Source organism: Novosphingobium sp. (assembly GCF_965229225.1).
In the GTDB taxonomy this organism is placed as follows: Bacteria; Pseudomonadota; Alphaproteobacteria; order Sphingomonadales; family Sphingomonadaceae; genus Novosphingobium.
On the sequence record NZ_OZ245867.1, the window covers coordinates 741,521 to 797,888 of the forward strand.

General features: G+C 66.6%; 47 protein-coding genes, 1 tRNA gene and 1 pseudogene (2 of these 49 cut by a window edge). 21 read left to right on the forward strand and 28 right to left on the reverse strand.

The window, feature by feature from the left end; all coding sequences use genetic code 11:
• The 3 genes and pseudogenes from ACO06X_RS03115 to ACO06X_RS03125 form a co-directional block, all read right to left on the reverse strand.
• Window positions 1-94 (reverse strand): annotated as a pseudogene (locus ACO06X_RS03115) (response regulator) (its annotated part extends 1,385 nt beyond the left edge of the window); the annotation flags it as partial.
• Between the two features lie 6 nt (window positions 95-100).
• Window positions 101-634 (reverse strand): heme NO-binding domain-containing protein, encoded by a 534-nt coding sequence (locus ACO06X_RS03120; protein WP_421838542.1) that lies wholly within the window; start codon window positions 632-634, stop codon window positions 101-103.
• A gap of 26 nt (window positions 635-660) precedes the next feature.
• Window positions 661-906, reverse strand: a complete 246-nt coding sequence (locus ACO06X_RS03125) for a histidine kinase dimerization/phospho-acceptor domain-containing protein (protein WP_421838543.1) — start codon at window positions 904-906, stop codon at window positions 661-663.
• A 246-nt stretch (window positions 907-1,152) separates the two neighbouring features.
• On the opposite strand from ACO06X_RS03125, the gene ACO06X_RS03130 reads away from it, so the two are divergent.
• Window positions 1,153-2,016: a response regulator gene (locus ACO06X_RS03130; RefSeq protein WP_421838544.1), complete on the forward strand. Its 864-nt coding sequence runs from the start codon at window positions 1,153-1,155 to the stop codon at window positions 2,014-2,016.
• Window positions 2,017-2,045: 29 nt separating this feature from the next.
• Here ACO06X_RS03130 and ACO06X_RS03135 read toward each other — a convergent pair.
• From ACO06X_RS03135 to grxC, 4 genes are all read right to left on the reverse strand, one after another.
• Window positions 2,046-2,122, reverse strand: a tRNA-Arg gene (locus ACO06X_RS03135).
• Between the two features lie 48 nt (window positions 2,123-2,170).
• Complete coding sequence (locus tag ACO06X_RS03140) at window positions 2,171-2,650, reverse strand: DUF1178 family protein (protein ID WP_421838545.1); 480 nt, start codon at window positions 2,648-2,650, stop codon at window positions 2,171-2,173.
• Entirely contained in the window at window positions 2,647-3,498 is an 852-nt protein-coding gene (locus ACO06X_RS03145; RefSeq protein ID WP_421838546.1) for a carbon-nitrogen hydrolase family protein, read from the reverse strand. Before ACO06X_RS03145 ends, ACO06X_RS03140 begins: the two co-directional genes overlap by 4 nt.
• Window positions 3,495-3,785 carry a glutaredoxin 3 gene (gene grxC / locus ACO06X_RS03150; protein WP_421838547.1) on the reverse strand — a complete coding sequence of 97 codons (291 nt, stop codon included), beginning with the start codon at window positions 3,783-3,785 and terminating at the stop codon, window positions 3,495-3,497. The genes ACO06X_RS03145 and grxC overlap by 4 nt, the downstream gene beginning before the upstream one ends.
• 145 nt (window positions 3,786-3,930) lie before the next feature.
• Between grxC and ACO06X_RS03155 the strand changes: the two genes are divergently transcribed.
• On the forward strand, window positions 3,931-4,398 hold the full coding sequence (locus ACO06X_RS03155; protein ID WP_421838548.1) for an Hsp20 family protein: 468 nt from the start codon (window positions 3,931-3,933) through the stop codon (window positions 4,396-4,398).
• 59 nt (window positions 4,399-4,457) lie between these two features.
• Here ACO06X_RS03155 and ACO06X_RS03160 read toward each other — a convergent pair whose 3' ends face one another.
• The 4 genes from ACO06X_RS03160 to tpiA all read right to left on the reverse strand — a co-directional run bounded on the left by ACO06X_RS03160 (window position 4,458) and on the right by tpiA (window position 8,964).
• Window positions 4,458-5,780 (reverse strand): alpha-amylase family glycosyl hydrolase, encoded by a 1,323-nt coding sequence (locus tag ACO06X_RS03160; RefSeq protein ID WP_421838549.1) that lies wholly within the window; start codon window positions 5,778-5,780, stop codon window positions 4,458-4,460.
• A gap of 62 nt (window positions 5,781-5,842) precedes the next feature.
• Entirely contained in the window at window positions 5,843-7,474 is a 1,632-nt protein-coding gene (locus ACO06X_RS03165; protein ID WP_421838550.1) for a CTP synthase, read from the reverse strand.
• Between the two features lie 171 nt (window positions 7,475-7,645).
• Complete coding sequence (gene secG, locus ACO06X_RS03170; protein WP_421838551.1) at window positions 7,646-8,080, reverse strand: preprotein translocase subunit SecG; 435 nt, start codon at window positions 8,078-8,080, stop codon at window positions 7,646-7,648.
• A 119-nt stretch (window positions 8,081-8,199) separates the two neighbouring features.
• Window positions 8,200-8,964 carry a triose-phosphate isomerase gene (tpiA, locus tag ACO06X_RS03175; protein ID WP_421838552.1) on the reverse strand — a complete coding sequence of 255 codons (765 nt, stop codon included), beginning with the start codon at window positions 8,962-8,964 and terminating at the stop codon, window positions 8,200-8,202.
• A 261-nt stretch (window positions 8,965-9,225) separates the two neighbouring features.
• Between tpiA and ACO06X_RS03180 the strand changes: the two genes are divergently transcribed.
• From ACO06X_RS03180 to lexA, 10 genes are all read left to right on the forward strand, one after another.
• Window positions 9,226-11,166 carry a SurA N-terminal domain-containing protein gene (locus ACO06X_RS03180; protein WP_421838553.1) on the forward strand — a complete coding sequence of 647 codons (1,941 nt, stop codon included), beginning with the start codon at window positions 9,226-9,228 and terminating at the stop codon, window positions 11,164-11,166.
• Between the two features lie 25 nt (window positions 11,167-11,191).
• Window positions 11,192-12,733 carry an anthranilate synthase component I family protein gene (locus ACO06X_RS03185; protein WP_421839844.1) on the forward strand — a complete coding sequence of 514 codons (1,542 nt, stop codon included), beginning with the start codon at window positions 11,192-11,194 and terminating at the stop codon, window positions 12,731-12,733.
• A gap of 26 nt (window positions 12,734-12,759) precedes the next feature.
• Entirely contained in the window at window positions 12,760-13,356 is a 597-nt protein-coding gene (locus ACO06X_RS03190; protein WP_421838554.1) for an anthranilate synthase component II, read from the forward strand.
• Complete coding sequence (trpD, locus tag ACO06X_RS03195) at window positions 13,353-14,348, forward strand: anthranilate phosphoribosyltransferase (RefSeq protein ID WP_421838555.1); 996 nt, start codon at window positions 13,353-13,355, stop codon at window positions 14,346-14,348. Before ACO06X_RS03190 ends, trpD begins: the two co-directional genes overlap by 4 nt.
• A 222-nt stretch (window positions 14,349-14,570) precedes the next feature.
• Window positions 14,571-15,359 carry an indole-3-glycerol phosphate synthase TrpC gene (trpC, locus tag ACO06X_RS03200; protein WP_421838556.1) on the forward strand — a complete coding sequence of 263 codons (789 nt, stop codon included), beginning with the start codon at window positions 14,571-14,573 and terminating at the stop codon, window positions 15,357-15,359.
• A complete protein-coding gene (locus ACO06X_RS03205; protein WP_421838557.1) occupies window positions 15,352-15,747 on the forward strand; it encodes a ribonuclease HI in 396 nt (131 codons plus the stop codon). Before trpC ends, ACO06X_RS03205 begins: the two co-directional genes overlap by 8 nt.
• Window positions 15,744-16,436 (forward strand): aspartate/glutamate racemase family protein, encoded by a 693-nt coding sequence (locus ACO06X_RS03210; protein ID WP_421838558.1) that lies wholly within the window; start codon window positions 15,744-15,746, stop codon window positions 16,434-16,436. The genes ACO06X_RS03205 and ACO06X_RS03210 overlap by 4 nt, the downstream gene beginning before the upstream one ends.
• Before the next feature lie 173 nt (window positions 16,437-16,609).
• The gene (moaC, locus tag ACO06X_RS03215) at window positions 16,610-17,080 is read left to right on the forward strand and encodes a cyclic pyranopterin monophosphate synthase MoaC (protein ID WP_421838559.1); all 471 of its coding nucleotides are present in this window, start codon (window positions 16,610-16,612) and stop codon (window positions 17,078-17,080) included.
• Window positions 17,077-18,285, forward strand: a complete 1,209-nt coding sequence (locus tag ACO06X_RS03220) for a molybdopterin molybdotransferase MoeA (RefSeq protein WP_421838560.1) — start codon at window positions 17,077-17,079, stop codon at window positions 18,283-18,285. The genes moaC and ACO06X_RS03220 overlap by 4 nt, the downstream gene beginning before the upstream one ends.
• Before the next feature lie 78 nt (window positions 18,286-18,363).
• Complete coding sequence (lexA, locus tag ACO06X_RS03225) at window positions 18,364-19,056, forward strand: transcriptional repressor LexA (RefSeq protein WP_421838561.1); 693 nt, start codon at window positions 18,364-18,366, stop codon at window positions 19,054-19,056.
• Here the strand turns inward: lexA and ACO06X_RS03230 are convergent.
• A complete protein-coding gene (locus ACO06X_RS03230; RefSeq protein WP_421838562.1) occupies window positions 19,050-21,200 on the reverse strand; it encodes a ComEC/Rec2 family competence protein in 2,151 nt (716 codons plus the stop codon). The genes lexA and ACO06X_RS03230 overlap by 7 nt on opposite strands.
• A gap of 112 nt (window positions 21,201-21,312) precedes the next feature.
• On the opposite strand from ACO06X_RS03230, the gene gltX reads away from it, so the two are divergent.
• The 3 genes from gltX to ACO06X_RS03245 all read left to right on the forward strand — a co-directional run bounded on the left by gltX (window position 21,313) and on the right by ACO06X_RS03245 (window position 24,383).
• The gene (gltX, locus tag ACO06X_RS03235; protein ID WP_421838563.1) at window positions 21,313-22,794 is read left to right on the forward strand and encodes a glutamate--tRNA ligase; all 1,482 of its coding nucleotides are present in this window, start codon (window positions 21,313-21,315) and stop codon (window positions 22,792-22,794) included.
• Between the two features lie 80 nt (window positions 22,795-22,874).
• Window positions 22,875-24,161, forward strand: coding sequence for a citrate synthase (locus tag ACO06X_RS03240; RefSeq protein ID WP_421838564.1), 1,287 nt, complete (start codon window positions 22,875-22,877; stop codon window positions 24,159-24,161).
• A 30-nt stretch (window positions 24,162-24,191) separates the two neighbouring features.
• A complete protein-coding gene (locus tag ACO06X_RS03245; protein ID WP_421838565.1) occupies window positions 24,192-24,383 on the forward strand; it encodes a hypothetical protein in 192 nt (63 codons plus the stop codon).
• Between the two features lie 3 nt (window positions 24,384-24,386).
• Here the strand turns inward: ACO06X_RS03245 and ACO06X_RS03250 are convergent, their stop codons facing one another.
• The 4 genes from ACO06X_RS03250 to ACO06X_RS03265 form a co-directional block, all read right to left on the reverse strand.
• Window positions 24,387-25,793: a sensor histidine kinase gene (locus tag ACO06X_RS03250; RefSeq protein ID WP_421838566.1), complete on the reverse strand. Its 1,407-nt coding sequence runs from the start codon at window positions 25,791-25,793 to the stop codon at window positions 24,387-24,389.
• Entirely contained in the window at window positions 25,790-26,746 is a 957-nt protein-coding gene (locus ACO06X_RS03255; protein WP_421838567.1) for a hypothetical protein, read from the reverse strand. Before ACO06X_RS03255 ends, ACO06X_RS03250 begins: the two co-directional genes overlap by 4 nt.
• Window positions 26,747-26,797: 51 nt before the next feature.
• Entirely contained in the window at window positions 26,798-28,042 is a 1,245-nt protein-coding gene (locus ACO06X_RS03260) for a hypothetical protein (RefSeq protein ID WP_421838568.1), read from the reverse strand.
• Between the two features lie 77 nt (window positions 28,043-28,119).
• On the reverse strand, window positions 28,120-28,425 hold the full coding sequence (locus ACO06X_RS03265; RefSeq protein ID WP_421838569.1) for an Hpt domain-containing protein: 306 nt from the start codon (window positions 28,423-28,425) through the stop codon (window positions 28,120-28,122).
• 72 nt (window positions 28,426-28,497) lie between these two features.
• Between ACO06X_RS03265 and ACO06X_RS03270 the strand changes: the two genes are divergently transcribed.
• Complete coding sequence (locus tag ACO06X_RS03270) at window positions 28,498-31,185, forward strand: hypothetical protein (protein WP_421838570.1); 2,688 nt, start codon at window positions 28,498-28,500, stop codon at window positions 31,183-31,185.
• An 18-nt stretch (window positions 31,186-31,203) separates the two neighbouring features.
• The gene (locus tag ACO06X_RS03275) at window positions 31,204-31,857 is read left to right on the forward strand and encodes a hypothetical protein (RefSeq protein ID WP_421838571.1); all 654 of its coding nucleotides are present in this window, start codon (window positions 31,204-31,206) and stop codon (window positions 31,855-31,857) included.
• 7 nt (window positions 31,858-31,864) lie between these two features.
• On the opposite strand, the gene ACO06X_RS03280 is transcribed toward ACO06X_RS03275, so the two are convergent.
• From ACO06X_RS03280 to ACO06X_RS03300, 5 genes are all read right to left on the reverse strand, one after another.
• A complete protein-coding gene (locus tag ACO06X_RS03280) occupies window positions 31,865-32,356 on the reverse strand; it encodes a GNAT family N-acetyltransferase (RefSeq protein WP_421838572.1) in 492 nt (163 codons plus the stop codon).
• Window positions 32,357-32,406: 50 nt separating this feature from the next.
• A complete protein-coding gene (locus ACO06X_RS03285) occupies window positions 32,407-36,144 on the reverse strand; it encodes an error-prone DNA polymerase (RefSeq protein ID WP_421838573.1) in 3,738 nt (1,245 codons plus the stop codon).
• Window positions 36,137-37,723: a DUF6504 family protein gene (locus ACO06X_RS03290; RefSeq protein WP_421838574.1), complete on the reverse strand. Its 1,587-nt coding sequence runs from the start codon at window positions 37,721-37,723 to the stop codon at window positions 36,137-36,139. The genes ACO06X_RS03285 and ACO06X_RS03290 overlap by 8 nt, the downstream gene beginning before the upstream one ends.
• Window positions 37,623-38,399, reverse strand: coding sequence for a hypothetical protein (locus ACO06X_RS03295; RefSeq protein WP_421838575.1), 777 nt, complete (start codon window positions 38,397-38,399; stop codon window positions 37,623-37,625). The genes ACO06X_RS03290 and ACO06X_RS03295 overlap by 101 nt, the downstream gene beginning before the upstream one ends.
• Before the next feature lie 141 nt (window positions 38,400-38,540).
• Entirely contained in the window at window positions 38,541-40,061 is a 1,521-nt protein-coding gene (locus ACO06X_RS03300; protein WP_421838576.1) for an amino acid permease, read from the reverse strand.
• Between the two features lie 251 nt (window positions 40,062-40,312).
• On the opposite strand from ACO06X_RS03300, the gene panB reads away from it, so the two are divergent.
• A complete protein-coding gene (panB, locus tag ACO06X_RS03305) occupies window positions 40,313-41,182 on the forward strand; it encodes a 3-methyl-2-oxobutanoate hydroxymethyltransferase (protein WP_421838577.1) in 870 nt (289 codons plus the stop codon).
• Between the two features lie 43 nt (window positions 41,183-41,225).
• Window positions 41,226-42,293 carry a DUF475 domain-containing protein gene (locus ACO06X_RS03310; protein ID WP_298168203.1) on the forward strand — a complete coding sequence of 356 codons (1,068 nt, stop codon included), beginning with the start codon at window positions 41,226-41,228 and terminating at the stop codon, window positions 42,291-42,293.
• A gap of 241 nt (window positions 42,294-42,534) precedes the next feature.
• Here ACO06X_RS03310 and ACO06X_RS03315 read toward each other — a convergent pair whose 3' ends face one another.
• The 5 genes from ACO06X_RS03315 to ACO06X_RS03335 all read right to left on the reverse strand — a co-directional run bounded on the left by ACO06X_RS03315 (window position 42,535) and on the right by ACO06X_RS03335 (window position 50,165).
• The gene (locus tag ACO06X_RS03315; protein WP_421838578.1) at window positions 42,535-43,602 is read right to left on the reverse strand and encodes a CaiB/BaiF CoA transferase family protein; all 1,068 of its coding nucleotides are present in this window, start codon (window positions 43,600-43,602) and stop codon (window positions 42,535-42,537) included.
• 70 nt (window positions 43,603-43,672) lie between these two features.
• On the reverse strand, window positions 43,673-45,277 hold the full coding sequence (locus ACO06X_RS03320) for a tetratricopeptide repeat protein (protein ID WP_421838579.1): 1,605 nt from the start codon (window positions 45,275-45,277) through the stop codon (window positions 43,673-43,675).
• A complete protein-coding gene (gene prsR / locus ACO06X_RS03325; RefSeq protein ID WP_421838580.1) occupies window positions 45,243-46,634 on the reverse strand; it encodes a PEP-CTERM-box response regulator transcription factor in 1,392 nt (463 codons plus the stop codon). The genes ACO06X_RS03320 and prsR overlap by 35 nt, the downstream gene beginning before the upstream one ends.
• Window positions 46,631-48,760, reverse strand: a complete 2,130-nt coding sequence (gene prsK, locus ACO06X_RS03330) for an XrtA/PEP-CTERM system histidine kinase PrsK (RefSeq protein WP_421838581.1) — start codon at window positions 48,758-48,760, stop codon at window positions 46,631-46,633. The genes prsR and prsK overlap by 4 nt, the downstream gene beginning before the upstream one ends.
• 19 nt (window positions 48,761-48,779) lie before the next feature.
• Window positions 48,780-50,165, reverse strand: a complete 1,386-nt coding sequence (locus ACO06X_RS03335; protein ID WP_421838582.1) for a TIGR03013 family XrtA/PEP-CTERM system glycosyltransferase — start codon at window positions 50,163-50,165, stop codon at window positions 48,780-48,782.
• Window positions 50,166-50,402: 237 nt separating this feature from the next.
• Here ACO06X_RS03335 and ACO06X_RS03340 point away from each other — a divergent pair, with 237 nt between their 5' ends.
• Window positions 50,403-52,721 (forward strand): patatin-like protein, encoded by a 2,319-nt coding sequence (locus ACO06X_RS03340; protein ID WP_421838583.1) that lies wholly within the window; start codon window positions 50,403-50,405, stop codon window positions 52,719-52,721.
• A gap of 173 nt (window positions 52,722-52,894) precedes the next feature.
• On the opposite strand, the gene dnaJ is transcribed toward ACO06X_RS03340, so the two are convergent.
• Entirely contained in the window at window positions 52,895-54,025 is a 1,131-nt protein-coding gene (gene dnaJ, locus ACO06X_RS03345; RefSeq protein WP_421838584.1) for a molecular chaperone DnaJ, read from the reverse strand.
• Window positions 54,026-54,099: 74 nt separating this feature from the next.
• The gene (gene dnaK / locus ACO06X_RS03350; RefSeq protein WP_421838585.1) at window positions 54,100-56,007 is read right to left on the reverse strand and encodes a molecular chaperone DnaK; all 1,908 of its coding nucleotides are present in this window, start codon (window positions 56,005-56,007) and stop codon (window positions 54,100-54,102) included.
• A gap of 171 nt (window positions 56,008-56,178) precedes the next feature.
• On the opposite strand from dnaK, the gene ACO06X_RS03355 reads away from it, so the two are divergent.
• Window positions 56,179-56,368: the 5' portion of a copper chaperone PCu(A)C gene (locus tag ACO06X_RS03355; protein ID WP_421838586.1), read on the forward strand. The gene runs 371 nt beyond the window's last position; only the first 190 of its 561 coding nucleotides appear in the window; its start codon is at window positions 56,179-56,181; its stop codon lies off the right edge, out of view.

The following is a 56,368-nucleotide window of genomic DNA, read 5'->3' on the forward strand; positions in this document are numbered from 1 at the left end:
CGAGCGTCACCACGACGAGGTCCGCATCCACCTTGATGTAGGCACGGAAAAGCGCCCCGAGCTGGGATTCGCGGATGGTGACGACCGGCTTCATCGCCGCTCAGGTCCGGTCAAGATGAATGGCGAAATCGATCGCACTCCCGCTGCGTTCGAACAGTTCCACCGTCCCGGTTTCGTTCAGCCGGTCCATCAGCCCCTCAAGCAGGCCAATCACGAACGTCTCCAGCCCAATGCGGTCAGAGCGATAGCGCACGAGCAGGCGCTCGCGCGTCTCGTCGATCAGCGTGAAAGACGGCACCCGCGCATCGGGCATCGCCAGCACCACCGAGCGGTGCATGCGGTCGAGGTTGTTGATGAAGGTAACCAGATCCTGCCCGGTAAAGTCCATGATCGGACCGAACGAGCTCAATTCGGCAAAGCGCACCCAGTAGCGCCCGAACACGCGCAGCGCCTCGTCCACCGCCATGCCGAGGTGCGCGGCCGAGGCAGAGATCAGCGCAATGGTCTTGGAGTCGTCATAGACGCACAGGCTGATGAGATCGGCCGGGCCGGTTCCCGTCTCACGCTCGACCTTGGCCCATACCGAAGGACCGAGCCGATCGAGCATCATCTGCCGCAGTGCGCGGTGTGCCATGCCATACATGAACGTCGCGCTCCGCTTCAGGCCTGCCGCGCGGCGAGGACCGCTTCCTGTGCCGCCTCGGCCATGCGGTCGGCCAGCGTGGCGACCCGGGCCACCTGCTCGTCGATGCGGTCGAGCTTGGCAGACAGGTACTCGGCCTGCTCGGGCGAAAGGCCGGGGCGCAGCGCCGCCCGCAGATTGCCCGTGGCAAGGCCGATCACATTGAGCGGCTGACGGAGCTCGTGCAGGCAGTCCGAAATCTGGCTTACATCCTCGATTGCCATGCGCGCTCATGTCCCCTGAAACGACCGCCCTCCGCGCGTTGTGCACTGATCACGGAATAATAAGCAGATGTGGTAGCTTAGCAGTAGCCGTAAGCATAACCAGTAAGCCAATCGATCAAGATCGGTGCCATATTGGCACCAATCTGGCGTTGATTGATGCGATTGCATTCGACATGCGCAGGATTGGCGGGAACAAATTCCAAAGCGGATATAATTCCCCTTACAAACGATATACAACGCAGGGTCATGAACGCGCGGGCGATTGCAGAACGGGATAGTGCACAGTGCCGGATCCTCGTCGTCGATGATGACCGGGCAACGGCCGAGGAGGTCGTGGAAGCCGCGAACCTGCTTGGATACCAGTGCAACTACGCGCTCGATGCGACCTCAGCCCTTCGCGCAATCGCCGAGGACGAGACCATCGGCATCGTCGTGACCGACGTGCAGATGCCGGGGATGACCGGCCTTTCGCTGCTCGATGAACTCTCTTCGCGTTTCGCCTCGCAGCGGCCACTGGTCACGCTGGTGATCACCGGTTTCGGAAGCATCGATGTTGCCGTCGCCGCCATGCGCAACGAAGCGGTCGATTTTCTCACCAAGCCGGTCTCGCGCGATGATCTCGCCGCCGCGCTGCGCCGCGCCATGCGCAAGTGGCTGCGGCTGTGCGGCGAACGCACGCTCGCCGCGCTCAGCGCCAGCCTGCGCGCGCCCGTCAGCGAAACGGGTCAGCCTGCGGCTCCCGCTGCCCCGCTCCCGCCGGTCGACGATGCCGAGCTGCTCAAGATCACCCGCAAGCTCGTGCGCATGCGCGAACAGCGCGGCCAGTTCCTCAATCCCGCGCTGTTTTCGGATCCGATGTGGGATATCCTGCTCGATCTTACATCGGCCCGGCTTGAGCAAAAGACCGTTCCGGTCTCGAGCGTGTGCCAGGCCGCTGGCGTACCGATGAGCACCGCGCTGCGCCAGATCCGCAGCCTTGTCGACATGGACCTGATCCGCCGCTGGTCCGATCCGCTCGACCGCCGCCGCGATCTCCTCGCCATCAACGACGAGGCGATGGAGGCGATGCGCCAATACCTGACATATCTGAGAGACCGCGTCGGCGTGTGACCGCCGGGGCAAAGTGCCGCGTAAAAAGGTGGTGCGCCCGGCGGGATTCGAACCCACGGCCCCCAGATTAGGAATCTGGTGCTCTATCCGGCTGAGCTACGGGCGCCCGCCTTGCCCTTTAAGGGGCAGGCTGGCGTCTGGCAATCGCGGGCAGTCAGTTCACCTCGCCGGGCGGCACAACGGGCACGATCACTGGGGCGACGGGTACGCCTTCCTCGATCAGGCTCTGCACTTCGGTGCGGCTCGCGCGGCCGTGGATCATCGCGTGATCCTTTTCGCCATAGTGCATGGCGCGCGCGTCCTCGGCGAATTTCTCGCCCACCCAGGTCGAGGACTTGAGCATTTCGCTCTGCACCGCGGCAACGGCCTTGAGCATGGCAACGGCCTCGGGCGGCAGCGGCCCGTTGGCAACCGGTTGCGGCGCATCGGCGCGCGGCGCGGCCGGAAGCGCCGGCAGCTGGTTGCCCTTGCGCGTCAGGCGCGGGGCGGAAAGGGCCTTGTCCACTTCGGGCGCACCGCAGACCGGGCAGGTTACCAGCCCACGCGCCTGCTGGCCGGCAAAATCATCGGAACTGGCGAACCACCCTTCGAACCGGTGTCCGCCCGCGCGGCATTCAAGATCGAATACAATCATGGTGCCCACGATGTAGGGATGGGCCGCCGGTTGGCAAGACTGGGCACCTGCGCGCGCACCTCGGCAATTCGGGCAAGGTCGATTTCGGCAAAGCCGATCCCGCCCTGCTCGCCCATATCGAGCACCACATCGCCCCAGGGATCGACCACCAGGCTGTGGCCATACGTCTCGCGCCCGTCCTCATGACGGCCGACCTGTGCGGCAGAGACGATGAATGCACTTGCTTCGACTGCCCTTGCGCGCTGCATCAGGTGCCAGTGCGCGCGGCCTGTCGGCACGGTAAATGCTGCCGGAATGGCAATGATGTCGCACTTGCGCTGGCCCAGCGCCTCGAACAGCGCGGGGAAGCGGATGTCGTAGCAGATGGCGAGGCCAAGGCAGCCAAGCGGGGTCTCCACCGTCACCACCGCTTCGCCGGGCTGATAGGCGGCGGATTCGCGCCAGGTCTCTCCGGTCGCAAGATCGACATCGAACATGTGGATCTTGTCATAGCGCGCGGCGATTTCGCCCGCAGGGGTGATCACGAAGGCCCGGTTGGCCCAGCGCGTGCCCCCCGATTCATCTGTGGCTCCCTTCACCGCAAGGCTGCCGATATGCACCCAGATGCCCGCCTTCGCGGCAGCATTGCGCACTTCGGCGAGCACCGGGCTTTCCGCCTCGGGCACCACATGCACCGACCCGCGCGCCCGGTCCCGATCGAGCAGGCCGGACATTTCGGGGGTGAACAGCATGACCGCCCCTTCCCCCGCCGCCTCCTGTGCCGCGCGCGCCATCGCGCTCGCATTGGCGGCGGGATCGATGCCCGTCGTCATCTGCAGCAGCGCAATGCGCCGCGTGTCAGCGCTCATGCCGCAAGCATGGGATCAAGCTTGCCCGCCGCCTCGAGCGCGGCGAGCTCGTCCGAGCCGCCGACAAGCTGGCCGTTGATGAAGATCTGCGGCACCGTCATCGCGCCCGGCGCGCGCGCCAGCATCTCTGCGCGCTTCTCGCCGCCGAAGGTGATGTCGTATTCGGTGGGGGTCACGCCCTTGCGGCCGAGCAGCGCCAGCGCGCGGCTGCAATAGGGGCAGCCCCACTTGGTGTAGATTTCGACCGTAGCGGCCGGGGTAGCAGAAGGGGTGGCAGGATCGCTCATGGGTACCTCTTGAAAACGCAAAATCGCTAACACACATGGTTGTTCGTGTCATGCGCCGCAAGGCGGGCCTGACCACAAGTGAACGGCCGGGCGCCAATTCGGGTCCGGCCAGAGTGCAGATTGCTCAAACCAGAGGATTGCTCACATGGAACGTTTCGATTTCACCCCCTACCGCCGCTCGACCGTGGGCTTTGACCGCCTGTTCGACCTGCTCGAACGCCAGGCCCGCGCCAATGCCGGCGACAATTACCCCCCGTTCAACATCGAACGCCGCGGCGAGGACAACTACCGCATCACGCTTGCCGTCGCCGGGTTCAAGCCGCAGGATCTCGACATCACTGCGCAGCAGAACCTGCTGGTGATCAAGGGCCAGCGCGCCGAAGCGCAGGACGGCCATTTCCTCCACGTCGGCATCGCCAACCGCGCTTTCGAGCGCCGGTTCGAACTGGCAGACTTCGTCCGCGTCGATAGCGCCGACCTTGCCGATGGCCTCCTCATCATCGATCTCGTGCGCGAAGTGCCTGAGGCGATGAAGCCCAAGAAGGTGCTGATCGGCGGCAGCAATGCCAAGCCGCTCACCGTGGTCGAAGGCGACGCCAGCGCAGCGGCATAACCAAACCCGTTCTCTCCAGCGGAAGGGGCGGTCCTGCAAAGGGCTGCCCCTTTTGCGTATCAGCGCACTGCCGAAATCGCCCAGCGCCATGGCGCGAGGCTGCGGGCCTTGCCCCCCACGCTATAGCTCTGCGCCTCGGCCGAGGCATTGACCTCGACGCGCACCCGGTCCCTGCCCGCGATCCGGCGGAACGCGAAGACCTTGGGATTGCCGGTCTCGATCAATTCCAGATTGCCCGGCTCCATCGTGCTCGAGAGCGCCGGATGCGCATGCTTCAGCGCCAGCAGCGAGGCATAGAGCCCGGCGCGCGGCATCTTGCCCCACTGGATCGGGTCCTTGTCGAAGAATTTCAGGCGCTTGTTCAGGCCATCTTCCTGCCCGCTGTAGACCAGCGGCATGCCCGGCAGCGTCGCCGCCAGCACCGCCATGGCATCGGCGCCCTCCCCGTAAAGCTCCTTGTCGGTGCCGTTCCACGAATTCTCGTCGTGGTTGCTGGTGAAGGTCATCCGCATGGCGCCCGCCGGATACTTGCGCGCGGGCACGGTGTAGAGCTTCGCCAGATCGCGCGCGTCCGCCTTGCCCTTCGCCACATCGATAAGGAGATGATAGAGCTTCCAGTCGTAGGTCATGTCAAAGGCGCGCGCCTGCATCTCGGGCGTGTCGGCCTCGGCCAGCATGAACACCGGCTTCACCGCATCAAGCTCGCGGCGTGCCTGATCCCAGAACGCCACCGGCAGCGTCCACGCGACATCGCAGCGGAAGCCGTCGATCCCGGTCTCCTTGAGCCAGAACTTCATCGCATCGATCATGCCGTCCCGCACGGCCTGCTTGCTGTAGTCGAGCCCGATCACATCGGCCCAGACTTCCTCGTGGCCGTCGCTGAGGTCCTTGTAGTGATAGCCCTCAAGCTCCCCCGCTGCATTGCGCTTGTACCAATCCGGATGCTCGCGGGTCCAGACATGGTCCCAACCGGTGTGGTTCGCCACCCAGTCGAGGATGACCTTGAAGCCCTGCCGGTGCGCCTCAGCCACAAGGTGCTTGAAATCCCCCATCGTGCCGTACTCGGGGTTCACCGCCAGATAGTCGCTCACCGCATAGTAGCTGCCGAGCGAGCCCTTGCGCTCCTTCTTCGCGATGGGGTTCACCGGCATGATCCACAGCACATCCACGCCCATCCGGCGCAGGCGTGGCAAGTGCTTCTCGAAGGCGCGGAAGGTGCCCTCGGGCGTATATTGCCGGATATTGACCTCGTAGATCGTCGCCCGCTTCGACCAGGCCGGATGCCGCACCTCGCTCACCCCATCCGTGATCGGCAACGGCGCGGCTGCATGGGCCAGCGTGGGAAGCGCAAGCAGCGCGGCGAGCGTGAGTTGGCGGATCATGCGCCCTAGGTGACAGCGCGGCCCGCACGTGGCCAGACGGTATTCGTATACGCTTCGCGCGCCTAGACCAATCGTGCCTGCTTCACTGCGGCGGTGATGAAGCTCTTGAACAGCGGATGCGGCTCGAACGGGCGGCTCTTGAGTTCGGGATGGAACTGCACCCCGATGAACCAGGGATGGTCCGGCCGCTCGACGATCTCGGGCAGCAGCCCGTCGGGCGACATGCCGGAGAACACGAGCCCCTCATGTTCCAGTCGCTCGCGGTAGGCGACGTTCACTTCATAGCGATGCCGGTGCCGTTCGCTGATCGCGTCCGCGCCGTAAATCTGCGCGACGTGGCTGTTGCCCGAAAGCTGCGCCTCATAGGCGCCAAGCCGCATCGTGCCGCCAAGATCGCCGCCCGCCGCGCGCGTCTCCAGCCCCTCGGCCGTCATCCACTCGGTGATGATGCCCACCACCGGCTCCTCGGATGGCCCGAATTCGGTCGAGCCCGCGCCCGCGATCCCCACCAGGTTCCGCGCGCCTTCGATGCAGGCCATCTGCATGCCAAGGCAGATGCCGAAGAACGGCACGCCGCGCTCGCGCGCAAAGCGCACGCTGGCGATCTTGCCCTCGGTCCCGCGTTCGCCAAATCCGCCGGGCACCAGAATGCCGTGCATCGGTTCCAGATGCGCCGCGATCTCGGCATCGTCCTTCTCGAAGATCTCCGCATCGATCCAGCGGATATTGACCTTCACCCGGTTGGCCATGCCGCCATGGACCAGCGCTTCGTTCAGCGATTTGTAAGCATCCTGCAGGCCGACATACTTGCCGACGACCCCTATGGTCACTTCGCCTTCGGGGTTCTGGTGGCGGTCGACGATATCGGTCCAGCGCAAAAGCTCCGGGCCCGGGCTCGAAAGTCCGAAATGCCGCAGCACTTCCGAATCGAGCCCCTCGCCGTGGTACTGCAGCGGCACCGCATAGATGCTCTGCGCATCGAGCGCGGGGATCACCGCTTCCTTGCGCACGTTGCAGAACAGCGCAATCTTGGCGCGCTCGTTCTCCGGCAGCGGCTTTTCGCAGCGGCACAGCAGGATGTCGGGCTGGATGCCAAGGCCAGTCAGCTCGCGCACAGAATGCTGGGTCGGCTTGGTCTTCAGCTCGCCCGCGGCGGCGATATAGGGCACCAGCGTCACATGGACGAAGCAGGTCGCCTCGCGCCCCAGTTCGTTGCGCATCTGGCGGATCGCCTCGATGAACGGCAGACTCTCGATATCGCCGACCGTGCCGCCGATCTCGCAGAGCACGAAATCGAGGTCATCGGTCTCGTCGCGCGCGAAGTTCTTGATCGCGTCGGTCACGTGCGGGATCACCTGCACCGTCGCGCCGAGGTAGTCGCCGCGGCGCTCTTTCGCGATGATGTCGCGGTAGATGCGGCCCGAAGTGATGTTGTCCGATTGCCGCGCCGAAACGCCGGTGAAGCGCTCGTAGTGGCCGAGGTCGAGGTCCGTCTCCGCGCCGTCGTCGGTCACGAAGACCTCGCCGTGCTGATAGGGGCTCATCGTGCCCGGATCGACGTTGAGATAGGGGTCGAACTTGCGGATCCGTACGCGGAAGCCACGCGCCTGCAGCAGGGCCGCGAGGCTCGCTGCCATGAGGCCTTTGCCAAGCGAGGAAACCACGCCGCCGGTGATGAAAATGAACCGCGCCATGGGAGGAGAGCCTTATCGTCTGAAGCTCCGGATACGCAAGCGGTCAGCGCCGGATTCCGGCTGGCAATCCACAGACGTATCGAGCAGGCGTACACGAACAAGTGTTCCCGTCCGCCGCGAGGCGGGCAGGAACACCGCGAAAATGCTGCCGGGAAATCCGGCGGTTATGCGTTACTGCTTGGCGCCGCCGGCAAGCGGATCAGGCGCAGCGCTCTTGGCCGGCGCAGTCTTGGCGGGCGCCGCCGGAGCAGGTGCCGCCGCAGGCTGTGCCTGCGCCGGGCCAGCCGCCGGTACACCCTGCGCGGGTGCCAGTGGATCGGGCGCGGGAACGGCCGGGGCCGTGCGCTCGAGCGAGGTGTCGATCTCGCGGTTCGAGGTCGTGCCCACCGCCAGCGCCGCCAGCACGATGCTGAGGCCGACAAAGGCTGTCGCCAGCACGGTTGTCGCGCGGGTCAGGAAATCGGCCGCGCCGCGCGCCGACATGAAGCCCGCCGGGCTGCCGCCAACGCCGAGGCCGCCACCTTCCGACTTCTGAATGAGGATCACGCCGACAAGCGCAGCAGCCACAAGCGCCTGCACGACGGTAAGGAAAATGAAGAGTGACATTGCGATCTGCCTGAAAAGAATGCGCCGCATCTAGGGCGATGGGGCCCGCTGCGCAAGGGCGCAGCATACCCGGTCACGCTGCGCAAGGGCGCAGCATACCCGGTTACCCTGCGCGCCGCTCAGTCTTCCGGCTTCGAGGCTGCGGCCACGATCGGCAGGAAGGCATCGGCGGTCAGGCTTGCGCCGCCCACCAACGCACCGCCCACGCCCGCTGCCGCGAGCAACCCGGCGGCGTTCTCGCCATTGACCGAGCCGCCATAAAGAATGCGGACCTTGTCCGCGTCTTCGCCGAAAATCGCGGCAAGGCGCGTCTGCACCGCCGCGTGCATGGCGATCACGTCTTCCACTGCGGCGACACGGCCCGTGCCGATCGCCCAGACCGGCTCGTAGGCCAGCGCCAGCCGCCCGGCCGCCACCGCCGCGCTTTCGCTCGCTGGAACCGAACCCTCGACCTGGCGGGAAACGACCGCTTCAGCCTTGCCAGAATCGCGTTCTTCCAGCGTCTCGCCCACACAGATGATCACGCTGAGGCCAGCCGCCAGCGCGGCTTCGGCCTTGGCGCGCACCAGCGCATCGTCCTCGCCGTGGTCGCGGCGGCGCTCGCTGTGGCCCAGGATCACGAAGTCTGCGCCGATATCGGCCAGCATCGTGGCGGAAACGTCACCTGTGTGCGCGCCCTTGGCCGCCGTGTGGCAATCCTGCCCGCCGACGCCGATCGCGCTCACCGCCTCGCGCAGGGCCCCAAGGAACGGAAACGGCGGTGCCAGCGCGATTTCCACATCGGGATAGCGCTGCGCCGCGCGGTCGATCGCCCGCGCTTCGGCGAGCATCACCCGGCTGCCGTTCATCTTCCAGTTGCCGACGATGTAGGGGCGCTGACTCATAGGACCTTGCACACGATCACTGGTTGATTCCTCTTCATGTCCGGGCCGCTATCAAACCCCGGCAGGGTTTGCAAAGCGTGTCGAACGCAATGCGGGTGATTATGGCTTATGGCAGGCCCCGATATCGCTACCCGGCAGCGTGGGCTGCGCAGCCATCAAGCCGCGCAGACCATTGCGGGAATTTGCTTTGCCCCCTAATGCGCGCCAAGGATACCATCCATCCTGAATGCTGCTAACCCTCACTACTGATGACAGGCCCCGATGCTCGGCTTAATCCGCTCTCTGACCAAGTCCCGTATCGGCGCCCTCATCGCGATGGTGTTCCTCGGGCTCATCGCGCTCTCGTTTGCGGGGGCTGACATTTCCGGCGCCAAATTCGGTGGTTCCAACAATGCGGACCGCGCGGTGACGGTCGGCTCAGCGCACATCGGCACGGTCGATGTGCAGAAGGCGATGAGCAACGCGCTCGAGAACGCCCGCGCCGATAGCCCGGCAGTCACGATGAAGGACTTCGTCGCGCAGGGCGCGCTCGAACAGGTGGTCGACAGCCTGATCGACCGCGCGGCACTGATGGAGTGGGCGGGCCAGAGCGCGGTCGGCATGGGCGTGAGCGATCGCCTGATCGACAGCGAGATTGCCAAGATGCCCGCCTTCCAGGGCGCGGACGGCAAGTTCAGCCAGGCCGCCTACAAGGCGCTGCTCGGCCAGAAGGGCATTTCCGATGCCGCGCTGCGCGACGACGTTGCCAAGGGGCTGATGGCGCGGCAGGTGCTGATCCCCGCCGGTGTCGGCGCAACGATGCCGCAGAGCGTGGTGCTGCGCTACGCCGCAGTGCTCAAGGAAACACGCGACGGTGCGGTCCAATTGATCCCCTCGTCCGCCTTCGCCCCCAAGACGGTGCCCACGGATGCCGATCTTGCCGCGTACTACAAGACCAATGGCGCGCGCTATCAGCGGCCGGAACGCCGCACGATCCGCTATGCGATCTTTGACGAGTCCTCGATCAAGAACGTGCCCGCGCCCAGCGATGCCGAAGTTGCCACGCGCTACAAGCTCAACGCCGCCGCCTATGCCTCGACCGAGACCCGCGCCTTCACGCAGGTGATCGTCCCGACCGAGCCCGCCGCCAAGGCGCTCGCCGCCGAAATCGCGGGCGGCAAGTCGATCGAGGCTGCCGCTGCCGCCAAGGGCCTCTCGGCCCGCAAGATTCCTGCGGCAAAGCGCGCGGCGCTGGAGAGCGAAGCCTCCTCTGCTGTCGCCGCTGCCGTCTTCACGACGGCCAAGGGCGCCCTCGCCGCACCCGCCAAGGGCGCGCTGGGCTGGTATGTGATCCGGATCGACAGCGTGATCCAGACCCCGGGCAAGTCGCTTGAGCAGGCACGCGCCGAAATCGTCGCCGCGATCGCCGCAGAAAAGCGCAAGGCCGCGCTCGCGGACCTCTCGGCAAAGTTCGACGAGGCCTTCGGCAGCGGCACCGGCCTTGGCGATGTCGCCAAGAGCGCGGGCCTCACCGTGATCACCACCGATCCGCTCGAGGCCAACGGCACGGTCCCCGGCCGTCCGGATATCAAGCCCAACGCCGATGTCACGCCGCTGCTGGCAGCCGCGTTCGGCATGGAGCGCGAAGGTGAACCGCAGGTCGCCGAGATCAAGGCGGGCGAGCGTTACGTGATCTTCGATGTCGGTCAGATCACCCCTGCCGCCCCGCCGCCGCTCGCCGAAGTGAAGGACAAGGTCGCTGCCGATCTCCAAACCTCGCGCGGCTATGGCGCGGCCAAGGCGGCGACCGACAAGCTCATGGCGGCGCTCGCGAAGAAGGTGCCGCTTGCCGAGGCGATCAAGTCGCTCGGCGTCGCCGTGCCCCCCGCGCAGCCGGTCAACATCCCGCGCGAACAGCTCAACGCGATGCAGCCCAAGATCCCCGCCACGCTCCAGCTGATGTTCGAGATGGCGCAGGGCACCGCGAAGAAGCTCGAAGCGCCGGACAAGGCCGGTTTCCTCGTCGTGGTCCTCAGCAAGGTCACTCCGGGTGCGGTCAAGGCGGATGATCCGTTCGTCGCGCGCGCCCGCATCGAACTGGGCCAGCTCACCGGCCGCGAATATGTCGACGAACTGCGCGCCGCTGTGCGCGAGGCCGTCGGCGTGAAGCGCAATGATGCCGCCATCTCGGCGCTGCGCACGCAGCTCATCGGCGGCCAGTAAGGCCGTGGCGGCGGCGACGGACATCATGGAGCCGGGCATCGCGGGCCTGCTGCCCGATGGCGGCACATCCGCCCGCGCTGCGCTCGCCGCCGGCCGTCCTGCACTCGTCTGGCGCAAGCTGATCGCCGATACCGAAACCCCGGTCGGCGCCGCGCTCAAGCTCATGGTGCCGGGCCGGGGCGATTTCCTCCTCGAATCGGTCGAAGGCGGCGAAGTGCGCGGGCGCTACAGCCTGCTCGGGCTCGATCCCGATCTCGTTTTCCGCGCCGAAGGCAGCGAGGCGGTCATCAACCGCCACTGGCAGACCGACCGCGATGCCTTCGCCCCGCATCCCGAGCCCGCCCTTGCCGCCTTGCGCAGCCTCGTCGGCGAATGCCGCATCGATGTGCCCGAAGGCCTGCCCAAGTCGCTCGCCTGCCTCGTCGGCTATTTCGGCTACGAAACCATCGGCCTGGTCGAAAAGCTCCCCCGCGCCCCCGCCAGCGCGCTGGAACTGCCGGACATGCTCTTTGTCCGCCCCAGCGTCGTGCTCGTGTTCGACCGCCTCTCGGACGAACTGATCGCCGTCGCCCCGGTCTGGCCCTCATGCCCAACTGCTCAGGGCGCGCCCGAACGCCTCGTCGCCGCTGCCGCTGACCGCATCGACGCCGCCCTCGCGCGCCTCGCCGATCCCGTGCCCGCCGATCCGCGCCTCGAAGCGGCCGAACCCGGCGAGCGTACGGCGGTCATGGCGCCTGAGGACTACGCCCGCATGGTCCTGCGCGCCAAGGAGTACATCGAGGCGGGCGACATCTTTCAGGTCGTGCTCGCCCAGCGCTTCACCGTGCCCTTCCCGCTGCCACCCGCCGCGCTCTACCGCTCGCTGCGGCGCATCAACCCCTCACCCTTCCTCTACTTCCTCGATCTCCCCGGCTTCGCGCTGATCGGCTCCAGCCCCGAGATCCTCGTGCGCATCCGCGACGGCGAAGTCACCATCCGCCCTATCGCAGGGACGCGCCCGCGCGGGGCAACCGAGGCCGAGGACCGCGCCAACGCGCAAAGCCTCCTCGCCGATCCCAAGGAACGCGCCGAACACCTCATGCTGCTCGATCTCGGCCGCAACGATGTCGGCCGCGTCGCGGCGGCAGGCACGGTCAAGGTCACCGAGAGCTACACGATCGAGCGCTACAGCCACGTCATGCACATCGTCTCCAACGTGGTCGGCAAGCTCGATACGTCCCGCGCCGATTCGGTCGATGCCCTGTTCGCCGGCTTCCCCGCCGGCACCGTCAGCGGCGCGCCCAAGGTCCGCGCCTGCGAAGTGATCGCCGAACTCGAACCCGAAACGCGCGGCGCCTACGCCGGCGGCGTCGGCTATTTCGCGCCCGACGGCTCGGTCGACAGCTGCATCGTCCTGCGCACCGGCGTGCTCAAGGACGGCGTGCTCCACGTGCAGGCGGGCGCGGGCATCGTGGCGGACAGCAACCCCGAATACGAACAGCGCGAATGCGAAGCCAAGTCCGGCGCGCTATTCGCCGCCGCGCGCGAGGCTTTGCGCGTCGCATCCGAACCCCGCTTCGGCCAGTAAGGCACGCAGTTTAAGGTACTTTGGCCATGATCCTCGTCATCGACAACTACGACAGCTTCACCTGGAACCTCGTCCACTACCTCATGGAAATGGGCGCGAAGGTGGAGGTCGTGCGCAATGATGCGATGTCTGCGGGGCAGGCCATCTCGACCGGCGCGCAGGGGTTCCTGATCTCGCCCGGCCCCTGCACGCCCAACGAAGCGGGGATCAGCCTCGATCTCGTCGGCGCCGCTGCGGATGTCGGCGTGCCGCTGCTCGGCGTCTGCCTCGGCCACCAGTCGATCGGCCAGTATTTCGGCGGCAATGTCGTGCGCGGCGGGCTGATGCACGGCAAGACCTCGCCCGTAACGCATGACGGCAGCGGGCTCTTCGCTGGCCTCCCCTCGCCCTTCACTGCCACGCGTTATCACAGCCTCGTGGTCGAGAACGTGCCCGAAAGCCTCGTCGTCAACGCGACCTCGGACGACGGCCACGCCATGGGCTTCCGCCACGTCTCGCTCCCGATCCACGGCGTGCAGTTCCACCCCGAATCGATCGCGACCGAGCACGGCCACGCGCTCCTCGCCAACTTCCTCGCCATGTGCGGCATCACCGCGAAGATGCCCACCCACCTCGCGGCATGACCTCGCTTCCCGCAGTCACCGAAGCCCCGCTCGAGGAAGCCGAAGCCGAAGCCGCGTTCAGCGCCATCCTCGATGGCACCGTGCCGGACGAGAGCATCGCGCCCTTCCTGATCGCGCTCGCTGAACGCGGCGAAACCGCCTCCGAGATCGCTGGAGCGGCCCGCGCGATGCGTGCCCGGATGATCCCGGTGAATGCGCCTGCCCATGCCATCGACGTTTGCGGCACCGGCGGCGACGGTCACCACACGCTCAACGTCTCCACCGCCGTCAGCCTCGTTGTCGCAGCCTGCGGCGTCCCCGTCGCCAAGCACGGCAACCGCGCCGCCAGCAGCAAGGCGGGCGCTGCGGATACATTGGAGGCCCTCGGCCTCAATTTGGGCCGCGCCGCCGAAACCGCCGAACACACCCTCGGCGATCTCGGCATCTGCTTCCTCTTCGCCCAGCGCCACCACCCCGCGCTCGCGCGCATCGCACCGATCCGCAAGGCACTCGGCCGCCGCACGATCTTCAACCTCATGGGCCCGCTCGCCAACCCGGCGGGCGTGCGCCGCCAGCTCGTCGGCATCGCGCGGCCGGCCTACGTGCCCATCTATGCCGAAGCCATCCGCCGCCTCGGCACCGATCACAGCCTCGTCGTCTCGGGGGATGAAGGGCTTGACGAGCTCAGCCTCGCGGGCGGCAACGAACTCGCCGAGGTGAAGGGCGGCAACATCCTCATGCGCCGCGTTACCGCCTCAGACGCCGGCCTCCCCGGCGCTCCGGTCGATGCCCTGCGCGGCGGCGATCCCGCCTACAACGCGGCCGCCCTGCGCGCGCTCCTGCAAGGCGAACCCGGCCCCTACCGCGACGCCGTTCTCCTCAACGCCGCCGCCGCGCTGATCGTCGCGGGCGAAGCGTCTGATTGGCATGAAGGGGTGGAAGAAGCCGCCGAAGCCATCGACAAGGGCCTCGCCAACGCCTTGCTCAACTGCTGGATCGCTGCACTGAAGTAAGAATTGGGTTCGCGCAGAGTTCGCAGAGAGCGCAGAGATGTCGTGCTGCGGCGAAGCCGCTTTCATGATCGCGTATGCGGTGAGGAACAAGGCTCGCCTGCGGCGCAACCCCTTTGCGCTCTCTGCGAACTCTGCGCGAACCCAATCCCTTCCTCTTCTCCTCCGCGCCTCCGCGCGAAACAATCTTCCCTTGCGCCCCCCGCCCCCCTAAAGCCGCGACAAATGACCGACACGCTCACGAAAATCTGCGACACCAAGCGCGAGGAAGTCGCCGCTCGCAAAGCCGCGTCCACGCTCGCCGATCTCGCCGCACGCGCTTCCGAACAGACCGCCCCGCGCGGCTTCGAAGCGGCTCTGCGCGCCAAGGCAGAAACCGGTTTCGCTCTCATCGCCGAAATCAAGAAGGCCAGCCCTTCCAAAGGCCTGATCCGCGCCGATTTCGATCCCCCCGCCCACGCCCGCGCCTATGAAGCAGGCGGCGCCACCTGCCTTTCGATCCTCACCGATGCGCCCTATTTTCAGGGCCATGAGGACTACCTCGTCGCCGCCCGCGCCGCCTGCAATCTGCCGGTGCTGCGCAAGGACTTCATGGTCGATCCGTGGCAATGCGCCGAAGCCCGCGCCATCGGGGCCGATGCCATCCTGATCATCGTTGCCGCGCTGGACGATGGCCAGATGGCTGAAATCGAAGCCGCCGCGCGCGAGCACGGCATGGACGTCCTCGTCGAAGTCCACAACGAGGCCGAAATGGAGCGCGCCGCGCGCCTGCAAGCGCGCCTGATCGGGGTGAACAACCGCGATCTCAAGCGCTTCGTAACCGATCTCGGCACCACCGCCCGCCTCGCCCCGCTCGCGCCCGAAGGCACTCTGCTGGTGGCCGAAAGCGGCATCGGCGGCCACGCGGATGTGCTGACGCTGGCGCAGGCCGGAGCGAAAGCCTTCCTCGTCGGCGAAAGCCTGATGCGCCATGCCGATGTCGCGGCGGCAACCCGCGCGCTGCTGAATGGTTGAGATCAAGAACGCGCGGGCGCTCAAGCTGTTTTTCGATGGCGGCTGCCGCCCCAATCCCGGCATGATGGAAACCGCCGTCGCGGCGCGCGGACGCATCTGGCACCGCCCGGCCATCGGCCACGGCACCAACGATGAAGCCGAATGGCAGGCCCTGCTCGATGCGCTGGACGTGGCGAGCGGGCTCGGCGCGCCAGACGTCGTCCTCCTCGGCGATTCCGCCATGGTCGTTGCGCAGGCCAGCGGCACGCTGGGGCCCCGCCCTGCCTTCGCCCGCTTCCACGCCCGCTTTCAGGAGCAGGCCACCCGCTTCACCCGTATCCGCATCCGGCGCATCAACCGCACGCAAAACCTCGCCGGAATCGCTCTCGCAAAGGCTTGGCCCAGATGAAAACCTTGGGATTGATCGGCGGGATGAGCTGGGAAAGCTCCGCCGAATACTACCGCCTGATCAACCAGGGCGTGCGCGATCGGCTCGGCCCCAAGGCCTCGGCGCGCCTCGTCCTGTGGTCGTTCGATTTCGCCGAGATCGCGGCGCTGCAGGCTGCCGGCCAATGGCGCGCGCTCGATGCCCTGATGGTCGATGCCGCCCGCCGGCTCGAAGCGGCTGGCGCTGAAGCCCTCGTGATCTGCACGAACACGATGCACAAATCGGCGCCCGAAATCGAGGCGGCATGCGCCCTCCCGCTGCTCCATATCGCCGATCCCACGGCAGAAGCGCTGAAGGCCGGCGGCCACACCCGGGTCGCCCTGCTCGGCACCGCCTTCACCATGGAACAGGCCTTCTACCGCGCCCGGCTCGAAGAGCAACACGGCCTCGAAGTCCTCATCCCGGAGGCCGAAGACCGCGCCCTCGTCCATCGCGTGATCTACGAGGAACTCGTCGCGGGCCGGATCGAGGAGGCCTCCCGCGAAGCCTATCGCGCCGTGATCGCTCGCCTCATCGCGCGCGGGGCCACAGCGGTGATCCTCGGCTGCACCGAAATCATGCTCCTCATCGGCCCGGAAGACAGCGGGGTGCCGCTGTTCGATACGACCCGCCTGCACGCCGAAGCCGCTGTCGCGCTGGCTCTGGGCTGACGGCGCGCTATCAGCATTGCCATCTGTCCTACAGCCGATCCTTGTGGCATCACAAGACCTATGAAACCGCGTATTTCCTTGGTGCTTGAGCCACTTTTCCGCCCCGAAGACCCCGCCCTCGCGTTCTCGCTCAGGACTGTGTCAACTGTGTCAACTTTGTTGGATTTCAGGGCATGAGCGAGCTTACCCACCTCGATTCGCAAGGCCGCGCCCGCATGGTCGATGTCGGCGGCAAGGCGCAGACGCAGCGCGTCGCCGTCGCGCTCGGCCGGATCCGCATGAACGCCGCCACGCTCGCAGCCCTGCGTGATGGCACGACGCCGAAGGGCGATGTCCTCGCCGTCGCCCGCATCGCCGGGATCATGGCCGCCAAACGCACCGCCGAGCTGATCCCGCTGTGCCACCCGCTTGCACTCGATGCCGTCAGCGTCGAATTTGCTTTCGTGGAGGATGGTGTGGAGGCCCGCGCCACTGCCTCGCTCACCGGCCGCACCGGGGTCGAGATGGAAGCGCTCACCGCAGTCTCGGTCGCGCTCCTCACCGTCTACGACATGGCGAAGGCGATCGACAAAGCCATGGTGATCGATGGCGTCCGCCTGATCGAAAAGCGTGGCGGCAAATCGGGCGATTGGCGCGCACCTTGACCGACCAGACACCCGCGCGCCCCAACCCGCCGCTCCCGCTCGAAGAAGCCCAGCGCCGCCTCATGGCGATAGCTCCGGTGCTCCCTATCGAGCACCGCGCCACCGCCGATTGCCTCGGCTTCCATCTCGCCGAGCCGCTTGTCGCGCTGCGCACCCAGCCTGCTGCCGATGTTTCGGCGATGGACGGCTACGCCCTGCGCGCCGCAGATCTCCCCGGTCCCTGGCGCGTGATCGGGGAAAGCGCTGCCGGCCGGCCATTCAGTGGCACCGTCGGCCTGGGCGAGGCCGCGCGCATCAGCACCGGCGCGCTGGTACCCGCCGGCGCGGACATGGTGCTCATCCAGGAAGATGCATCGCGCGAGGGCGATACGCTCACCCTCACCGGCACGCCGCCCGATCCGCCTTCCCGCCATATCCGCCCCGCCGGCATGGATTTCCGCACCGGTGATGTGCTGATGGCCCCCGGCACGAAGATCCGCGCCGCGCAGATCGCATTGGCGCTCACCGCAGGCCACGCGCACTTGCCCGTTCGCCGCCAACTCCATCTCGCGGTGATCGATGGCGGCGACGAACTTGCCGCACCCGGCGCCGAGCTTGCCGATCACCAGTTGCCCGCCAGCAACAGCGCCATGCTTGCCGCGCTTGCCACCCAGCCCGCCGTGCGGATCACCCGGATCGGCCCAGTACCGGACCGGCTCGAGGCGCTGAAAGCCGCGTTTGACGCCGCGCGCAATGCGGACGTCATCGTTACCAGCGGCGGCGCTTCGGTCGGCGATCACGATCTCGTCCGCCCCGCACTTGCCGAACTCGGCGCGGAACTTGCCTTCTGGCGCGTCGCGATCAAGCCCGGCAAACCGTTGCTGGTCGCACGACGCGGGGCGCAGGTCATCCTGGGCCTGCCGGGCAACCCCGCCGCCGCATTCGTCACCGGTTTCCTCTTCCTCCTGCCTGTCATCCGCGCCGCGCTGGGGGCTGCCGATGCGATGCCCCGCCCCATCCCCGCCGCGCTCAAGGAAGCCATGCCCGCAGGTGGCAGTCGCATGGAATTCCTGCGCGCCGTGTGGGACGCGGGCGAAGTCTCGCTCGACGGACTGCAGGATTCCGGCGCGCTGTCATCGCTTGCCCGCGCCAACGCCCTCGTCGTGCGACCGGCGAACGAACCCGAAACACCTGCAGGTCAGTTTGTTCCTGTATACCTGCTGTAAATGCACGGAATTGCTTGACGACCTCTTTTTCGTTGCTTATTCGTTCCGCATTCGTTCACTAAATGGGAGTGCGCACGGATGCTCACGCGCAAGCAGCATGAACTGCTGACCTTTATTCAGACCCGCCTTGAGGCAACCGGCATCTCCCCCTCGTTCGAGGAAATGAAGGAAGCGCTCGATCTCAAGTCGAAGTCGGGCGTGCACCGGCTGATCTCGGCGTTGGAAGAACGCGGCTTCATCCGCCGCCTGCCCAACCGCGCGCGCGCCCTCGAAGTGATCCGCGAAAGCGATGCGGGCGGCGCCAAGCCCGCGCAGCGCGCTACGGCGAGCACGACCGCCGCGCTCGCCCCGCTGCGCAGCCCTGCCCCCGCGCGCGAGCCCGCCAACGACGTGATCGAGATCCCGCTCCACGGCCGCATCGCCGCCGGCGTCCCGATCGAGGCGATGGAAGGCACTTCGATGCTCCCCGTTCCTGCCGCACTGCTCGGCTCGGGCGAGCACTATGCGCTCGAAGTTTCGGGCGACTCCATGGTCGAAGCCGGTATCCTTGATGGCGACTATGCGCTCGTGCGCCGCACCGATACCGCGCGCGATGGCGAGATTGTCGTCGCGCTGGTGCGGGGCGAAGAGGCAACGCTCAAGTACCTGCGGCGCGAACGCGGCATGGTTCGCCTCGATCCCGCCAATGCGGCCTATGATCCGCAGTTCTACCAGCCGCACGAAGTCCAGGTTCAGGGCAAGCTCGCGGGGCTTCTCCGCCGCTATCACTGAGTGGGCGCAGGGTCCGGCCCCTCGGTAGCTATCGGGGCCGGACCTTTCCCCTTCCGCCTTGGCTGCCAAGGGGGAAGACGGCGGAACCAGCCGTGATCGCCTTGGGTTTCAGCGACCGTTCGCGCCCGGCCTGAAACGAGATCGATGGCCAACCCACCTGTCTGGCCCAGCAGCGCGCGGTCTGCCTTCAGCAGGCGCGGCTTGCAGGCGCTTGGCAGGCGGCGATCCGCCACCACGATATCGGACCGCGCGCAGGCCGCCGCGAGCACCGGGATCGCCACCAGGTCCTTGCCCCGCGCCATCAGCAGATCGAACCGTCGCCCGCCCCGCACGAGCGAGACGGCGCAGAAATCCAGGTTGCACCGCGCGCCCTTCCAGTCCTCCAGCGCCACCGCATCGCCCGTCATTCCCGCGTTTTCCAGCAGCGCCGTGCGGGTGTAGCTCTCCTCACGCACCGCGCGCAGCACCAGCAGGTCCGGCCCCTCACCGGTAATCCCCACATGGTGCCCATCGCCCGAAACCAGCACATCCGGCGTGCGCGTCAACATCAGCGCCAGCGCCCCCAGCGCGATCGGCGCGAAGCCCCAGAGGCGCACACGCCCGCTCCACAGCGCGAGCCACAGCAGCCCGCCGACGAACAGCGCGAACGTCCCGCCGCTCATCCCCGGCATCATCGTCACCGCACCCGGCTGGCCCGCCACCAGATGTGCGAGCCACAGCAGCAGTTCGAGCGACTTGCCTACCGCCCACCACGCCGGCGCGCCCAGCCCGACAAGGTCGAGCGCCAGTGCCAGAGCGATAAGTGGCATCGTGAGCACCGTCGTAAGCGGGATCGCGATCACGTTGGCCGCCGCGCCATAGATGCCTGCGCGGTGGAAGTGGAACAGACTTATCGGCATCAGCGACAGCTCGATCACAAGCCCCGTCATCAGCAGCATCGCCAGATTCCGTCCCAGCCGCGTCACCCACCCCTCATGGCTGTGTGAAAGAAATGCCTTGGCCGGTGCCGACGTGCTGAACGCCACGATCGCGATCACCGAGGCGAAGCTCATCTGAAAGCTCGGCCCCAGCACGGCTTCGGGCCAGAGCAGCATGACAATCAGCGCCGCCGTCGCCAGCAGCCGCAGCGAGAGCGGATCACGCCCCAACGCCAGCGCTGTCAGCACCAGCAGCGAACCGGCGACCGACCGCACCGTCGGCACTTCGGCGCCGGTCAGCACGGTGTAGAACAGGCCGATCCCCGCGCCGACACCTGCCGCCAGCAGCGGCAGACGCACGCGCAAGGCAATGAACGGGAACAGCGCAAGCAGCCGGATCGTGAGGAAATAGGCGCCCGCGATCACCGCGCTCACGTGCAGGCCGCTGATCGAGAGCAAGTGCGTGAGGCCAGCATCGCGCATCGCCTCCTCATCATCCTGCGCAATCGCGCCGCGGTCACCGCTGGCGAAGGCTGCCGCGATCGTGCCCGGCGAACCCGAGAGCTGCGTGCGGACATGATCGGCCAGCCTTTGCTGCCAACGCCGCAGCGACCAACCCTCCTGCGCGGGCGCGACGATGGTGACCGATCCGACGACGTTGCCAGTGGCGGCCAGGCCCTGAAACCACGCAGCGCGAGCAAAATCGTAGGAACCCGGCAGCATCGGCGGTGCGGGTGGCATCAGCCGGGCGCGCAGGCGGACCTCGGCGCCTTCGACAAGGCCGGGCTGGTCATTCTCGTCCGGCAGGTTGAGCCGCACCTGCAACGGCTCGGCATGGCCTTGCACCCGCGCCCTGATCAGCAGGCGCACCCGGTCGCGCGCGCCTTCCACCTGCCGGTCGATCACGCGGCCTTCGATCATCACGACTTCGGGCCGAGCAATGCCCGCCTCGCCCACCAGTACCGACTTGGCCCAGATCACGGCGCAACCCGCCGCCAGCATCAGCGCCATGCCGATCAATGCGGAGCGCAAGTGACCAAGATCGCCTTCCGAATCGATCAGCAACCCGCCCGCTACCGCCGCACCGCACAATGCGAGGAAGCCCGCCCATTGCCACGGCCCCGCGAACACGGCCCAGCAAGCGATTCCAATGCCGAAGCCCACCGCCAGCCATGGTCCGCGCTCGAACGGACGCGCGGCGAGGAACGCCTCAATGGTGCGGTGCATGCTGGACAAGGCGGCGAGTTTGTCCCAGAGGCGTGTCCGCCGCGACGCAGGTTCGCCAAGAGGTTGGGCCACGGTCGGCGACATGTTCGGATTAGGAAGGATCGCGCCTCCGATGGCAAGCGCCAGTGATACCGTTTCTGCAGGATCAGGCGCGGGCGCTGCTGCGGCAGCTGTGATCGGGCGCAAGGGCGTGGTCACTCGGTTTGCCCCTTCGCCGACCGGCTACCTGCATATCGGCGGCGCGCGCACCGCGCTGTTCAACTGGCTGTTTGCCCGTCACCACGGCGGCACTTACCTGCTTCGCATCGAGGATACCGACCGCGCGCGTTCGACCGAACCGGCAATCGAGGCGATCTTCGATGGCCTGGGCTGGCTGGGCCTGGGCGGTGATGCGGAACCGGTGTTCCAGTTCGCGCGTTCCGAGCGCCATGCCGAAGTCGCGTACAAGTTGCTCGAGGCGGGCCACGCCTATCGCTGCTACCTCACGCAGGAGGAGCTCGCTGCCCGCCGCGCCGCCGCGCAGGCCGAGCGTCGCCCCTTCCGCATCGAAAGCGAATGGCGCGATGCCGACCCTTCGACCTGGCCCGAAGGCCAGCCATGGGTCGTGCGGATCAAGGCGCCGCGCGATGGCGCGACGACCATCGACGACCTCGTGCAGGGCCCGATCACCGTCCAGAACGTGGAGATCGACGACTACGTCATCCTCCGGAGCGACGGTACGCCGACCTACATGCTCGCCGTGGTGGTGGACGACCACGACATGGGCGTAACCCACGTGATCCGCGGCGATGATCACATCAACAACGCCTTCCGCCAGCTCGTCATCATTCGCGCAATGCAGGTGGTCGAAGGGTCTGGCTGGGATGATCCGGCCTATGCGCACATCCCGCTGATCCACGGCGCGGACGGGGCCAAGCTTTCCAAGCGCCACGGCGCGCTCGGCGTCGATGCCTATCGCGATGAGCTTGGACTATTGCCCGAAGCCGTGTTCAACTACCTGCTCCGGCTCGGCTGGGGACACGGCGATGCCGAGATCATCAGCCGCGAACAGGCGGTCGAGTGGTTCGAGATCGGCGATGTCGGCAAGGGTGCGGCGCGGTTCGACCTCAAGAAGCTGCAGAGCCTCAACGGTCACTATATCCGCGAGGCGGACGATGCGCGGCTGGCGGGGCTGGTGGCGCAGCGTATGGGCGGGCTGGACGATGCGGGCCTCGTCCTGCTGACCCAAGCGATGCCGGTGCTCAAAGTCCGCGCAGCTGACCTCGACGAACTGGCCGTCGGCGCGCGATTCCTCTTTGCGCAGCGCCCGCTGGCGCTCGATGAAAAGGCCGCTGGCCTGCTGACGGACGATGCGCGCGCGCTGCTGGGCGCGATGGCCGGGCGGCTGGCGGGCGAGGAATGGACGGCGGCGCCGCTCGAAGCCTCGCTCAAGGCGATGGCGGAGGAGCGCGGCCTTGGTCTCGGCAAGCTGGCGCAGCCGCTGCGCGCGGCGTTGACCGGCACGACTACCTCGCCGGGAATTTTCGACGTACTGGTACTTCTGGGACGAGACGAGTCGCTCGCCCGGATCGCAGACCAGGCAGCGGCCCCGTGATGTAACTTTCCGGGCCCCGGCCCGAACCCAACCCAGCCGGCTTCCAGCCGCTATAGAATGAGCAAACAGGAGGGTAGATCGTGAGCGACAACCAGGCGACCCTGAATGATGGCGACAAGACCATCGCCATGCAGATCAAGAGCGGAACGATCGGACCCGATGTCATCGACATCCGCAAGCTCTATGCCGAGACCGGCAAGTTCACTTACGACCCCGGTTTCACCAGCACGGCCAGTTGCGACAGCGCGCTGACCTATATCGATGGCGATGAAGGCGTGCTGCTTCACCGCGGCTATCCCATCGGCCAGCTGGCCGAGCATTCCAGCTTCATGGAAGTCAGCTACCTGCTGCTCAACGGTGAACTGCCCTCGGCTGAAGAGCTGGCGCACTTCAGCCGCACGATCACCCGCCACACCATGGTCCACGAACAGCTTTCGGTGTTCTATCGCGGCTTCCGCCGTGACGCGCACCCGATGGCGATCATGTGCGGTGTCGTCGGTGCGCTCTCGGCGTTCTATCACGATTCGACCGACATTTCGGACCCCGAACAGCGCAAGATCAGCGCCCACCGCCTGATCGCCAAGATGCCGACGATCGCGGCGATGGCCTACAAGTATTCGGTCGGCCAGCCCTTCGTCTATCCGCGCAACGATCTGTCCTATACCGGCAACTTCCTGCGCATGACCTTCGCGGTCCCGGCCGAGGAATACGAGGTGAACCCGGTGGTCGAGCGGGCGCTCGACCGCATCTTCATCCTCCACGCCGATCACGAGCAGAACGCCTCGACCTCGACCGTGCGCCTGGCCGGTTCTTCGGGCGCAAACCCGTTCGCGTGCATCGCGGCCGGCATTGCCTGTCTGTGGGGCCCGGCACATGGCGGTGCGAACGAAGCCGCGCTCAACATGCTCAAGGAAATCGGAACGCCTGACCGGATCCCGCACTATATCGAGCGCGCCAAGGACAAGAACGACCCGTTCCGCCTGATGGGCTTCGGCCACCGCGTCTACAAGAACTACGACCCGCGCGCGACGGTGATGCAGCAGACGGTGCGGGAGGTCTTCGCCTCGCTCAAGGTCACCGATCCGCTGTTCGAGACCGCCCTGCGGCTCGAGGAACTGGCGCTCAGCGATCCTTACTTCATCGAGAAGAAGCTGTTCCCCAACGTCGACTTCTACTCGGGCATCATCCTTTCGGCGATCGGGTTCCCGACCACGATGTTCACCGCGCTGTTCGCGCTGGCGCGTACCCTTGGCTGGGTGGCCCAGTGGAACGAAATGATCAGCGATCCCGGCCAGAAGATCGGCCGTCCGCGCCAGCTCTACACTGGGCCGGTACAGCGCGACTACGTGCCCGTCGACAAGCGCTAAGCCTTCGGGGCGGCGAGACGAAGAAGTAGCTTGAGCCTGATCTTGCGTGCTTTCGGTATCGCCGCCCTCCTCATGGGCCTGCTCTGGATGGGCCAGGGCGCCGGTCTCATCATGTGGCCGGCTTCCAGCTTCATGCTGGAGCAGAAAGTCTGGATCCTGTGGGGCGGCGTGCTCGCCGCTGCCGGAGCCGGGCTGCTGATCCTCGCCCAGCGCCGCCGCTGAGGCTCAGGCCGTCACGTCGGCCGGCAGGGTCAGTTCAAAGCGCGCGCCTTCGCCCGCCGCACTCGTCACCACGAGATCGCCGCCCATGGCGCGCGCGAGATGGCGCGAGATATAGAGACCGAGGCCGGTCCCGCCATCACCGCTACGGCCAAGTCGCTCGAACTTCTCGAACACGCGCTCGGCCTGTTCGTCCGTGAGGCCACGCCCTTCATCCTGCACGGCGATCCATGCACCGCGCTGATCCAGCCCGACCTCAAGCGTGACCGTTGTGCTTTCCGGACTGTAGCGGATGGCATTGGTGACAAGATTGAGCAGCACCTGCAGCACGCGGCGGAACTCACCGATGGCAGGTACGCGGGCGCCGTTTTCCGGCGTGACGAGCGTGATGCCGCGCTCCTGCGCACGCACCGAAAGGATGCCCGCAGCCCGCCGTGCGCAATCGGCCAGATCGATATGATCGGGCGCAGGCGCGAAGCCCGGCGCCTCGACCGCTTCGAGATCGGCAAGGTCCTCGATCAGGCTCATCAGGTGGCGGCCGGCATCGGCGATATCACGCGCATAGCTCGCGTACTCATCTGCCAGCGGCCCCGCCAGTCGGGTGCGGATCGTTTCGGCATTGGCAATGATGCGGGCGATCGGCTGACGCAGCGCCGGCGCCAGATCGCGGCCCAGCAGGCGGTTCCAGCCAGGCTGCGCTTCTGCCTCCTCCGGCTTGACCTCGGCTGGCTCAGCGCTGGGAGGCAGAGATTCGATAGCCTCGGGAATCGCCAGCAGTGCAAAGCCGCCTTGAGCGCGCGGGAGGATGCGTGCTCGCCAGTTGCGGACCGAGCCTTCGACCGTGAACGGCGCATCATCGAGCAGGCGCCAGTGCAGCGGCCCCTGCCGCGCCGTCATCAGATCGCTCACCCGGTCGATGGTCACGAAATCGGTCCAGTAGCGCCCTCGCCCCGTTTCCAGCGCAGCCGCAAGGCCAGCCAGATCGGCCGCGCGCACATCGGCGACGATGACCCGTTGCGCCTCGTCGAGCAGGATCTCGGCCTCGGCCAGATGGTGCAGTAGCGCGTCCGGCACGGGCAATTCGGCGGCAGTTTCCTCGCCGCGATGCCATTGGCTGAGCTCGATCGCGGTTCCCGCGCCCTCCGGCGTCACGAACGCCATTGCGGTGACCGGGTAGCCTTCGTCGACCGAAAGGATGGTGCGCGAGGCAGGCTGTCCGGTCCGGCGCACGCGGCGCACGAGCGCAAGCAGCGCCGGCAACGCGATGGCGCCGGGCACGGCACTGCCGCTGCGGAGCTGCAGACCGGCCAGCGGCTCGTCCGCTGCGATCAGCTGGTCCGTGCCATCGGTGCGGGCGCGGATCATGCCGCCGGGCGTGGTGGGCGCGGCGCCCTGTTCGCGCAGCGCGCTCATGCTGCCACCTCACCGAGCAGCGCGGCAGCATCGCCGGGCGAAAGCTCGGCATAGCCCTGCGGCAGAATGGCGTCGGGATGGAACGCCAGTGCGGCAGCGGCGACCGCAGTGGGTGCAAGGCCGCAGGCGCGCAGCGCCAGCAGGAAGCGCGGCAACTGGCTGTCCACGGTTGCCATGGTCGCGGCCTCGCGGCTCAACCCCGACCCGCGCGCGAGCGCGGTCAGAAACAGCGCGACCCCCGCCTTGTCGACATCGAGCGCCGTCAGCGCGGTGCCCCCCATGGCATCGAGCACGCGGCTCATCTGCGCGAGGCGTGAGCGGCTCTCGTCGATCCCGGCGCGCACGCCGCGTTCGGCGATCAGGGCATAGGCATCCGCCGAGGCATCCATCCCGACATGGGCCCGCAGGGTGACCAGCGCGATGTGGACCAGATCACCCGGCAACTCGCCAAGCGGCAGCTGCATGCGCCGCTGGCTCTGGCAGAAGCGGGCCTGCGCGGCGAGGAGGGTCATCGCGCCTGCCGAGGCCTGCCCATCGGGATCGGCCATACGCGCCTGGAGCAGCGGCGGCAGCACCGGATCGAGCGCGCGGCTGCGCTCGAGCTTGACGGTCCATTGCCATTCCAGCGCAAGGGCATGAAAATGTTCGAGGAAGGCAGGATTCTCGACAAGTACCTGGGCCAGTTCGTCGGCCGCTTGATGCGCCCAGCCCTCGGGCTCGGAATGGCCTGCCGCCTCGGCCAGCGCAACGACCAGCTGGCGCGCTGCATCGACGAACATGCCGCGCACGCGCGCGACGATCTCGTCGCTGAAGATCGATGTGTCGTCGCTGCGCAGAAGATGCCGCAGGATGGGCACGGCATTGGCCACAGCGCCGCGCGCAGCCGCGATTTCTTCCGCCAGCGGCGAAGGGATCGCGGTTGCCGAAGCGCCGGAAGATGCGGGTATGGCCATTGTCACCAGCATAAGCCTGTGCTGGTTAATTCGGAGTTAGGCGGTCGACTGTCACGCAGGCCGCCCTCCAGCGGGCAAGGCGCTCCCCGGACCATCGATGCGTGCGGTGAGAAACAGCCCCACGACCATGAGCGTTACGACCAGCGCGCGCAGCGCGAGATCGAATGGCAGAAAGATGCTGGAGAGCGCCAGCAACGTACCGACCACAAAACGATCGTTGAGCCACCAGATCCACGCCTCGTCGCCTCGTAGCCGGACAAGCAGCCGCAGCAGCAGGAACAGCACCACCGGCGGAAACCACGCGATGCCCCACGGCACGCCGATGACCGCAGGAATCTCGCTCCGCCAAGCACAAAGCGTGATGAACATGCCGTCCAGAACCCAGTCGGCCAGCTGGTCGAGCGGGGCGACGCCCGACGACGCGATCAGCGAATCCCGTTCGACCCGGGCGAGGAGCCCCGCCACCTGGTGGACCAGCCACGCCAGCGCCAGCATGGCAAAGCCCGGTCCGCACCAGCCGAACCAGCCCGCACCAGTGCCCAGCAGAGCCGTAATGACCGCGCCCAGCGCGATCACGTAGGGCCGCGTGCCGGCATGCAGCAGCGCCGGCCCCAGCGTGCGCACCACGCCTGCCGCCAGCCACAAACCTGGCGAGCGGACCTGCGCGCTGGCGGTGTGCAACCGCACCCAGCCCGGCTCTGCGCGGTGCGCTTCGGCCTCGTCGCGGATCAGGCGCCAACGACCCTGATCGAGCAGGAGTTGCGGCAGTTCACGCTGCACGATCCGCGCCTGAGAGGCGATGCGCAGCAGCGCCGAGCCGGGGTTCCAGTCCCCCGGCAAATCGCCCAGCGCGGCAATCAGCTTGCCCGGCAGCAGCATTGCGCCTGCGCCGGCATTGTTGATATCGATCCGCTCGAAGCCGAGCGGAAGGCCGGTCTCGACCGGCAGCGTCAGCACAACCGGGCCATCGCCGAGCAGACGCAGCGCATCCTCGGGCATGGCCAGCAGCCCTTCGCCCAGCACGAGCAGTTCGTCCTCGGCCGCGACCAGAGGTGCCAGTGCACGGGCCGAGGCGACTACGTGGAAGCGTGCCCCGCCCGCCTCCGCCGCATGCTGAAGCACGACGAGATCATTCGTGAGCGTTTCGGCCAGAACCACGATGCGCGAGCAGCCCAGCGCCATGGCAAGGCCCAGTTGATGGCGCAGAATCGAGCGGCCGCCGATCGGCAGCAGGCCGCGAAGACCCTGTGGCTCGCCCTGAGCGGCGTCCATCAACGACAGCAATGCGACCCGCAAGGCGGCGACCTCCCTTTGCCCTATGCTAGGGCCGCCGGGCAGCAATGCCAAGTGTGCGGGTCAAGTGTGAGGGCGAATCAGCTGGTAGGTTCGATCGAATCGAGCGCTGCGGCAATGCGGCGAAGCACGACCGGCTCTCCCGGTGCGCCCTGCAGGGCCTGATCGGCAAGCGCGATGAGCTCTTCGGCGTGGAACGTCGCGGCAAGGCTTTTCAGGCGCATGGCAGCCATTCCCCAATTGCCGTCGCACCGGGCGCGGCCCAGCAGATCAAGCTGGCGGCGGGCGGATTCGACGAAAGCGGCCCTCAGTTCGCGAAAGAGGTCCGCATCGTCACCGGTTGCCGCCGCCAGGTGGGCATCGATCGCATCGCCAAGATAAGCCATGCCAAAGGGAATATCGGCTTTGGGTTAACCCCCGCTTTAAGCGGCAGCCCCATGTGTGTTAAGGTCTCCGACATGGCCGGGGGAAGAAAGATCATCGCGATCGAAAGTGGCGCGGACGACGACGCAGCGAATGCTGCTGCCGTGCGGCTGGGCAAACGTCTGGCAAACGAAGCGCTGCTCGAGGAAGCCGATGCCGGCGCGGCGCTGGCTGCGGCGGAAGATGATGTTGCGGACAGCGGCTGGCCGATCGCGCCAACCCCGGAAGACAGTATGGCCGTTTGGGACGATGATGGAGACAACAGGCTTCCGCTCCAGCGCGAATGGCTCGGCCTTGCCATCGGCGGCGCGCTGATTGCGGCGTGGACGGCCGCTTTCGTGATGGGCAATTGGGCCGCGTTTCAGCAAGCCCAGCCCCTGAGCGTGTGGACTGCACTCGTCTCGGCGTGGTCTGCGCCGGTGCTCGTAGTGCTGGTTGCGCTCCTGCTCGTACGGCGTGGCAGCCGGCGCGAGGCCGCGCGCTTCGGCGATGCCGCGCAGATGCTGCGCATCGAATCACAGCAGCTTGAGCGCCGCCTGGCCGCAGTGAACACCGAACTTTCGCTCGCGCGCGATTTCCTGGCGGCGCAGGGCCGCGATCTCGAATCGCTGGGCCGCATTGCGGTGGAGCGGATCAGCGGCAATGCCGGGCAATTGCAGGCCCTGATCGCCAGCAACGGCGCGCAGGTTGATCGCATCGGCACGGTTTCGGACCACGCGCTGGAAAACATGGAAAAGCTGCGCGGCCAGCTGCCCGTGATCGCCAATTCGGCGAAGGACGTCACCAACACCATCGCGAACGCCGGGCGCACGGCGCATGCCCAGCTGGAAGACCTCGTCGCCGGGTTCCAGCGGCTCAACGAATTCGGCCTCGCCAGCGAACGGCAGGTCGGCACGGTGCGCGAATCCGTCGATGCAGCCCTTGCGGCCTTCGAGGAAAGCGCGGCGCGGATCACCCAGATCAGCGTGACGCGCTTCGCAGCCCTGGAAGAAGGCGCCGAAGCGCATCGCCAGCGCCTCGATGCCGAAGAGATCGCTGCGCTCGCCGCCATCCGCACCCGCGCCGAAACGCTCCACGAAGAGCTTGCCCGCCAGCGCGAGGCGATCATCCGCAGCGAGGAAGACACCCTTTCCGCGCTCGGCGCGCGCTTTGCCGCCATGCGCGCGGAAAGCGGCGCGTTCAGCCGCTCGCTGAGCAGCGCCGAAGACACCGCGCTGCGCCAGTTTGCCGAGCGTTCGGAGACACAGCTGGCGGCCTTGCGCCATGCCATCGAAACGCTCGGCAGCGATCACGAAGCGCTGATCTCCGCCTCGCGGGATCGGCTTGCCGCGTTCGAGGCCAATGCCACCGATCTCACCCGTCGCCTTGCCGAGGATGCGACCTTGCTCGACGAGCAGCTCGCCGCCCGGCGCGCGAATCTCGAAGTCGCCTCGGCCGAGCAGCGCGCCGCGCTCACCCAGAGCCTCAGCGATCTCGACAGCGCGATCCGCGAACGCCGTTCCGCGATGGCCGCTGCCGGGGCCGAAGCGGCCGAGGCACTTGCCCGCAAGCTTGCCGATCTCGATACCGCCGTCGAAGCGCAGCGCCAGCGCCAGTTGGAAGAAGCGCGCGCGCTGGGCCAGCAGTGCGAGGCGATTGCCGCGCAAGTCGCGGGCTTCAGCGCGACCCTCAAGCTCTCCGGCGAAACCGGCGATGCCGCTGCGACGACCATCGACCGCGCGCAGGCTGCCCTCAATCAGCACCTTGTGGACATGCGCCAGGCTCTGAATGGCACCGACGGGCAGCTCGGCACGCTGACCGATTCGGCGGTGCGGCTGCTTGAGCTCATCCAGGCGGGCAGCGACCACGCCGGGACGGCGCTTCCCGCTGCGCTGGGCCGCGCCGAAGCCGGGCTTGGCGCATTCGAAAACCGGGTCGAACAGATGCGCGCTGCGCTTGGCGAGGCAGGCGAGACTGGCCGCGCCCTGTCGCAGGACGCGGAAAACACGCGCAGCAGCCTGAAGGCCGCGATGGCGGACGCAGCGCGCATGCAGAAGACGCTTGCCGCGCAGGCCGCCGAACAGGAAGCGCGCCTTGGCGAACTGCGCGCGCTTCTCGCCGCAGCGCGAGAAGACAGCGAGGCGCTTTCGCAGGATATCGACGGGCAGCTTTCGGCATCCATCGTCCGCGTGTTGCAGGGCCGCGGCGCCGAACTGGTGGCCCGGCTCGAAGAAGCGATCGACAGCGCTGCTGCCGCAAGCCGCGAGACCGCGATCCAGATGCGCGACCAGCTCGCCAAGGTCGACGAACTGGCCGGCAATCTCGAAAACCGGGTCGCCCGCGCGCGCGAACGCGCCGAGGAGCAAGTCGACAATGATTTCGCGCGCCGCACCGCACTGATTACCGAATCGCTCAATTCCACCGCGATCGACATCACCAAGGTGCTCTCTGCCGACGTTTCGGAAACCGCCTGGGCCTCGTACCTGCGCGGCGACCGCGGCATCTTCACCCGCCGCGCGGTCAGCCTGCTCGAGAGCAGCGAAGCCCGCGCGGTGCAGCAGCACTACGAGAGCGACACCGAGTTCCGCGGCCACGTGAACCGCTACGTCCACGATTTCGAGGCGATGCTGCGCCAGCTGCTCTCGACCCGTGACGGCCATGCGCTGGGCGTGACGCTGCTCTCCTCCGATATGGGCAAGCTCTACGTGGCGCTCGCGCAGGGGATCGAGCGGCTGCGGACGTAAGGGCGATGGTTGGGTAGCATGGCCACCAACCGCTGGCGTAAATACAGGGTCTCGGCCTTGCAGCTTTTTTCGCCCGTTTTGGCGGCCGCTCTACTCCTTGGCGCGCCGCCTGCTACCGCAGATGAAGTCCCCAAACAGGTCGCCGCGTTGCTTCCTGCCGGTTTTGGTGTGCTTACATCGGCCAGATCTATGGTTGGTCCCCGCACTTTCTACTTCGTGGCTTTGCGATCTAGCCGTGAGAAAGACAGTCGTGATTATCTGACGGAGGCTGGTCCAGCTCCGGATCGCCCGTTGCTGATTTTCGAGCTTCGTCCCGATGGTCGGGTCGTCCTGGTCGGCAGAAACGACAAGGTGGTGGACACCGCCGATGGTGCAGGCCTGCGCGGTCAAGGCTGCGATCCCTTCGAGGATGGCCACATCTCAGTGAAGGGTCCATTCTTCACCGTCGAGAATGGAGTGGCATGTGGCGGCGCACACTGGACTGACTTCATCACGTTTCGGTTCGTGCCTGAGGCTGGGGGGTTCGTTTTCGACAACGAGCGGTTCCAGTCATGGAAGCTCAATCCAAGCAATGATCCGGATGCAGAGGCTCTTGTTCGCGACACCAGCAAAGTTTGGCGTGCGACTAAGATCAAGCCGCTGGCATTTTCCCGCTGGCGGCCCTCGAACTGACTGCGCCCTACAGCCTCTTCCACATCAGCGTTTCATCCACATAGCTGCCATCGCCGCGCCGCACTGAATCGGGTTCCCTGGCATAGACCTCATAGCCGTGGCGTTCGTAGAGCGTCTGGGCGCGCGGGTTGTCGGCCATCAGGGTCAGTTGCAGCTGGCGCAGGCCGAGTTCGCGGGCCTTGGCTTCGAGCTGTTCCAGTATGCCCGCCGCAGCGCCCGAGCCGCGTGCGGCGGGCACGGCATACATGCCCCAGACGAGGCCCTTGTGATCGAGCTTGGCGCCCGCGACGCGCGTGAGGCCGCCGACGGCAAGCCATTCATCGCCCTGCACCACAGCATAGACATGATCGCGGGCCAGTCGCTCGCGCCAGGCCGCCACGCCGATGGCATCGTCGTCCACGCCTGCGCCGCGAAAGCTCATCGCTTCTGCTTCAAACATGATCTGGCGCAGCGCGAGAAAGCGCGCGGTGTCGTCGGGGCCGAGTTGCACGAGTTCCATGGGGCGGTCGCCTAACGGCGGCTCGCGGCGCAATTGTGGCGTGCGCGGCTTCAATGGAAATCGCGCGATTTCGGGATCACGCGGACATTGCGCGGATGGCTGCGAGCGGGCGGCGGGACACGGCCGGGCACCGGACGGTTGACCTCGTCGGCGCGCGCCATCGCAGGCTGCAGTGCATCGTCGGAGAGCCGCGCCAGCCCCTCGCTCGCATCCGTCAGGTGCTGGGCGATCACGTGGATCACCTCGTCGTCGTATTCGACCCGCCCGCGCACTTCCATCAGCCGCGCGCCCATCACCACGCTGCGCTGCTTCTCCTTCAGATCGGGCCAGATCACGAGGTTGATCACCCCCGTCTCGTCCTCCAGCGTGATGAAGCACACGCCCTTGGCACTGCCCGGCTGCTGGCGCACCAGCACCACGCCCGCCACCCGCACCATCGAGCGTACCTTGCGGTCGCGCAGGTCCGCCGCGCGCACAAAGCCGCGCTCGGCCAGCTCGGCGCGCAGGAAAGCCATGGGGTGCGCCTTCAGCGAGAGCCGCTGCGTCTGGTAATCGGCGACGACTTCCTCCGAGAGCGGCATGACCGGCAGGCGGGTCCGCGCCCGCTCCTCCCCCTCCTCGCGCGCGTCGGCGGCGGCGAACAGCGGCAGGGCATTGGCGGCAACAAGGCTGCGCGCATCCCACAGCGCCTGCCGCCGGGGCAGACCCATCGAGCCAAACGCATCCGCCGCCGCAAGCCGCTCGATCACCGCCGGCGAAAGCCCGGCGCGTGTCTTGAGCGCGGCCACATCCTCGAACCGCCCCCCCGCCTCGCGCGCGGAAACGAGCGCGGCGGCGACGTGTTCGGGCAGGCCATCGATCTGCCGGAGGCCGAGGCGGAGGGCCATTTTGGGTTCGCGCAGAGGCGCGGAGGCGCGGAGAGCGGAAGAAGGATTGGGTTCGCGCAGAGATCGCAGTGACCGCAGAGATTCAAGAGAAGGCGGCGAAGCCGCTTTTGATCCTGACGGCCTATCAAATTCACTTTCTGCCTGCGGCGCACGCAAGCTCTCTGCGATCTCTGCGGTCTCTGCGCGAAATATTTCCCTTCTCCGCGCCTCTGCGCCTCTGCGCGAAACATCCTCGTCCAAGGCTTCCAAAGTGCAATCCCACATCGAATGATTCACATCGATCGGCAGCACCGTGACCCTATGCTCCACCGCATCGCGCACGATCTGCGCCGGCGCATAAAAGCCCATCGGCTGCGAATTGAGCAACCCGCAGGCAAACGCTGCCGGATAGTGGCACTTGAGCCAGCTCGAAACATAGACGAGGTGCGCGAAGCTCGCCGCGTGGCTTTCGGGAAAGCCGTATTCGCCAAAGCCCCGGATCTGGTTGAAGCAGCGCTGCGCGAAATCGCGGTCGTAGCCACGCTGGGTCATGCGCTCGACCATCATGTCCTGCAGTTCATCGACCATGCCGCGGCGGCGGAAGGTGGCCATGGCCTTGCGCAGGCGGTTGGCTTCCGCGCCGGTGAACTTGGCCGCATCGAGCGCGATCTTCATCGCCTGTTCCTGAAAGATCGGCACGCCGAGCGTACGCGCGAGGATCGAGGTCAGTTCATCCGGCGGGCCAAAGGCGGGGCCGGGCGCCGGGATGCTGACGGCCTCCTCCCCCCGCCGCCGCCTCAGGTAAGGGTGCACCATGTCGCCCTGGATCGGCCCCGGGCGCACAATCGCAACCTGAATGACCAGATCGTAGAACTCGCGCGGGCGCAGGCGCGGCAGCATGTTCATCTGCGCGCGGCTCTCCACCTGGAACACCCCCAGCGAATCGCCCTTGCGCAGCATGGCGTAAGTCTCCGGGTCCTCACGCGGCACGGTGGCGAGCGTGAGATCGCGGCCATGGTGTTCGCCCAAGAGATCGAGGCACTTGCGGATGCAGGTCAGCATGCCCAGCGCCAGCACATCGACCTTGAGGATGCCCAAGGCGTCGATATCGTCCTTGTCCCATTCGATGAAGCTGCGGTCCGCCATCGCGCCATTGCCGATCGGCACGGTCTCGGTCAGCGGGCCTTGCGTGAGGATAAAACCGCCGACATGCTGCGAGAGATGGCGCGGCATGCCAATCATCTGCTCGGTCAACTTCAGAACTCGCTTGAGGTGCGGATCGGTAAGGTCGAGCCCCGCCTGCGTGACGTTCTTCTCGGCAATCTCCCCCCCCCAGCCGCCCCAGACGGTGCGCGCGAGGACGGCGGTGACATCTTCGGTGAGGCCCATGGCTTTCCCCACTTCGCGGATCGCCATGCGCGGGCGGTAGTGGATCACCGTCGCGCAGAGCCCGGCGCGCTGCCGACCATAGCGGCGGTAGATGTACTGGATCACTTCCTCGCGCCGCTCGTGCTCGAAATCGACGTCGATATCGGGCGGCTCGTTGCGATCCTCGGAAATGAAGCGGTCGAACAGCAAGGCATGGCGTGCGGGGTCTACTGCGGTGATGCCGAGGCAATAGCAGACAGCCGAATTGGCCGCCGAACCGCGCCCCTGACACAGGATTGGTGGATCCTGATTACGCGCGAAATCAACGATATCCTTGATGGTCAGAAAGTAAGTTGCGAGCTTCAGTTTGCCGATGAGCGAAAGTTCGCGCGCAAGCGTATCGCGCACGCTGTCCGGCACGCCGGAAGGATAGCGCTCCGCTGCGCCGAGCCAAGTCTGCTCCTCCAGCCAGCCGTGCGGATCGCGGCCCTCGGGGCAGATTTCCTCCGGATATTCGTAGCGCAGTTCATCGAGGCTGAAGGTGCAAGCATCGGCAAGCTCGCGCGCGGCGGTGATGGCGTGGGGCCAGCGTTCGAACAGGCGCACCATCTCGGCCGGGGATTTCAGGTGCCGCTCGGCATTGGGGTGGAGCAGATGCCCGGCACGCGCGACGGTGGTCTTGTGGCGGATAGCCGTCATCACATCCTGCAAGGGCCGCCGCGCCGCTTCGTGATAGAGCACGTCGCCCGTGGCAAGGAGGCCGAGGCCATGCGCCCCCGCCAGCGCATCGAGCGCGCTGATCCGCGCGATATCGTCGCCGCTGTAGAGATAGCTCGCCGCAAGATGGCGCATGGTGGGCAGGCTGTGGACAAGATGGGGGACAAGCGCGGCAAAAGGCAGGGATAGCGTGCTCCCCTCCCGCTGGCGGGAGTTCCCTTCCATTCCCCCCTCCCGCATGCGGGAGGGGTCGGGGGTGGGCTGTTCAAGCGCTGCGTCTGCCGCTTGCCCACCCCTAGCTCCTCCCGCCAGCGGGAGGGGGACAACGTTGCTCTCCACTTCGATGGTGAAGTGCGCATCCAGATCGCGCGGGGGGATCAGCACGAGGTGGACGCCTTCCGCATGTGCCGCCAGCAGCGCGAGGTCGATCTCGCAGACCCCCTTGGCCTGCCATTCGCCATCGAGCCGCGCCATGCGTCCGGCGGAAATAAGGCGGCACAGGCGGCCATAGGCGGCGCGGGTCTCCGGATAGGCGAGGAAGGCGAGCCCCTCGACCGTCTCGATCCGGCAGCCGATCACGGGCCGCACGCCCAGCGCCTTGGCCTCGCCATGAATGCGCACCACGCCCGCCATCGAATTGGCATCCGCTACGCCCATGGCATCGTAGCCCAGCCGGTGCGCGGCGAGCACGAGATCGACCGGATCGGACGCCCCGCGCAGGAACGAGAAGCAGGTGGCAAGCCCGAGTTCGACAAACGGCGCCCGAGGCGGCAGGGTTACCCCCTCCTCCTCGGGCGCGACATGGCGGCGCGCCGGGGTGAGCGGTATGTCAGGCACAAAGCCCCTGCAGGAACCATTCGGGCGCGCCGCCGCGGCCATCGCCGGCAAGGCCGTGGCGGTAGATCCAGTAGCGGCGGCCCGTGCTATCCTCGATGCGGTAGTAATCGCGCAGCCGCACCGTGGAGCGTTCGCGCCACCATTCCGGCGCGATCCGCTCCGGCCCTTCGGCGCGGGCGATCTCGTGCACCCCGCCCCTCCAGCGGAACAGGCGGGGAAGCCCGTCGGGCGCTTCGTAGATCACCGCGATGGGTTCGGGCCGATCGAGCAGCTTCAGGGGCCGTTCGTGGAAGGCGAAGTCTTCCTGAAGGCCGGGCAGCGGCTCCAGCGGCGGAGCCCAGCGCTGCGCGCGTTCGGGCAGGTGGCTGGCGCGCGGCACGGGGCGGCGCACGGCCTCCGCGCCCAGCCGCACGGTCAGCCGATCAATGCAAGCGGCGAGGCTGGTGCCGTGGCGCTCTGCGGCGGCATCAAGCTCGGCCTGCGCGAGCGCCAGCGGCTCGGTCCACGGCGCGCTGAGCCGGACAAGCTCGATCCCGAAGCCCGCATCGAGATCATCGAGCCGCGCGGCGAACAGGCGGCAGACATGCGCGGGATCGCGCGTGGCCGCCGCCATTTCCAGCCGCCGCACCACGACGTCTCCATCGACCTTCCACGCCGCCATCTCGAGCCGCCGCGCGCCCTCCCCGCGTCCTTCAAGCGCGCGTGCCATGTCTTCGGCGAGATCGGCGAGCACGCGGTCGAGCAGCGGGCGGTGGCGGATGGGTTCCATCAGGCGGCGCTGCACCATCGGCTGCTCCAGACTGACCACCGGCAGCAGCGGTTCGGGCACGCGGCCGAGCAGCTGATCGAGCCGCACCAGCGGGTTCGCGCCGGGCGAGCGGCGGTTGCGGAAGCGCCGGGCCAGCGCCTCGCGCCCGATCCCGGCAAGATCGCCCAGCCGCTTGAGCCCGAGGCGGCGCAGGAGGAGCAGCACATCGTCATCCAGCCGCAAGGCCGCGACGGGAAGCGCGGCGAGGCGGTCCATGAGATCATCCCCGGCTTCGAGGATCGCGCCCTCCGGCCCGAAATGCGCGAGCGCCCAGGCCGCGCCCGCCGTCGGCGCGATCGCGGCGCGCGCCACGAGACCGCGCCCCCGCAGCTGCGCGCGTGCGTCCGCCAGCAGCATGGCCTCCCCGCCGAACAAGTGCGCGGCACCGGTGGTGTCGACGATGAGGCCATCGGGCGGATCGAGCGCGCTCCACGGCCCCCAGCGCTGCGCCCAGAGCGCGAGATGTTCGAGGAACGCAAGGTCCCCCGCCGGATCGGCCGGACGCACGGCCAATGCGGGGCAAAGCGCCCGCGCATCCGCCAGCATCGCCTGCGCGCGCACGCCATCAGCCATGGCGGCGGGATTGGCGGCGGCAATGCGGGGCCCGTGCGCCGTTTCGGCAATCAGCGCGAGCGGTGCGGCGTCACTGCCCTCTCCCCGCGCGCAGCCTTCAGCCAGCCGCCAGCGATCGAGCGCCAGGTCCGCGCACCAGATCGCCATGATCCGGCGTGTCAGAACCGGCGGGCTCGGCGGCGAGAGCGGTGTCTTCATCGCGCAAGGTCCAGTGTCCGGGTTGAAAGGTGTGGGCGCGGAACAGTTCCGCGTTCCATGTCGCGCGGCCCGGCGCCTGCGGGTTCCAGCGCGGCTGGGGTGAGGCGGCGGCAGCCACGCGCCAGCGCATCCGCGCCGAGCCGAGATCGCTGCGCGCATCCAGCCGCACCAGCCAGAGCGCGGTGCCGTGCTTTTCCGCCGCGAGGCTGAGGCGGCGCGAGGCAGTGAAATCGAGCGCGCGCGGATTGCCCGCAATTTCCCCGATCACGAAAGCGAGATCACGGCAGCGCAGCCCTTCTTCCAGCGCGAAGAGCGCATCTTCCGGCGTCGCGGCGGCAACATGGATCAGGCGGTGGCGCAGATGCGGCGGGAGGCCCGGGCGATAGGGTCGGCCCGAGAGCCGCAGTGCCGCCTTGTCCTGAACCCATAGCCAGGGGCGCTGATCCTCTGCATCGGTGCAAAGAGCATCCCGAGCCAAGGCCAGCGCGAGGGCTGCCCCGCTCGCTTCCCCGGCTGGCGCAAACACTTCAGCATGACGGCACCCGGTGGCCAGCCCCGGCCGCCAGCGCGCCGATTTGGCACCGGAAAGCACACGAGAGACAGAACCACGGCGCAAGCCTGCGGCCAGCGGCGGGGAGAGAACATGGATCTGGGACGAGGCTTCGATTCGGCTCATGTTCCCATTATGTTCTTATTTGTTCGCCATGCAAGCACCTCCCCGCGCGCGCCACACTTTCGTGCAAAAGGGCCTTTCCATGCAAAAGGGCCGCCTCCCGGTGGGGAAGCGGCCCTCCTGTATGGCGATTGCCCGCCCTTGTCAGACGATGGGCGGCACCGACTGCGGCGGAATGTCCGCGTCCGTCTCATGCACTTCCACCGTGCCGCGCCCGACATGGCTGCGGCTGCGGCTGTAGGTGTAGTAGACAAAGAGGCCGATCACCGCCCAGCCAAAGAACAGCAGGATCGTCTCATGCGAGAGGCTGAGGAACAGGTAGACGCAGCCCGCGATCGAGATCGGCGCGACCACCGCCACCGCCGGCGTGCGGAACGGGCGGTGCCGCTTGGCATCGGTCCGGCGCAGCACCAGCACCGCGATCGAAACCGCAGCAAAGGCGAAGAGCGTGCCCGAGTTGGACACGTCGGCCAGCAGACCCACGGGGAAGAAGGCGGCAAACAGCGCCACGAACACGCCGGTGAGCATCGTGATCACGTGCGGGGTGTGGAACTTGGGGTGGATGCGCGAGAAGAACTCGGGCAGCAGCCCGTCGCGGCTCATCACGAAGAAGATGCGGGTCTGGCCGAACATCATCATCAGGATCACCGAGGGCAGCGCCAGAATGGCTGCGGCACCGACCAGCCAGCCGACGAAGGGATAGCCGACCGAGCGCAGCGTCCAGGCCAGCGCCTCCTTCGAGCAGACCACTGCGTTGTCCTGAACGGCGGCGCAAGCGGCCGAGAGAGCGGGCGTGCCGGGTGAGAGCACCTCACCCGCCGGACCGAACATCGGCTGCGCGCCGACAGTGCCGATCACACCGGCAGCAACGAGCATGTAGAACACGGTGCAGATGCCTAGGCTGCCGATCAGGCCGATGGGCATGTTGCGCTGCGGGTTCTTGGTTTCCTCCGCCGCGGTCGAAACCGCATCGAAGCCCACGTAGGCAAAGAAGATCGAAGCCGCCGCGCCCGAAATGCCGGCAAAGCCAAGCGGCGCGAAGGGCACGAACTTGCCCGACTGGATCACCGGCAGGGTCAGCACCACGAACATCGACAGTGCCGCGATCTTGATCGCCACCAGCACCGCGTTGACCGTGGCGCTTTCCTTGGTGCCGAGCACGAGGAGCCCCGTGATCACCGCCGCGATCGACATCGCCGGCAGATTGATGATCCCGCCATCAAACGGCCCGCGCACGAATTCCAGCGGCACGGCTATATGGAAACTGTGCTGCACGAACCCGATCATGTAGCCCGACCAGCCGACCGAGACCGCACCTGCCGCAATCGCATATTCGAGGATCAGCGCCCAGCCGACCATCCACGCGACCAGTTCGCCCATAACGGCGTAGCTGTAGGTATAGGCCGAGCCCGAAACCGGCACCATCGCGGCCATTTCCGCGTAGCACAGCGCCGCCACCGCGCAGACGAATCCGGCAATGATGAAGCTGACCATCATGCCGGGGCCCGCCTTCTGCGCGGCTTCGGCGGTCAGCACGAAAATGCCGGTGCCGATCACGGCGCCGACGCCGAGCATGGTCAATTGGAACGCGCCGAGCGATCGATGGAGCGATTTCTTCTCGGCAGTTGCAAGAATAGCGTCGAGTGGTTTGACGCGACCGAACATTGATTTCTCCCGCCTTGGTCCGTCAGCCGATTGCGCCCTTTTCACCCATTGCGCGGGCGCGACTGCCGGTCACCAGGTTTGCTACTTTTATTGCTAGCGCCGAGGACCGCCGCCGCAAAGCGCTTTTTCCCCAACCCTGTGCACCGGGGCGGAACAACCAAGGCCCGAAACGGACCCGCCTTGCGGCTTTTCGGCTTTGGTCTAAAAGCGCGAGGCCCAGCGACAGGGAACCTGCCAGAGGAGTATTCGGCATGTCCACGACCTACGTCCTCGACACCGCCACCAGCCGCGCGCACCCCACGCCGGCGCCGATGAAGCGGCTCAACATTCCCGGCATCCGCCAGCGCAAGGTGGATGGAGTGACCGAGCAGCCGGTGGTGATGCTCACCGCCTATACCGCGCGGCAGGCCCAATTGCTCGATGCGCATTGCGATCTGCTGCTGGTGGGGGATTCGCTCGGCCAGGTCATCTATGGCCTGCCTTCCAGCGTGCCCGTCACGCTCGACATGATGTGCGCGCATGGCGCTGCAGTCGTGCGCGGATCGTATCATGCAGCGGTCGTGGTCGACATGCCCTTCGGCGCCTACGAGCGCTCGTCCGAGCAGGCCTTCGAGAGCGCCTCGCGACTGCTAAAGGAAACCGGCTGCGATGCGGTGAAGCTCGAAGGCGGCGTGGCGATGGCCGAGACCGTGGCGTTTCTTGTCGCGCGCGGCATTCCGGTGATGGGCCACGTCGGCCTCACCCCGCAGGCGGTCAACGTGCTCGGCGGCTATAACGCACGCGGACGCAGCGCGGCGGAAGCCGAGAAGATCGTCGGGGACGCACGCGCAATTGCCGAGGCCGGGGCCTTTGCCATCGTCGTCGAAGGCGTGGTCGAACCGCTGGCCATCCAGATCACCCAGGCCGTGCCCTGCCCCACCATCGGCATCGGCGCTTCGGCGCAGTGCGACGGCCAGGTGCTGGTTACGGACGACATGCTCGGCATGTTCGAGCGCACCCCGCGCTTCGTGAAGATCTACGAGCACCTTGCCGAGACGATTTCCGCCGCCGCCGCGACTTATGCCGCCGAAGTGCGCGCTCGCACTTTTCCGGGGGTGGAACAGACGTATCAGCCGAAGTAAGAGGCACTGCGCCGCTATTATGCGGCCATGACGGGACCCCAAATTGCTCAAGAACTTCGGCGGCTCGATCGCCTTCACGCTTGTCTGCCTCGCGCTGGCGGCCGCCTACGGCTGGTTCCAGACCGCATCCGTGCCTGCAACGCTCGCGATGCTGTGGATCGTGATCATGCTTTCGGTGCTCGAGATCTCGCTCTCGTTTGACAACGCCGTGGTCAACGCAGTGGTGCTCGGGGAAATGGACCCGGTGTGGCAACGCCGCTTCCTCACATGGGGCATGGTGATCGCGGTGTTCGGCATGCGCATCGTGTTTCCGGTGGCGATCGTGGCGATTGCATCGGGCATCGGGCCGGTCGAAGCGGTCCGCATCTCGCTGACCGAACCGAAGCGCTACGAGGAAATCGTCTCCAGCGCGCATGTCGGCATCGCGGGCTTCGGCGGGGCGTTCCTCGCCATGGTCGGCCTCTCGTTCTTTTTCGATGGCGACAAGGACGTCCACTGGATCAGCTGGATCGAAACCCGCCTGGCCCGTTTCGCCGATATCAAGGCAGCGGAAATCGCCATCCTGCTGGTCGCGGTCTACGGCATTTCGCTGCTGCTGCCCCCTGACGAAGCGCTGACTTTCCTGGGCGCAAGCGCGCTGGGCATCGTGACGTTCATCGCGGTCGAGGCAATCGGCACGCTGCTTGAAATGCAGGAAGCGGCGCAGAAGGCGGCGGGCCAGGTCGTGCGTTCAGGGCTCGGCGGTTTTCTCTATCTCAACGTGCTCGATGCCTCGTTCAGCTTTGACGGGGTGATCGGAGCCTTCGCGCTGTCCAACAACATGGTGGTCATCGCGCTCGGCCTATCCATCGGCGCGATGTTCGTGCGCTCGCTCACGCTGCTGCTGGTCAAGCAAGGGACGCTGGCGGAATACCGCTATCTTGAGCACGGCGCCTTCTGGGCAATCGTGGCGCTGGCCGCGATCATGCTGATCTCGGCGCATGTGGAGATCCCGGAAACGGTGACCGGCCTGATCGGTGCGGTGCTGATCGGGCTCTCGCTGTGGTGGTCGGTACGCCACAACCGCCGGTTCCCCGATTGCGAGATCGAGGACGCGCTGCGGGCGGAGTAGGACGCGTAAGGAAAGTGGTTCGCGCAGAGGCGCAGTCGCGCGGAGAGAAAGAGAATCTCGCGCAGAGCTCGCAGAGACCGCAAAGAGGCTGCGTGGGCCGCAGGCAGATTTGGAGTTTGAAGGACCGTCCAAAGTTGAAGCGACTTCGCCATCAACCATTTAGTCTCTGCGGTCTCTGCGAACTCTGCGCGAACCGCCTTCTTCTTCCCTCCGCGCCTCCGCGCCTCCGCGCGAACCCAATTCACTCCAGCGGCGCAGACGCCAGCTTCGGTGCCGGAGCCGGCGTACCCATGAAGCGCGGTGCGGGTGCGGGCATCGTCATTCCGCCATCCTCCACGAACGTGCTGCGCGCCGCATTGTGCGGGTGGTGCGGCGCTTCCTTGAGGCTCAGGACGGGCGCGAAGCAGATGTCCGTGCCGTCCATAATCGCTTCCCACTCCGCACGGCTCTTCGTCGCGACCATGGCGACGACCTTGGCTTTGAGCGCCGGCCAGGCCGACTGGTCGTGCTGCGCGGCAAAGGCGGGATCGGCGCCGAGGCCGCTCTTTTCCATCAGCAGCGCGTAGAACTGCGGCTCGATCGAACCCAGCGCGATCCACTTGCCATCGCTGGTCTGGTAGGTGTCGTAGAAATGCGCGCCGCCGTCGAGCAGGTTGACCCCGCGCTCGTCTTTCCACTGGCCATTGCCGAAGAACGTCCATGTCATCGCCGAAAGGACCGCTGCGCCGTCGACCATGGCGCAATCGATCACCTGACCCTTGCCGGTCCGCTGCGCCGAAAGCACGCCCGCCAGTACGCCGAACGCCATGACCATCCCGCCGCCGCCAAAATCGCCCACCGCATTGACCGGGAATTGCGGCTTGCCGCCTGCCTGGCCATACGTGTGAAGCGCACCGGCGAGTGCGATGTAGTTGATATCATGGCCTGCCAGCGGTGCCATCGGGCCATCCTGCCCCCAGCCGGTCATCCGGCCATAGACGAGGCGCGGATTGTCGGCGAGGAGCACGTCCGGCCCCAGCCCCAGCCGCTCCATCACACCCGGACGGTAGCCTTCGATGATTGCATCCGCGTCCTTCACCAGTTCGCGGATGCGGGCGATCGCGGCGGGGTCCTTGAGATCGAGTTCGATCCGCACGCGGTTGCGGTTGAGGATATCGCGGTTGCCCTGATCCCCCACCCGCGCGCCCTTGCTCGGACGGTCGATGCGGATCACCCGCGCGCCGTGATCGGCGAGCATCATGCAGGCGAAGGGTCCGGGTCCGATCCCCGCGAATTCGAGAACCGTCAAACCTTCCAGCGCACCAGCCATCACTCACCCCGTCTGCTTTAACCGATCGATTGAAAAGAGGTTTGCCCCGCGATTGCCTCGCTGTCGAGACTTATTGCACCGGCTGGGGCTGACCGCGCGCGGCAAGGGCCCGCGAAATCGCCAGATAGGCATCGCGGCGGGGTTCCCTTGCCCAGGCGGCGGCGAGCAGCTTCATCGCCAGCAGGCTCTGGGGGTTCTGGGCCAGATAGCGGGAGGTCATGGAATCGGCATCACGCGTGCGGCCGAGCGCGCGCAGGGTGGCATCCATGCGCCGCAGCACCGGCTCGTTGAAGCGGATCGATGCGCCGTTCTGATAATCCACAAGTGCGCCCGCCGCATCACCGCGCATGGTCCGCACGTCTCCGGCAAGGAGGTGCGCTTCGGCCGCGCCGGGATTGGCATCGCGCAGACGGTCCGCCGCCGCCTGCGCCTCGTCATTGCGGCCGTCCTTCAGCAACGCGCGGATATAGGGCACCGCCGTCTGCGCCCGGTTCGGCGCATCGGCATAGGCACCGCCCAGCACGGCTGCGGTGAATTCGGTGGGCAGCGGCACCGGACCGTGAGCCACAGGGTGCGCCGCACGCGCAAAAAGCGCCTCGGCACGGGCCTTGTTGCCCAGCCGCTGCCAACTCGTACCGACCAGACGCAGCGTATAAGGCGGCGCGGTCGCCTGCATGGCATCCTTGTCGAAGCGGCCCAGCAGCGGCTGATCACTGCCCTGCCGCGACATGGCGCGCAGCAGCATCTGCCGCGCCTCGAGATTGTCCGGCTGCAGGCGCACCAGCCGGTCGAACTGCTCCACCGCCACGTTGATATTGCCCGCGCGGTATTCGAGCACGCCGGTCAGCATGACGGCGGCGGGCATGTCGCGAAAGGCGTTGCCCGTACGCTGCAGGATCGTTCGAGCCAGATCGGTTTCCCCGGCGCGCGCCGCGAGCACGGCCTGCAAATAAGCGGGGCGCGGGTTCTTGGGATCGACTTGCGCCAGCTTGCGGCACACGATCAGCATTCCGCGATACGCGCCCATATCGCCCAGCGTCGCGGCATATTCGCCGAGCAGCGCCGGATCGTCGGGCCGCACCTTGAGCCCCGCCTCGAACCAGGGCAGCGCAGCGGCGAGGCCATATTGTTCGCGGATCAGCAGGCCCCGGAAGGCCAGCGCGCGAGCATTCTTGGGATCGAGCGCAACGGCGCGGTCTGCCGCCTCGATCGATTGCAGCTGCTCCCCGCCCGAGAAGCGCAGCGACGCGATGGCGACCCAGAGGTCGGAATCCCTCGGATTGGCCCTCAGCGCCGTATCGAATGCGTTCGCTGCGCCGCGCAGATCGCCCTGTGCCAGCGCGATCTGGCCGCGCACCCGCCAGCCCAGTGCTTCGGTACCGGGCGCGAAGGTCCCGCCTTCCAGCACCTTGCGCGCCTCGCTGCGGTCCCCTTCGGCCAGCAGCGCCTCGCCCAGATGCGCCCGCAGTTCGTCCTCGCGGGTGCCGCCCTTGATCGCGGCGCGCAGCATGACTTCGGCCGAGACCGGATCGCGCCGCTCGATTGCCGCCTGCGCCTTCGCACGCAAGTCATCGAGCCGCGAGGCCCCCGCTGCCGGCCCGGCCAGCAGCAAGGCCCCCACCGCAAGGCCGAGCGCCCGCTTAATGCTGAAGGTCGTACTGCTTGAGGAGATCATAGAGCGTGGGCCGGCTGATCCCCAACAGGCGCGCGGTATTGGAGATGTTGCCCTCGCTCCGCGCCAGCGCATGGCGGATCATCTTGCGGTCGGTCGCCTCGCGCGCGGACTTGAGGTTGAGCGGATTGGCCTCGTCCTCGCCCGGCTCGGCCAGATCGAGATCGGCGGCGCCCACCAGCTTGCCATCGGCCATGATCACCGCACGCTTCACCCGGTTTTCGAGTTCACGGACGTTGCCCGGCCACGTCCAGGCATCGATCGCGGCCAGCGCATCGGGCGCGAAGCCCTTGACCGAGGGGTTCATCTCCGCCGCAAAGCGCGTGAGGAAGACCTTGGCGAGCAGCGCCCCATCGCCCGGCCGTTCGGCAAGGCTCGGGATGCGCACGACGATCTCGGCGAGCCGATAAAACAAGTCCTCGCGGAACCGTCCGTCGGTGATCATCGCCTCAAGGTTCTGGTGGGTTGCGCACACGATCCGCGTGTCGACCTCGATCGAGCGCCGCCCGCCGATGCGCTCGATCGTGCGCTCCTGCAGGAAGCGCAGCAGCTTGACCTGCAGCGGGAAGGGAATGTCGCCCACTTCATCGAGGAACAGCGTGCCGCCGCTGGCCTGCTCGATCTTGCCTTCGGTGGTCTTGACCGCGCCGGTGAAGGCGCCCTTCTCGTGGCCGAACAGCTCGCTTTCGAGGAGGTTTTCGGGGATCGCCGCACAATTGATCGCAACGAACGTGCCTTGCCGGCGGGGGCTCGCTTCGTGGAGGCCGCGCGCCAGTAGTTCCTTGCCGGTGCCGCTTGCGCCCAGCAGCATGACCGAGACATTGGTCCCCGCCACACGCTCGATCGTGCGCGCGACCTTGACCATCTCGGGCGCACCGGTGATCAGGCGGCCCAGCACCTTGTTGCCTTCAGGTGCCCGCTCGGCCAACTGCCGGTTCTCCGCCTCGATGCGGTGAAGGTGCAGCGCGCGCCGCACAATCAGGCCCAGCGAATCGATATCGACCGGCTTGGCGTAGAAATCATAAGCGCCCTGGCTGATCGCCCTGAGCGCGCTTTCGCGTGCGCCGTGGCCGCTGGCGACAATCACCTTGGTATCGGGCTTCAGCGCCATGATCGCATCGAGCACGGCAAAGCCCTCGCTCGTCCCATCCGGATCGGGCGGCAGGCCGAGGTCGAGCGTTACCACCGATGGCTCTTCCGATCGCAGCAGGGCAAGCGCGGTCTGGCGGTCGCCCGCGATGAGCACCTCAAAGTCCTCGTAGGCCCACTTGAGCTGCGCCTGCAGGCCCGGATCATCCTCGACGATGAGGAGCTTGGGGAGCGCCTTTACAGCACTCGGGGGCCGGTCCTGGATCATCATGCCACCTTCTTGTCGCCCGACGTACCGTCAGGCTGTGTTTCGAGTTCGGTCGCCACCACCAGCGGCAGGCGCACCGCAAACCGGCTGCCAAGACCCTCGCGGCTCTCCACTTCGAGCCGGCCGTTCATCGCGCGTACGAGTTCGCGCGCTTCGAACGCGCCGATGCCGAAGCCGCCCGCCTTGGTCGAGACGAACGGTGTAAACAGGCGGTTGCGCACAAAGTCCGCGCTCATGCCGGAGCCGGTATCGGAAACCTCGATCACGCCGCTCAGGCCATCGAGCCGCGTCTGAAGCAGGACCGCCATGCCGGGCTGGCTAGCGTCGATCGCGTTCTGAACGAGATGCGCGAGCACTTGTTCGAGCGTCTCGCGGCTCGCCGTTACATGGCAGGGCTGGCTCTGGGTGACATAGACCGGGCACTCGCCCCCCGCCCCGCGATAGCGCGCGGCAACGGCTTCGATGACTTCGGCCGCATCAACCGCCTCCAGCCGCTGCACGCCGCCCGCCCCATAACGCGAAAGCCGCGCCAGCAGGGCGTTGAGCTTGTCAGCGGAATTGGTCAGTGTCACCAGCATGTCCTTGCGGAACGCAGGATTGTCGGCATGGCGCTCGGCATTGCGGGCGAGCAGCGCAAGCTGGCTGGCGAGGTTCTTGATGTCGTGCATCACAAAGGCGATGCGGCGGTTGAATTCATCGAACCGGCTCGATTCGAGCAGTGCGCTCTGGCCGTTGTGCTCGGCGATGTAGCTGGCCAGCTGCTGCCCCACGACGCGCAGGAGATCGAAGTCTTCCCAGTCGAGCTTGCGCGCCAGCGGCGGACGACCCAGCACGACAAGGCCGACGAGCCGATCGAAGTACAAGAGCGGCACCAGCGCCCATGCGCCATGCTCTTCCACCAGCCACTGCGGCATGAGCGCGATTTCGCCCTCGTGGTCGGTGCCGGCCCGCACTTCGTCGAGATCGACGATGAAGCCGCGCCGTTCGAAGAATTGTGCGGTATCGAGCGGCATGGCCTCGGCCGGAACCTCGATGGTCGGCCACTGCCACCGCGCTGCAAGCACCAGATCGCCGCCCTCCCCCGGGATCAGCATGAGCCCGCTGGCGCTGTCGGTAATGTCGGCCAGCGCCTGCACCACGCGCGCATGGAGCGGCAGCGCCCCCTGCCCGCCGCGCCCGATGGTGCGGGTGAAGCGCAGCCACTCGGCGCGGTAGTCATAGCGGTGCTGGAAGAAATGCTTGGCCAGCATCACGTTGAGCCAGCCGCGCAGGCGCCCTGAAGGCACCAGCGCGAGGATCACCACGGTCGTCGCAAAGGCAAAGCCCAGCTGCGCCAACTGGCTGACATTGCCGCCAAGCCACGCGACCGATTGGGCCGCCGCGACCATCAGGATCAGATAACCGCCGATCACCAGCAGCGAGAGCGACTGAAACGCCACCGACCGGCTGGGCGAAAAACGCAGCGCCGATCCGCCGCGCATCGCGCCGATCGAAACGAGCAGGATCGTGCCGATCTGCACAAGGCCGCGCAGGGCCACCATTTCGAGCGGGATGGTCCGGCCGAGATAGGCGATCGTATAGAAGTTGAGGTCGTATCCCCACATCAGGGCGAGCGCGAGCGCGGTCCAGCGCACGGCATCGCGCTGCCCGCTCAGCGCGCCAACATAGAGATTGTGCACCAGCACCAGCGCGCCCGTCGTCAGCAGCAGGCGGAACATCACCGAAAGCTGGAAGATCATCGCAACAGCTGGCAAAATCGCGGCAAAGCGGATCGCCAGCACCATGAGCACGATCTGGAACAGCTCGACCATCGCGAGCACCGCCAGCACCGGGCGCACCTGCACCACGCTGGTATGCCGGTTGTCGCGCGCGAAGAGCGAATAGACCACCGCCAACCAGCACAGATTGCGCGCCAGTTCGAACACTTGCGTCAGCGCTGCATTCGGACCGAACGAAGAGCTCAGCAGGGTCCAGGCCGTGGTTACCGTCAGCGCCGCGATCAGCGCGCGGCTGCTTTCCCTGCCGCGCCGCTGCCGGTCAGCCAGCCACACCGTGAGCAGCATCGCCGCGAACGCCGCGGCGAGGTAGCTCCACTGGCTGAGGCCGATCCATCCAAGCGGACTTTGCATGGGGGTTCCCCGCTACCGCTCAGCGCGCACCCTCGTTCCAGAGCACCACGCGTAGCGTCTGGAGGAGGATCAGGAGGTCGAGAAACGGGCTGTAGTTCTTGGCATAATAGAGATCGTATTCCAGCTTGTGGCGCGAATCCTCGATCGAGGCGCCATAAGGATAATTGATCTGCGCCCAGCCGGTGATGCCCGGCTTCACCATGTGGCGCTCGGCGTAATAGGGCAGCTTTTCCTCGAGGTCGGAGACGAACTCGGGCCGCTCCGGACGCGGGCCGACAAAGCTCATCTCGCCCTTGAGGACGGTCCAGGCCTGCGGCAGCTCGTCAATGCGCAGCTTGCGGATCATGCGGCCCACGCGGGTCACGCGCGGATCGTCCTTGGCCGCCCACTGCGCCCCTGCGGCTTCCGCATCGGTGCGCATCGAGCGCAGCTTGATCAGGCTGAAGTTCTGCCCGTAGAGCCCCACGCGGGTCTGGCGGAAGAAGGCCGGCCCCTTGCTGTCGAGCTTCACGATGATCGCGAAAAGCGCGATCACCGGCGCGGTCAGGATGAGCAGCAGGAGGCTCGCACAGATATCGAAGATCCGCTTGAAGGCGCTCGAAATCATGCGGCCCGAAGAAAACCCGTCGGAGAAGATCAGCCAGCTCGGGTTGACCGTATCGAGATCGACGCGGCCGGTCTCGCGCTCCATGAAGGTCGAGAAATCGTTGACGTGGACGCCGGTCGTCTTGATCCGAAGCAAGTCCTTGAGCGGCAGCGCATTGCGGCGCTCCTCCAGCGCAAGCACGACTTCGCTGACGCCGAGGTTCTCGACATAGCGCGTGAGATTGTGGATCGCGTTGCGGTTGATCGCTTCCTTGATCACCGGCGCGCTGTCGCTCATGCCGACGAAGCCGACGATCACGAAGCCCGCCTCCACCCGCTCACCCAGCTGGCGCAGGCGCTCAGCGCGGTCGCCCGCGCCCAGCACCAGCACGCGCCGGCGAAACACTGCCGTGCCGAGCAGGCCGCCCAGCAGGATGCGGATGAACACCAGCAGCGCCATCGCGATGAACATTGCGTAGAACAGGTTGGACCGCCACAGGGTGTGGCCCGGCAGCACGAAATAGACGACCGAAAGCGCGATGATGCCAAGGCTGATCGCCACCAGCAGCCGCGCGGTGGCATAGCGCATCGAACGCAGCGCATCCGAACCATAGACCCCGACCGCGATCATCGCGGTCTGCACCAGCCCGGCAAAAATCAGCAGTGGCATCCACCGATCCCCCACCACGCCGCCATCAATGCCGATCTGGTTCGCCCGGACCGTCCAGCCCAGTTCGCCCGATGCGATCAGCAGGATGAAATCGAGCAGTGCCAGCAGGAACACCGCGTTCGGAATGTAGAGTTTGAACAGGCGGATCATGGTGCCGCAATCATCCGTCTATGCGGCCCGGTGCGGACCTTCTCGTCGCGGTTTAGGCCCAGAGGGGTAAAGCGTCGGTAAATCTGACACCCTGTTTCGGCGTGTTAACCTTTGGATTGCCCGATTTTTCGCTGCCAGGGCGCGAGTGCCTGCCCGGAATGTCGGTGCGGCTTACAGCACAGTCATATGCAAGCACCGCACTGGCGAAGCGCTGCGAAGGCTGTCATGTTACTTGTCATGCGGGAAAAGGAACTGCGGCTCGCACTGGTCTGCTACGGCGGGATCAGCCTTGCGGTCTACATGCACGGCGTCACCAAGGAGATCTGGTACGCCACGCGCGCCAGCCGCGCGTTTCATGATGAAGCCCCTGCCGGCAGCGGTGCCGAGGCAGTCTACCGGCGCCTGCTCGAACTGCTGGAGTCTACGCGCGATCTCAGGCTGCGCATCCTTCCCGATATCATCTCGGGCGCCAGCGCGGGCGGGATCAACGGCGTATTCCTCGCGCAGGCGCTGGCCAGCGGGCAGAGCCTGGAGCCGCTGACCACGCTCTGGTTGGAGCGGGCGGACGTTGAAATCCTGCTCGATCCCGATGCCCGGCCGTGGAGCCGCTTTGCCAAGTTCTGGGCCCAGCCGCTGGTTTGGTTCCTCCTCAAGCGTCCGGGGAATGTCGTCAGCCGCACGGTGGGTTCGGCCCACACGCGCCGCGAAGTGCGCCTCAAGCTCTCGCACCTCATCCGCGCGCGCTGGTTCGCGCCGCCGTTCAGCGGAATCGGCTTCTCGCATCTCCTCGCCGAAGCCTTTGATGCGATGGCTGAAACCGGCAGCGGCAGCGCGCCCTTGCTTCCGGCCGGCCACCCGCTCGATCTGCTGGTCACAGCCACGGATTTCAACGGCCACCGCGAAGATCTGCGCCTCAACAGCCCACCGATTGTCGAGGAAAGCGAGCACCGGCTCGCCATCGGCTTTCGCCGCAATGCCTCCGCAGGTGCGGGCGAAGACATTGCCGAGCGCGCCGAACTCGTGTTCGCCGCCCGCTCGACCGCCAGCTTTCCCGGCGCATTCCCCCCGCTCATGCTCGCGGAAATGGACCGGCTGACCACCGAGCGCGGCCTTGCCTGGCACGGCCGGGAGGCCTTCCTCAAGCGGGTGATGCCCAGCCGCTGGAAGCGCGGCCAGCTTGGCGAAGTCGCGCTGGTCGATGGTGCGGTGCTGGTCAACCGGCCGTTTGCCCCGGCCATGGCTGTGCTGCGCGACCGGCCCGCGCAGCGCGAGGTCGATCGGCGGTTCGTCTACATCGATCCCAGCCCGGCCCGCACGCCCATGCCCGACCATATGGAGCGATCGGTCGGCTTCTTCTCGGCCATCTTCGGCTCGCTTTCGTCGATCCCGCGCGAACAGCCGATCCGCGACAACCTTGAGGCACTGGAGGCCCAATCGCGCGAACGAGCGCGGCTGCGGATGATCGTCGATACCCTGCGCGGTGAGATCGATACGGCGGTGGAGCGCCTGTTCGGCTATACCTTCTTCTTCGATCAACCCACGCTCAAACGCCTGACCGCATGGCGCGCCAAAGCCCAGCAAGCAGCGGCCGAGCAGGCCGGCTTCGCCTTCCACGGCTATGCGCAGGTCAAGCTCGCCGGCGTCGTCGCATCGCTCGCGCTGGTGATCGAGGAAGCGATGATCGAAGCCCCGCCACGCGGCGCGGTCGAGGCTGAACTCTGGGCGCATCTCGCCACGCTCGGCTTCGACCGGCTCGCGCAGGCCAGGGGCGGCGCCACGAACGAGGCCATCGCCTTTTTCCGCGCGCACGATCTTGGCTTCCGCATCCGCCGCCTGAAGCTGCTCGCCCGCCGCCTCACGCAGGATTGGGACGATGCCGAAGGGATCAGCCCTGCCGAGCGCGAGACCGCACGCGACATGGTCTACCGCGCACAAGCGCTCTATCAGGCCAAGCAGACTGCGGCTGGATTGGGCGAGGACTTCGCGGCCGTCGCCGCCAGCGCGCTCGCCCGCCCCGCCGAAGTGCTTGCCGCCATCGCCGCCCGGCGCGATCTCACCGGGATCGACCTTGCCGTCGATGCGATGATTGTCGAAGGCCTCGCCGCGATGAGCAAGCCGCTGCGCCGGCGCTTCCTCTACGCCTACCTCGGCTTCCCGTTCTACGATGTAGCCACCCTGCCATTGCTGCAGGGCGAGGGCATGGGCGAATTCGATCCCGTGAAGGTCGACCGGATTTCGCCCGAAGACGCTTTGTCGATCCGCACCGGGGGCACCTACGCCTGCCTGAAGGGCGTCGAATTCTTCCACTTCGGCGCCTTCTTCGCGCGCGCCTACCGCGAGAACGACTACCTCTGGGGCCGCCTCCACGGTGCCGAGCGCACGGTGGACCTGATCGCCTCGACCGCCGAACCGTCGCTCCCGCCCGGCATGATCCGCGCCTTCAAGCGCGACGTTTTCCTCGCGATCCTCGATGAGGAAAAGCCGCGCCTGACCGCCGAGCCCGGCATGGTGGATGGCGTGATCGCCGAAGTGAACGCGATGTTTGCGAGCGGTTAGAACGCAAAGTGGTTCGCGCAGAGGCCGCAGAGAAAATCTGTGCTCCACAGGCGCCAGCCGAAAGCGACCTTAAGCCTCAAGCTGAATTGGCTTCGCCGAATTGAACTGAGCCTCTGCGATCTTTGCGATCTCTGCGCGAACCATTTTCGTTCCGCGCCGCCGCATAAACAGCGTTACTCCGTCAGATCGTTCCAGGCATCCTTGATCCGGTCAAAGAACCCCTTCGACTGCGGGGTTTCCTCGCCCGTTTCAGTCGCCTGGAACTCGCGCAGCAACTCGCGCTGGCGGGCAGACAGCTTGGTCGGCGTCTCGACCTGAATCTCGATCACCAGATCGCCCATGCCGCGCGCTTGCAGCACGGGCATGCCCGCACCGCGCTTGCGCAGCTGCTTGCCGGACTGGATGCCGGCGGGAATCTCGATCTTGTGGCGCGCTCCGTCGACCCCTGGAATTTCGATCTCCCCGCCCAGCGCAGCCTTGGTGAAGCTGATCGGGCAGCGTGTCAGCAGCGTCGTCCCCTCGCGCTCGAACATGCGGTGGCGCTTCACGTGAAGGAAGATGTAGAGATCGCCTGCAGGCGCGCCGAACGGCCCGGCCTCGCCCTTGCCGGCCAGCCGGATGCGCGTGCCGTTGTCCACGCCAGCCGGAATCTGCACATCAAGCTTCTGCTCGGCATCGACACGGCCCTCGCCGCGGCAGCTCTTGCAGGGGCTCTCGATCACTTCGCCGCGGCCATGGCAGGTCGGGCAGGTGCGCTCGACCATGAAGAAGCCTTGCTGCGCGCGCACTTTGCCGTGCCCGCCGCACAAGTTGCAGCGCCGCGCCGAGGTGCCAGGCGTTGCGCCGGTGCCGCCGCAGGGCTGGCAGCTCTGTGCCACCTCGACCGCGATCTCGACCGACTTGCCGTGAAACGCATCCTCGAGCGTGATTTCCATGTCATAGCGCATGTCCGCGCCGCGGCGGGCCTGCTGGCGGCCGCCTCCACCGAATGCACCGCCGAAGATCGTCTCGAAAATATCGCCAAGATCGCCGAAGTCGCCGCCGCCAAAGCCGCCGCCGCCACCCTGGCCGCCCTGCTGGAAGGCGGCATGGCCATAGCGATCATAGGCCGCCCGCTTCTGCGGATCGGAGAGGCAGGCATAGGCCTCGTTGATCTGCTTGAACTTCGCCTCGCTGTCCTGGCACCCCGGATTCTTGTCCGGATGGAACTTCATGGCGAGTTTGCGATAGGCGGACTTGAGCACCTTCTCGTCTGCGGTGCGCTCCACCTCGAGCAGTTCGTAGAAATCAATTTCAGCCGACATTGCGGTCCCCATCCAAGAACAGCGGCCCGCCGCCTGCACCCGAAAGGCAGGCGGCGGGCCGACTTAACGCAACATCACTTGGTGTCGTCGACTTCCGAGAATTCGGCGTCGACCACGTCCTCGGCGTCCTTCGGAGCTTCGGCCGAAGGCGATGAAGCAGCGGCCTGCTCCTTCTCGTAGATCGCCTGGCCCATCTTCATCGCCTTATCGGTGAGCGCCTGGGTCTTGGCGTTCATATCAGCCGGATCACCGCCTTCGATCGCCGTCTTGGTTTCCGCAATCGCGGCCTCGATCTCGGCCTTCAGCGCAGCGTCGATCTTGTCGCCGTTCTCTTCAAGCTGCCGCTCGGTCGCGTGGACAAGGCTGTCGGCGTTGTTGCGCGCCTCGGCCGCCTCGCGGCGCTTCTTGTCCTCTTCGGCAAACTTTTCGGCATCGCGGACCATCTGCTCGATGTCGTTGTCCGAAAGCCCGCCCGAGGCCTGGATGCGGATCTGCTGTTCCTTGCCGGTGCCCTTGTCCTTGGCGCTGACGTTCACGATGCCGTTGGCGTCGATGTCGAAAGTCACCTCGATCTGCGGCACACCGCGCCGCGCCGGCGGAATGCCGACAAGGTCGAACTGCCCGAGCAGCTTGTTGTCCTGCGCCATTTCGCGCTCGCCCTGGAACACGCGGATCGTCACCGCCTGCTGGTTGTCCTCGGCGGTCGAGTAGACCTGGCTTTTCTTGGTCGGGATCGTGGTGTTGCGGTCGATCATCTTGGTCATGATGCCGCCCAGCGTCTCGATACCCAGCGAAAGCGGGGTCACGTCGAGCAGCAGCACGTCCTTCACATCGCCCTGCAGCACGCCGGCCTGGATCGCCGCGCCCATGGCGACGACTTCGTCCGGGTTCACGCCGGTGTGCGGATCCTTGCCGAAGAACTCCTTCACGATCTCACGCACGCGCGGCATACGGGTCATGCCGCCGACGAGCACGACATCGTCGATGTCCTTGGCGGTGAGGCCGGCATCGGCAATCGCCTTGCGGCACGGCTCCAGCGTGCGCTGGATCAGGCCAGAGACGAGCTTCTCAAGGTCAGACCGGGTGACGTTTTCCACCAGATGCAGCGGGGTGGTGCTGCCACCTTCCATGCGCGCGGTGATGAAGGGCAGGTTGATCTCGGTCGTCTGCGCGCTCGAAAGCTCGATCTTGGCCTTTTCAGCCGCTTCCTTAAGCCGCTGAAGGGCAAGCTTGTCGGTGCGGAGATCCATGTTCTCCTTGGCCTTGAACTTGTCCGCGAGGTATTCGACCAGCACGTTGTCGAAGTCTTCACCGCCAAGGAACGTATCGCCGTTGGTCGACTTCACCTCGAACACGCCGTCGCCGATCTCGAGCACCGAGATATCGAACGTGCCGCCGCCAAGGTCGTAGACCGCGATGGTCTTGCCGTCCTGCTTGTCGAGGCCGTAGGCCAGCGCGGCCGCGGTCGGCTCGTTGATGATGCGCAGCACTTCAAGGCCCGCGATCTGGCCGGCGTCCTTGGTCGCCTGGCGCTGCGCGTCGTTGAAGTAGGCCGGCACGGTGATCACGGCCTGTGTCACGGTCTCGCCGAGATAGCTTTCCGCGGTTTCCTTCATCTTCTGCAGGATGAAAGCCGAAATCTGCGAGGGGCTGTAGTCCTCACCGCCCGCCTTGACCCAGGCGTCGCCGTTCTTGCCCTTGACGATGCCATAGGGAACCAGCGCCATGTCCTTCTGGGTCATGGGATCTTCAAAGCGGCGGCCAATCAGGCGCTTCACCGCGAAGATGGTGTTGTCGGGATTGGTCACGGCCTGGCGCTTGGCTGGCTGCCCGATCAGGCGCTCACCATCCTTGGTGAAAGCAACGATCGAGGGCGTAGTGCGCGCGCCTTCCGAATTTTCGATCACCTTCGAGGTGCCGCCGTCCATCACCGCAACGCAGCTGTTGGTCGTGCCGAGGTCGATACCGATAACTTTAGCCATGGTGTTCCTGTTTCCTTGCCCACTAGACGCCGCGCTTGAAGCGCCCCCCGAACTGGGCGAGCCTTCGTCTATGCAGCTCTGACAGAGGGCGATATAGGTCGCCTTCTGCCCGGGACAAGGCCCAGCCTCGCGCCTATATTACATCTCGATTCAAGACTGGAGAGAGCTTCGATGCCCCCTATCCGTTCCAATGCATTCGGCTTTGGCCTCGCCCTTGCTGCTGCGGCGAGCCTGCTCGCGCTCGCTGCCTGCAGCGGCAATGCGCCCGATGCCGCCGCAACGGCCTCGGCTAGCGCCGCTCCCGGCTCTGCGCAAAACCCCTTGGCGCCCGACAATGCGCCGAACGTCAGCGTGATCGAAC

Excerpts from the sequence above, each read along its gene's own strand:
- ACO06X_RS03120 (WP_421838542.1), bottom strand. The coding sequence starts at position 634 with ATGGCACACCGCGCACTGCGGCAGATGATGCTCGATCGGCTCGGTCCT.
- ACO06X_RS03125 (WP_421838543.1), bottom strand. The coding sequence starts at position 906 with ATGGCAATCGAGGATGTAAGCCAGATTTCGGACTGCCTGCACGAGCTC.
- ACO06X_RS03130 (WP_421838544.1), top strand. The coding sequence starts at position 1,153 with ATGAACGCGCGGGCGATTGCAGAACGGGATAGTGCACAGTGCCGGATC.
- ACO06X_RS03140 (WP_421838545.1), bottom strand. The coding sequence starts at position 2,650 with ATGATTGTATTCGATCTTGAATGCCGCGCGGGCGGACACCGGTTCGAA.
- ACO06X_RS03145 (WP_421838546.1), bottom strand. The coding sequence starts at position 3,498 with ATGAGCGCTGACACGCGGCGCATTGCGCTGCTGCAGATGACGACGGGC.
- grxC (WP_421838547.1), bottom strand. The coding sequence starts at position 3,785 with ATGAGCGATCCTGCCACCCCTTCTGCTACCCCGGCCGCTACGGTCGAA.
- ACO06X_RS03155 (WP_421838548.1), top strand. The coding sequence starts at position 3,931 with ATGGAACGTTTCGATTTCACCCCCTACCGCCGCTCGACCGTGGGCTTT.
- ACO06X_RS03160 (WP_421838549.1), bottom strand. The coding sequence starts at position 5,780 with ATGATCCGCCAACTCACGCTCGCCGCGCTGCTTGCGCTTCCCACGCTG.
- ACO06X_RS03165 (WP_421838550.1), bottom strand. The coding sequence starts at position 7,474 with ATGGCGCGGTTCATTTTCATCACCGGCGGCGTGGTTTCCTCGCTTGGC.
- secG (WP_421838551.1), bottom strand. The coding sequence starts at position 8,080 with ATGTCACTCTTCATTTTCCTTACCGTCGTGCAGGCGCTTGTGGCTGCT.
- tpiA (WP_421838552.1), bottom strand. The coding sequence starts at position 8,964 with ATGAGTCAGCGCCCCTACATCGTCGGCAACTGGAAGATGAACGGCAGC.
- ACO06X_RS03180 (WP_421838553.1), top strand. The coding sequence starts at position 9,226 with ATGCTCGGCTTAATCCGCTCTCTGACCAAGTCCCGTATCGGCGCCCTC.
- ACO06X_RS03185 (WP_421839844.1), top strand. The coding sequence starts at position 11,192 with ATGGAGCCGGGCATCGCGGGCCTGCTGCCCGATGGCGGCACATCCGCC.
- ACO06X_RS03190 (WP_421838554.1), top strand. The coding sequence starts at position 12,760 with ATGATCCTCGTCATCGACAACTACGACAGCTTCACCTGGAACCTCGTC.
- trpD (WP_421838555.1), top strand. The coding sequence starts at position 13,353 with ATGACCTCGCTTCCCGCAGTCACCGAAGCCCCGCTCGAGGAAGCCGAA.
- trpC (WP_421838556.1), top strand. The coding sequence starts at position 14,571 with ATGACCGACACGCTCACGAAAATCTGCGACACCAAGCGCGAGGAAGTC.
- ACO06X_RS03205 (WP_421838557.1), top strand. The coding sequence starts at position 15,352 with ATGGTTGAGATCAAGAACGCGCGGGCGCTCAAGCTGTTTTTCGATGGC.
- ACO06X_RS03210 (WP_421838558.1), top strand. The coding sequence starts at position 15,744 with ATGAAAACCTTGGGATTGATCGGCGGGATGAGCTGGGAAAGCTCCGCC.
- moaC (WP_421838559.1), top strand. The coding sequence starts at position 16,610 with ATGAGCGAGCTTACCCACCTCGATTCGCAAGGCCGCGCCCGCATGGTC.
- lexA (WP_421838561.1), top strand. The coding sequence starts at position 18,364 with ATGCTCACGCGCAAGCAGCATGAACTGCTGACCTTTATTCAGACCCGC.
- ACO06X_RS03230 (WP_421838562.1), bottom strand. The coding sequence starts at position 21,200 with ATGCACCGCACCATTGAGGCGTTCCTCGCCGCGCGTCCGTTCGAGCGC.
- gltX (WP_421838563.1), top strand. The coding sequence starts at position 21,313 with ATGGCAAGCGCCAGTGATACCGTTTCTGCAGGATCAGGCGCGGGCGCT.
- ACO06X_RS03250 (WP_421838566.1), bottom strand. The coding sequence starts at position 25,793 with ATGAGCGCGCTGCGCGAACAGGGCGCCGCGCCCACCACGCCCGGCGGC.
- ACO06X_RS03255 (WP_421838567.1), bottom strand. The coding sequence starts at position 26,746 with ATGGCCATACCCGCATCTTCCGGCGCTTCGGCAACCGCGATCCCTTCG.
- ACO06X_RS03265 (WP_421838569.1), bottom strand. The coding sequence starts at position 28,425 with ATGGCTTATCTTGGCGATGCGATCGATGCCCACCTGGCGGCGGCAACC.
- ACO06X_RS03270 (WP_421838570.1), top strand. The coding sequence starts at position 28,498 with ATGGCCGGGGGAAGAAAGATCATCGCGATCGAAAGTGGCGCGGACGAC.
- ACO06X_RS03275 (WP_421838571.1), top strand. The coding sequence starts at position 31,204 with ATGGCCACCAACCGCTGGCGTAAATACAGGGTCTCGGCCTTGCAGCTT.
- ACO06X_RS03280 (WP_421838572.1), bottom strand. The coding sequence starts at position 32,356 with ATGGAACTCGTGCAACTCGGCCCCGACGACACCGCGCGCTTTCTCGCG.
- ACO06X_RS03290 (WP_421838574.1), bottom strand. The coding sequence starts at position 37,723 with ATGAAGACACCGCTCTCGCCGCCGAGCCCGCCGGTTCTGACACGCCGG.
- ACO06X_RS03295 (WP_421838575.1), bottom strand. The coding sequence starts at position 38,399 with ATGAGCCGAATCGAAGCCTCGTCCCAGATCCATGTTCTCTCCCCGCCG.
- ACO06X_RS03300 (WP_421838576.1), bottom strand. The coding sequence starts at position 40,061 with ATGTTCGGTCGCGTCAAACCACTCGACGCTATTCTTGCAACTGCCGAG.
- panB (WP_421838577.1), top strand. The coding sequence starts at position 40,313 with ATGTCCACGACCTACGTCCTCGACACCGCCACCAGCCGCGCGCACCCC.
- ACO06X_RS03315 (WP_421838578.1), bottom strand. The coding sequence starts at position 43,602 with ATGGCTGGTGCGCTGGAAGGTTTGACGGTTCTCGAATTCGCGGGGATC.
- ACO06X_RS03320 (WP_421838579.1), bottom strand. The coding sequence starts at position 45,277 with ATGATCTCCTCAAGCAGTACGACCTTCAGCATTAAGCGGGCGCTCGGC.
- prsR (WP_421838580.1), bottom strand. The coding sequence starts at position 46,634 with ATGATGATCCAGGACCGGCCCCCGAGTGCTGTAAAGGCGCTCCCCAAG.
- prsK (WP_421838581.1), bottom strand. The coding sequence starts at position 48,760 with ATGCAAAGTCCGCTTGGATGGATCGGCCTCAGCCAGTGGAGCTACCTC.
- ACO06X_RS03335 (WP_421838582.1), bottom strand. The coding sequence starts at position 50,165 with ATGATCCGCCTGTTCAAACTCTACATTCCGAACGCGGTGTTCCTGCTG.
- ACO06X_RS03340 (WP_421838583.1), top strand. The coding sequence starts at position 50,403 with ATGCGGGAAAAGGAACTGCGGCTCGCACTGGTCTGCTACGGCGGGATC.
- dnaJ (WP_421838584.1), bottom strand. The coding sequence starts at position 54,025 with ATGTCGGCTGAAATTGATTTCTACGAACTGCTCGAGGTGGAGCGCACC.
- dnaK (WP_421838585.1), bottom strand. The coding sequence starts at position 56,007 with ATGGCTAAAGTTATCGGTATCGACCTCGGCACGACCAACAGCTGCGTT.